A 52,136-nucleotide genomic window follows, 5' to 3' on the forward strand; every position below is an offset into this window, starting at 1 on the left:
TGCAAAAACGTTTTTGCAAGTGTTTAATTAAATATTTTTATCTAATAATCTGTATCGGTTATTCAGGACAAGACAAAATAAACTGTTTTTATTACAATTTAGCAACAAGTTTCGTTAATTTAGATTTTAAATTAGACGCTTTGTTGTCATGAATGATATTCTTTTTCGCTAATTTATCAATCATAGAAATTACGTTTGACAATTTAGAAGTAGCATCTACTTTATCAGTCGCTATCCTTAATGCTTTTATTGCATTACGGGTAGTTTTATGTTGGTACCTATTTAATACTCTTCTCTTTTCGTTACTTCTAATTCTTTTTAGAGCTGATTTATGATTTGCCATTTTATTATGTTTTTATCTTTTACTAAATTTTTGTAGTCCGTAAGGGAATCGAACCCCTGTTACCAAGACGAAATCTTGGCGTCCTAACCCCTAGACGAACGGACCATTATCCCCTAAGTTTTATCAATTAATCAAAAATTGAATTTGTAGCCCGTAGCGGAATCGAACCGCTCTTACATGGATGAAAACCATGCGTCCTAACCGATAGACGAACGGGCCATTTCCCTCTGAGTTCGGGATCACTTTAACCTGCAAAAAAAATAGTAGCCCGTAGCGGAATCGAACCGCTCTTACATGGATGAAAACCATGCGTCCTAACCGATAGACGAACGGGCCCTGCTTCTCTAATGCGGATGCAAAAATACAACTATTTTTGAAACGCACAATAGCTGGTGCTAAAAAAAAATATTTTTTTTAATATGCCTTCGCAAATAACACTCTTCCTATCGAGCTTTTCCCAGTAAAGACGCAGTTTCCCGCTGCTAAAACCCTGTCCAGAGGTATGCATCTAATAGTTGCTTTAGTCAAGTCCTTAATCTTTTCCTCAGTCGCTGCAGTTCCGTCCCAATGTGCTGATACAAAACCTCCTTTGGCATCTAAAACCGCTTTGAACTCTTCAAAACTATTTACTTCAGTAACATGTGTATTTCTGTACTGTAATGCTTTTTCAAATAATTCTTTTTGAATTTGCGCTAGTAAATCGTTGATATACGTTTCAATTCCATCTTTAGAAACGACTTCTTTGGTCAATGTATCTCTTCTTGCAACCTCAAAAGTTCCATTTTCTAAATCTTTTGGACCTACAGCAATCCTAACCGGCACGCCTTTTAATTCCCATTCTGCAAATTTAAAACCTGGCTTTTGAGTCGTTCTGTTATCATATTTGACAGCGATTTGTAATTTTCGCAAAGCCACAGTCAAAACAGTTACTGCTTCAGTTATTGCCGCTAATTGTTCCTCTGTTTTATAAATAGGAACAATCACGACCTGAATAGGCGCTAAACTAGGAGGCAATACCAGGCCTTGGTCGTCTGAATGCGTCATCACTAATGCCCCCATCAAACGAGTAGAAACACCCCACGAAGTTCCCCAAACATATTCTTGCTTTCCTTCGGCATTTGCAAATTTCACATCAAACGCTTTAGCAAAGTTTTGCCCTAAAAAGTGTGACGTCCCCGCTTGTAATGCTTTACCATCCTGCATCAACGCCTCGATACAATAGGTTTCTTCTGCTCCAGCAAAACGCTCGGTTTCCGTTTTTATTCCTTTTATAACTGGAATTGCCATAAAATTCTCAGCAAAATCAGCATACACGTGCATCATTTTTTCTGATTCTTCTACCGCTTCTGCTTTAGTAGCGTGCGCTGTATGCCCTTCTTGCCATAAAAATTCTGCGGTACGCAAAAACAATCTCGTTCTCATTTCCCAGCGCACCACATTTGCCCATTGGTTAATCAGTAATGGCAAATCTCTATACGATTGTACCCATCCTTTATAAGTAGACCAAATAATAGCTTCACTTGTAGGACGTACAATTAATTCTTCTTCTAATTTTGCATTGGGATCCACCATTAGTTTACCAGGTCTGTCGGGATCATTTTTTAATCGATAATGGGTAACAATAGCACATTCCTTAGCAAAACCCTCTGCATTTTTTTCTTCGGCTTCAAACATGCTTTTAGGAACAAATAGAGGAAAATATGCATTTTGATGTCCGGTTTCTTTAAACATTCGATCCAACTCTGCTTGCATTTTTTCCCAAATTGCATATCCGTAAGGCTTGATAACCATACACCCCCTCACCCCTGAATTTTCGGCTAAGTCAGCTTTGACAACCAACTCGTTATACCATTTTGAATAATCTTCCGCTCTTGTAGTTAAGTTCTTACCCATGTTTTATATTTTGGCACAAATTTTGTTTAATATTTATTTAACTAATAATTACGCAAAACTAACTATTTTTGTAATGTCCAACAATAAAAAACCCTATTCATATGAAAACTAATATTATCTCCAACCGAAATACCTTCCTTTTTTCTTTAATAGGGTTTTTGAGCATTCTTTTAACTTCCTGTGGTTCTTACCAAAATAGCTCCTACTACGATTCTGACGGAATCTATGGCAATACTTCCTATCAAATTGCGGAACGAGAACCACAAAATGATCCAAATAACCAATATACTGCGTATTTCAATTCACTTCAAAACAACTACCGATCCAATGAAATCTTCACAGATGTAGATACCTATAGTAATTATGATTTAGAAAACGATACTCTTCAAGAAAACTACACTACTTATGCTGGATGGGGAGGTAATGCGCAATCCGTAAATGTCTATGACAACGGATGGGGTATGAATAACTGGTACGGAAACAATTGGGGCATGAATAACTGGTACGGAAACAACTGGGGATTTAACGGTGGTTTTGGATGGGGAATGAACATGGGATTTGGGTGGAATAACTGGTATGGCAACAATTGGGGATGGAACAACTGGTATGGCAACAATTGGGGATGGAACAACTGGTACGGTAACGGCTGGGGAAACTATGGCTATGATCAAAACAATGTCAATTATTCTTCTAATGCAGGCCGAAGAGGGTCTTCGTATTCCAATTCAAATGCGATAAACAACACCAATCAAACAAGCAGAGAATATTCCCGAAACCAAACCAATACCACTATTGGCAGACGAACTAATAACGCCAACTTTAGAAACAACACTTCTGATTTGCGACGAAACGCAACGAATAGCATCAACCGAACAAGCCCTACATTCTCTAGGAATCAAGGTCAGCAACAAAACAGTTCGTACAATACGCCCAGAAGAAGATCCAACACAAACAATGCGCGCAACCAAAACAATGCGCCTTCACGATCTTTCACACCAACAAGAAATGACAACAACAGCCCGTCGTCTTACAGCCCTAGTTCAAACATGTCCAGATCTAATAATTCAGGTGGCGGAAGATCCGGTGGTAGTAGTGGTGGTGGTGGTAGATCATCTGGCGGTGGCGGAAGAGGCGGAAGAGGATAAAAAAATAGTGCGGAACCATCCTTTTTGATAAAAATTAAATACCCCAACAAAAAATGAAAAAACATCTATATTTATTACTCGCTGGCTTATCATTTACCGTAGCCCAATCACAAGAAATCTCTGATGCACTTCGGTATTCACAAAACAATTTAAATGGAACAGCCCGTTTTAGAGCCATGAGCGGTGCTTTTGGAGCACTTGGGGGCGACCTGTCATCTATCAATGTAAACCCTGCTGGTTCAGCGGTGTTTACCAATAATCAAATGGCTGTTACATTGACTAACTTCGATACTAAAAACAATTCAAATTACTTTGGCGGGACAGCAACAGAGAAAGAAAACTCCTTTGATTTGAATCAAGCAGGAATTGTATTTGTTTTTAATACCAGAAACCCAAACAGCAAGTGGAGAAAAATTTCCTTGGCCATAAATTATGAAAACGCCAATAATTTTGATAATGGGCTGTTTTCAGCAGGAACCAATCCAAACAATTCTATAGCTAATTATTTTTTAAGCTATGCTAATGCCAACCCAAACAAAAACCAACTTGGTATTCCACTCGGATTTATTAAAAACAGTAACTATTTTGAATTAAACTTTGCAGACCAACAAGCTTTCTTAGGCTATGAAGGATACCTAATTAACCCAATAGAAGATACAGAAAACAATACAGTCTACACTTCTAATGTGCCAGCTGGAGGAAATTATTATCAAGAAAACTCCCTTTACAGCACGGGATACAACGGCAAATTATCCTTTAATGCAGCAACTTCCTATAATGACCAATTCTATTTTGGATTAAATCTAAATTCTCACTTTACTGACTTTCGTAAATCATCTACTTTCTATGAAGACAACAGCAACCCATTGGGAGCTAATGATCAAATCACTAGGCTACAATTTAACAATGACCTCTATACTTACGGGTCAGGATTTTCATTTCAAGTGGGTGCTATCGCAAAAGTTACCAACGAAATTCGAGTAGGTTTGGCCTTTGAATCTTCTACATGGTACACTTTGAACGATGAGCTTTCTCAAAGGTTAATTACGGTAAGAGGTAACTCTAGCGGCGAATTACCGCAGGAAGTGGTAGACCCGGAAGTGGTCAATGTTTATGAGCCCTATAAATTGCAAACACCAAGCAAGTTAACTGGTAGTTTGGCTTACGTATTTGGAAAGACCGGTTTGATTAGTATTGATTATGCCATGAAAGACTACAGCAACACCAAATTTAAACCTGAAAGCGATGCCTTTTTCAACACTCTAAACAATGACATGAATGAATTGCTCGACAATACCGGAGAATTAAGAATAGGTGCCGAATATAAAATTAAGGCCTTAAGTCTGAGAGCAGGATACCGGTACGAACAAAGTCCATATAAAAATGCTCTTACTGTAGGCGATTTGAATGGGTATTCAGCAGGTTTAGGATATAATTTTGGATCCACCAAAGTAGATTTAGCCTATTCCTATGCCAAAAGAAATTCCCAACAAGGATTTTTCAACCAAGGATTCACGGATGGAGCAAGCATAAATGCGATCAATAACAATGTTTCTTTGACACTATTGTTTGAATTGTAATTACTTCAATATTATGTGATGTTTACATATGGTATTTACTGCCGTAATTTTTCTTTACAATTTTTCATTTATCAATTAGTTACTTAAAAATTTGCTCTCCAATTAATATTTGTAAATCTATGAAATTGAATCTTAATGTAATTCCAAAATAAAATTTTACTCATTTAGAAATACTTTGAAGTTTTTTTGACATAATATTGTATCATTGATTTTGCTTAAATATAAAAAAAACTGTTAAATTAAGACCAATTAACTATTAAAAATTGGTTTGCAATTAATAATAAGTTATTTTTAATAGAAATAACTTATAAAAAAAACATGAAACTACTTTATTTATCAATTATTGCCTTTTTTATTACTTTTGTTATGAACGCACAAGTTACCGTAACAATGAATAATATAAAAACTGACAACGTTCCAATAAACAATAACACTATTAGTTTTAATAGTAACCCAATTATAAATTTATCATTAGTTGTACAATTACTAACACCAGACAATTCTTCCAATAACACTTTTGGAAACTTATTTTTTTACTACAAACCTTCTGCAAATGAATCACCAGTACAAGTTGGTTTTCAAGCTATAACTTTTGTTCAAAATTTCCCATTACTGAATTACGTTAGTGATGTATCGTACAAAAATATTTTATTAAACAAGGCAAATTTCTTACCATCAGGAGGTGTTTTTTATTGTGAATACAAAAATAATAATAACCAAATATTCAAATCAAGTAGTATTCCAATAACAATCACTAATACAACACCAATTACAACACCAACTCCAACACCAACACCAGCTGAAACTTTATCTACTAATGTAAAGTATAGTGACAATTTGCCAATTTTAGATAATAAAATTTTTATACCTAAAAACTCCAGTAGGCCTGTATCTGTTTCTTTAGCATTAACAAGTAAAGAAATAAATTCTAACGGTAAGATATTATTAATTACATACAAAAAAAGAGAGGCCGATAATAATATTGCAGATCCAATTAGTGAAACTGAGTTAAAGTCATTCACAATCAATGATAATAATATCATTTTAAACATTGCGATTGATGCTAATTTAGTACCTACCGACCAAACAAAGTTTTATCATTTAAGTTTTTCTGTCAATAATACTAAATACTATCTGGGTACCGTTATAACTAGTGACCCCATTATTAACAATATAATTACGGATAGTCAATTTATTACTTCACCAAGTTATGCTAATCCATTCCTTGGTACAGTTGCTAAAATAGATTTAGGAGGAATCCGCAATACTATTGATATCACAACATACCAATGGCAGTATAAAACTAATAGCACTGATTGGCAAAATATTCCAGATGCAACCTCTCTCAGTTACACACCAACATACCTATTTGACGAAACCACATCATTTAGACGAATAGCCTTAACCAATTATGGTGACTTTAATTTAAGCCAATTCATAACTATTTCTAATACTACACAACCAATTAATATCATTTGTTGTGATCAAATCTTAACTTCAATTTCAAGTCAACCAACACCTTTTACTGGAAATAGTTTAGACAACTCATTCACCTATCAATGGCAAATTTCTGAAAAATCACTTCCATGGAGTAACATCACAAACGAGACGGGTTCATCTTGTGCGTTCAGATTCTTAGTAGATGGTAGTAGAGGTAATGAAGGAGCTAGATTTCGAAGATTAATAATCCAAAATAGTAATGTGTTTAGTATTAGCAATATCATAAATGTTACTGGAAGAAGGGGCGGTCTACCCACACCTACAACACAAGTCAAAACTCCAAGTATTAGTTCGAGAGGAAAAATAGCTCCACAAATAGCTGAAAACAATGAAAATTTACAAAATAATACTCTTGCAGATTTACAATTAAATTCATCAACCAATGCAAAATCTGATAAGGATTTTCAAAAAAAACCATTAGAGATCGATAACATAAATGTCTATCCTAATCCAATAGATAGCTTCTTTTATGTTGAAAGTAATAAACAAGTAAGTCCTGAGAATGTTATTGTCATGGATTTGTTAGGAAGAAGATTAGATGTTAAAAAAATACAGTTATCAGATAATGTAATAAAAATAGATTGCTCAATTCTACCTGCAGGACAGTTTATAGTAATTATCAATCAATCAAATAAAATATACAAGAAAATTATAAAGAACTAATTTTTTTTTGACTAATTAATTTTTAAAAACCGTTTCATTAATTGAAATGGTTTTTGTGTTTAAAAATCATTTTTCATATAAAGTCTTCTGATTAATAATTTAAAAAGTGTAATTTTGCAAAATTCCCAAATTATCGGGATTCTAATGTTATGAGAACGAAGTCTTTAAAAAAGAATAAAATAAACGTAATCACTCTTGGGTGTTCAAAAAACGTATATGATAGTGAAGTGCTTATGGGTCAGCTACGCGCAAGCGGCAAAGACGTTACGCATGAAGCTCCGGAAGCCGAAGAGGGAAATATTATTGTCATCAATACCTGTGGATTTATTGATAATGCCAAGGCCGAATCTGTCAATATGATTCTGGAATATGCGGACAAAAAAGAAAGAGGATTAGTTGATAAAGTATTTGTTACCGGATGTCTGTCCGAGCGTTACCGACCTGATTTAGAAAAAGAGATTCCAAATGTGGATCAATTTTTTGGAACTACAGAGCTACCCCAATTATTAAAAGCCTTGGGAGCGGACTACAAGCACGAGTTGCTTGGAGAACGACTGACTACAACTCCAAAAAATTATGCCTATCTAAAAATTTCCGAAGGTTGTGACAGACCATGCAGTTTTTGTGCAATACCCTTAATGCGAGGAAAAAACGTTTCACAAACAATTGAAAAACTGGTAAAAGAATCCGAAGGTCTAGCAAAAAATGGCGTTAAAGAATTGATCTTGATTGCTCAGGATTTGACGTATTACGGATTAGATATCTACAAAAAAAGAGCGCTTGGAGAACTACTGGAAGCTTTAGTTAAAGTAGAAGGAATTGAGTGGATTCGCTTGCATTATGCTTTCCCAACCGGTTTTCCTATGGATGTGCTGGAAATCATGAAACGCGAAACTAAGATTTGTAATTACATTGATATTCCGTTGCAACACATTTCAGATTCAATTTTGAAATCCATGCGTCGCGGAACAACGCAAGCAAAAACAACAAAATTATTAAAAGAGTTCCGCGAAGCAGTACCTGGAATTGCAATACGCACCACTTTGATCGTAGGATATCCCGGCGAAACACAAGAAGATTTCAATATATTAAAAGACTGGGTTCAGGAAATGAAATTTGATAGAATGGGCTGTTTTGCTTACTCCCATGAAGAAAACACACATGCCTATTTACTGGAAGATGATGTTCCAGATACTGTAAAACAAGAGCGCGCCAATGAGATTATGGAGTTACAATCACAAATTTCATGGGATTTAAATCAGGAAAAAGTAGGTCAAACGTTCCGATGCATCATCGACAGAAAAGAAGGTGGCCATTTTGTAGGCCGAACTGAGTTTGACAGCCCAGACGTAGACAATGAGGTTTTAATAGATGCATCAAAACATTATGTAAAAACAGGAGAGTTTGTGATGATCAAAATTATCGAAGCAACGGAATTTGATTTGTACGGAGAACCGGTATAATTTTTTAAACGATTTTTTAATATTTTAAAATGCTACACATGAAAACAATTCAATCAGTACTAGTGATCACATTTGTATTATTATCAGTCCACACCATTTCAGCACAATACGGAAACGGTGGTTATAATAATGGATATGGAAACGGGAACGGTTACGGAGGAAATCGTAGGATGAATAGCGGAATGGATCAAGCCAGAACTCCTGAAAAACCTAAAGAAATTCCTGTTGAAGTTTCAGTTGCTAAAATAATGGAAACCATAACACCGGAACTTAATCTGGATGAACTACAAGTGGTAGCAATGTCTAATATCTTCATTGAAAGCTTCAGAACTCAAGGAATGCTTCTAAAGGCAGAAACCAGTCAGGAAGATAAAATTAAAAATATCGAGGCACTATCTGAAGTTACCGATAGAAAATTAATGGCATTATTAAATGAAGATCAGAAGGAAAAATTCATTGTTTTAAAAAAAGAGCAGAAAAATCCAAAAAAATCAAAGTCTAAAAAGAAATCGAAATAATCGTTTTTTTATTCCATTATAAAACTCAAATCCTAATGAGAAATATTTTTTATGCCCTATTTTTCGCCCTTGCTATTGCTGCTTGCTCTACAAATCCATACAAGAAAACTGAAAAGGTATATGACACCAAACTCAAAACATTAAAAAAAACGATTTCTAATAAGGATCCTAAACCCCTTCCTGTTGTTCCCCCTGTTGAATTAAACAGAGATACATTATACACGCAGCAATTACGCACCTATAAGGATACTATTTTCAAAATGGGATCTACGTTTTTAGAGAATGGCATCAATACGAAATGGATTGGTACCGTCAATTTTAATTTACGCAAGCCTAATTTCATCATTATTCATCATACAGCGCAAGATTCATTGCAACAAACCATAAATACATTTACAAAAACAGAAACTCAGGTAAGTTCGCATTATGTGATTTCAGATGATGGTAAAGTAGTGCAAATGCTTAATGACTACCTAAGAGCCTGGCATGCCGGAAATGGTTCTTGGGGAAAAAATACGGATATTAATTCAGCTTCTATAGGAATTGAACTCGACAATAACGGATCCGAAGTGTTTTCAGAATCACAAATCAATAGCTTATTAGCCCTTCTAACTAAGTTAAAAAAAGATTACAACATTCCTGCTCAAAACATTTTAGGTCATGCGGATATTGCCCCAACCAGAAAAAAAGATCCCAGCGCCTTATTTCCCTGGAAAATTTTAGCCGAAAAAGGTTTTGGAATTTGGCCTGATGAATTTCTACAAACAGCTCCTTTTGATTTTAATGTCGATCAGGGATTACGAATTATTGGGTATGACACTAAAAACATATCTGCTGCTATTATTGCTTTTAAACTTCATTATATTCAAGATGAAATTACTGATGTTTTAGATGAAAAAACAAGAAATACTATTTATTCTATTTACAAACAACAATAGCAAAAGCCCCTAAAACAATCCTAAACGGTTTTTTGAATTTTCAAAGAGCCGTTTTTTGTGTCCAAAATTGAATAATTAATATTTCTCCAAACCACTGCCGAAATTATTAATGAGTACTGAAGTACAACCAAAATCGGCATTAGTTTTTAGTCATACATTGGCACTCGTTGGGTGAAATTGTCCAAAACGTCAGTTCGAGTGTTTTTTATGGAGTAAAACGGAACAAAGCTTCTCGATACGCTTCGCACTTGAAGTGACGTGTATCGAGAACTGTTTTTAATACTAATTTTCTAGTTCTCGATATAATCCCGCCCAAAAGCGGGATCACTCGAACTGACGAAAATTTCCATCAAAAACTAATTACACCCAACGGGTATCGTAGGGAATTTTAAACAAAAAACTGCCAAAATACAAAAGAGTATCCTGGCAGCAAAAAAAATATTGTTTTAAATACTAGAATGAATAGGTTGTAGCGAGCAATGCAAATGCGGTCAAGACTTTTGGAGCAGCATCATTATTTGAAAAAATAGCTTCGGAGGCGGAGTCAAGTCTGAATTCCGGAATGATAGTCAAGTTACCAACTTTGTAGTTTAATGACAATGTATTCCCTATGACACTAGTTCCAGCAAGCAATCCCAGCGCAGGAGTTGCCTCTTTTGCATCTAAATATTCCAATCTGTATGTAAGACTTAGGGATTCTTTTATAGCAACATTTGCATAGCCTACTAATGCAAACCACTCTCCATCCAATGAACTGTCAAAGTCGTTATCAGTCATTGCATACGTACCATTAAAACCTAAGGAAAATGCGTCACTAAGTTTCTTTGTTCCAACGAAATCAAACTGCGTCTTATTTTCATCAGAAGCTGGATTACTACTACCGGATGTTGCATTAAAAAAGGCGCCACCTGTATCGCCGAGGAACGCAAGTTGTCCGACAAACGTTTTTTGAGTTGAGCCTGCATCAATAGTAGATTTAAAATCAGTAGGATTAGTAACTCCCGCCATAAAACTGAATTTCCCAGTAGTATATTGTGCTTTTACCCCTGTGTTAAAGAAGGGTCCGTACGTAAAGGCATAGGACATACTGTAGTTTTTATTATCAACAGCATCCAATAATTCATATCCCAGATGAGTTCCAAAACTACCCGCAGTAACTTTAAACTTATCTGAAAATTCATATGTAAAATTTAATTGCTTAATCATAAAAGTTGCATTGGCATCATTATAAGTAAACTGAGCGGCTCTATTTCCAAAACCTAAATCTACAAATACAGAACCTTTACCTCTTTTATGTGACGCTTCAATAGAAACCATTCCAAGTTCAAACGAGTTATGAGAATTAGTAAAACTTGTCAAACTGTTGTCTATTCCGGAAAAATCGTATTTGTAATACGCATCTGCAGATCCTGCAAAAGTTGTTACTGGCATCGCAGGGGTTTCTTGTGCAAACGTAAAAGTTGTACTTAGCAATACTGCTAGGATAGCTACTGTTTTTTTCATTTTAAAGGTGTTTTAATTAATAATACAGCTTGGTAATTATTTGGTTTTGGTTACTATTTAAAAAAATCAGAACTAAAATAATTGCTAAAAACATTATTTTATGCTGCTTTAGGTGTTAATTTTTCCCTAATCCTAAAGCGAATTTATTAACTTTTACTCCACTTAAATTACTATTTTTTACTTTTTTATCTCGTTAAGAAAAGAATTATCAATAACGAAAAATCAATGAAAAAAAAATCATAATTTCATATTTTTACGAAAGTATTTTAAAAATTCAATAATTGAATTTTACATTACACCCCATATTTTTTTGATTACAATAAATTTAAAATATAAAAAATAGAATATTATCAATAAATAAACATATTAAACAACAACAACCCCCATAAAAAAGACAGTTAAAAAAAATTAAATATTTTTTACTAAATTTAAATAATTTTGTTTTTTATAGTTCTACGTTTTGTAACACAAAAAAAATATTCTTTTTTTTTAAGTCTAAGAAACGAGTTCCAATGAGAATTAAACAGTAACAAAAACCGTTTTTCTATTTTTTATTTTATGAAAATTTTAATGGTAACTCCCATTCAATTGTATTAAATTTATACCATGCTTCGTACCCTAATTAAATTAAATCTTATAGTCCTTTTTATTGCTTTTTCCGTTACATGGATTAGTGAGGCAGTTGCTGTTTTTGTCATTGACAGGAAATACGAAGTGTACGAAGTGTTTGAAAATAATACGGAAGAAAACAGTTTCGAGAAAAAACTAAAAACGCTTTTCATAGGTTCCGTAGCCCTCCCAAATGCATTAGCATACGATTATATTGTTCCAAACAGAATAAACGCTTTGGATTTATTCAAAGCAAAAGAGTCGCATTTAAAAAATTCAACTCCACCTCCGGAGGGCATCGCTTGATTTTATTATATGTTTCCTAATACAACAAAAGAAGCTACACCCATATAAAGCCATTACACACTTGAGATATGATTTACTATCGATAGCAATGAACTGTACTCTAGTATATTTTCTTAGCTGATAAGAACGCACTGTAATTAAATTAAAAAAGCTGGCAAACCAGCTAGAGAAAATAATCCTTTAATATCTGAACACATGAAAAAGCTATTTATATTATTCATATTTTCATTCAATGTTGCATTAGTTGCACAAACTCACGAAATCATTACGCATGATAATAAAAAAATGGATGTAAACTTCATCAAAATGGACAATAATCTGGTTTATTTTGCAGTACCTGGAAGTAGTGAAGAAAAAAAAATTAGTCAATATGCCGTTGCCCAATTAAATAAAAAATCAGCAAATGATTCAAAACTAGTTTCTAAAAAAATCAATGTCCTTGGAAAATCAGATTATAAAAAAGTAATCGTATTAAAAGACTCTCAGACAATTGGTCTAAAAAAATCTGGGGTCATCACAAGTTTTTATGGAAAAACAAAAGGAGAAACTAATACCTCCTTTTTAGATGGAGGAGAAAAAAGGTTAAAAGAGCATGCTGCTCTTAAAGGATGTCCGTTTATTGTTATAATGTCCAATACACCAAACGATATAAAAGCAATTACTTATACGTATTAAGGAATCGTTTTAAAATGGATAATTTTTACAAAAAAAAGACTAAATAAAAAACGAGAACCGGTTTTGTACTTACAATTCCGGTTCTCGTTTTCCTTTTTTTATCAACACTAACTGAATGCCTGCACCTGAATAAAAACTACTCTATAACCAATGATTTAATATTCATAAATTCTTTGATACCTAAAGCTCCTAATTCCCTACCATAGCCTGACTTCTTTATTCCTCCAAAGGGAACTCTGGAATCAGAACGCACTAATGAATTTACAAATACATTTCCTGCTTCTATTCTCCTCGCCAAGATGTATGCCTTTTCACGGTCTTCAGTCCACAGGGCAGAAGCCAAGCCATAACGATGATTATTGGCAATGGCAATGGCGTCATTTTCATCTTTAGCCCGTATAATTGTTGCTAACGGACCAAAAGTTTCTTCCTGAAAAGCAATACTATCTACAGTTACAAAATCAATCAATGTGGGTTGAAAATTACAATTTTCCCGCTCCCCGCCCACAATTAACTTGGCACCCTGTTCCAATGCTTTATGCAATTGGCTGGACAATTGCTTCGCTAAGTCCAATCGAGCCAAAGGCCCCATATCAATCCCTTGCTGGAGCGGATTCCCTTGCTGCAACAACTGTATTTTTTGAGCAAAAAGAGCAGAGAATTCATCCGCTACTTTCTCAGTAACGATAAAACGTTTTGCACAAATACAAGCCTGACCTGCATTGAGCATTCTGGATTGTGTTGCAATACTGGCGGCTCTCTCTAGATTAGCATCATTCAAAACGATAAATGCATCTGAACCACCCAATTCCATCACTGATTTCTTGATGTGCTTTCCAGCCAAGGAAGCCACTGAGGAGCCAGCCTTTTCGCTTCCGGTCAAAGTCACTCCCTGCACAATATTTGAAGCAATAACACTTTCAACCTGGGGAATATCAATAGTAATTTGCAGAAAAACACCTTCAGGAAAACCCGATTCCAAAAAGGCATTTTCAATAGCTTTGGCACAACCTATAACATTAGGAGCATGTTTCAAAAGCGTCACATTCCCCGCCATAATTGCCGGCGCAGCATAGCGTAATACCTGCCAAAAAGGATAGTTCCAAGGCATAATGGCAAAAACAGCTCCCAAAGGATCGTAAACGGAAAGGCTCTTGAAAGACGTATCATAATATTCATCTTTCAACATTTGTTCCGCATGCTCCGCATAAAAATCGCAGTTTGCTGCTGATTTTTCGACTTCAGAAATACTTTCGGACACAATTTTACCCATTTCATTGGTAATAAGCAATCCTAATCTTTCTTTATTTGCTCTTAAAACGTGAGCTAATTTTTTCATTTTATCCGCCCTTTCCTGAAAAGTGGTATTCCTCCACTTTTTAAAGGCCCGTTCAGACAGTTGCAGTTTTTGATTTAATTCCCCATTCGTAAGCACTTCGTGTTCAGCGATAATTTCTTGCGAGAATGGATTTATCGATTTAAATATCATTTTTTATGTTTTAATTTTTTTGAAAATGTAGTTTTGAAACAGGAAATTGTATCGTCTTACTGTATAAAAAGCGACACTATTTCTTCTTGAAAATTGTATTTAACCAAAAACCACCTTAAAACTTTAGTAAATGACCAAAAAAAGCAGACAAAAAAATTTGGTTAATGCCTTTCATTCGCGGTTGAGAATAAAAAATTAAAAAGTGATACAAGAGGAATTCCTCAAAGAATTCTAAGAATTAATTTCCATAAAAATAACATCCAATAGCGCAAAGACTTTTTCCTTGTCCAAAGGTTTCGTAATGTAGTCATGAAAGCCGCACTGAAGTATTTTTTCTCTCTCTTCTGCAGATGAATATGCTGTCTGGGCTATCACCGGAAGTCCCGGTTTAATTAACTTTATTTTTTCAAAAGCCTCATAACCATTCAAAACGGGCATTTTTATATCCATAAAAACCAAACTGATATCCGGATTTTCGGTACAAATAGTAACTGCTTCCTGACCATTAAAAGCACGCAAAACTGTATGATTTTTTGACTCAATAATTTTTTTTAACAACAAGAAATTGATAGTATCATCTTCAGCGACTAAAATTATTTCATTCTCCTGGTTTTCTGAAAAATATATCGTCTTACTTGACACAATGTCTTTTTCAGTCTGCTCAAATTTTAATGGAATCGAAAAAGTAAAAACAGATCCAACTCCAATTTTAGATGTTACCGTTATTTCTCCTCCAAGCATCTCTACATACGCCTTCGTGATGGATAGGCCAAGTCCTAATCCCGTTAATTCAGTACTGCCGTCCCCTTCAATTCTTCGGAAACGATCAAATATCACTTTTAAATGATTTGTACTCATACCGATTCCTGAATCTTCAATAGTAAACGCTAAAATTCCTTTTTCTTTGTGCACTGTATACCCAAAAGTAACAAATCCATTATCTGTAAATTTTACTGCATTTGTTATTAAATTGACAATAATTTGTTTCAGCTTTGTTTCATCAGTAAGGATTTTTTCTGTAATTCTAGCTGAATTTTCAAGAATATAAAATTGAATATTTTTATCTTTAGAAATCGTAACTTTGATAGAATCATACAACTCTGTTATGCATTTTTCAATGTCTAATCCTTTATAATTTGGCGTAATTTGCTTGGCGTCAATTTTAGACATTTCAATAAGATCTTCAATGATTGAAACCAGGTTGTTCCCACTGTTTTTTATTATTTTTAAATATTCCAATTTCTCCCCTTCTGTCAAATTTGCATCCGTTAGCAAATCACTAAATCCCATTATGGCATTCATAGGAGTTCTGATTTCATGCGATAAATTAGCCAAAAAAGAAGATTTTAAGGTATCGCTTTCCTCCGCTTTTTGTTTGGATATTTCTAATTGTCGCCTTTGATTGCTGTTCTCTTCAAAAAGATTTCCTATATACCCAAACTCTCCTTTGAATTTTCTTAAAGAAGAAATCGCTGTTATATTACCTGTTTCTAGAATACTTTTGACTAATTTTAGTGGATTATAAACCCATCGTTTTGTATAATACACAAAAATAAAAATGTTCAATAAAGAAACCAGCACTACAATAAAAAGAATTTCTTTTGAATTTTTATAATTCAAATTGAATGGTCTTTTGAAAAGCAATGTCGCCACTACGTCATCTTTCCAGTCTTTCAGATCTAAACTTACAATCACAAAATCACTTTCTTCAAGAACCGTTCCATGCGCCGGAACTAAATTAATTTTTGAACTGCTTATATTTCCTAAAGAATTCAAAAAAGACTTGTCTAAAAGTCTAGCTATAAAAAAGTAACCAGACGGCGCTGTTTTATTCTTTTTGGGATCTATTGAAGGATGAATCGTTGCACCAAAAACTTCCACAATTCCTTCTGGAATTTTAATATAGAATTTTTTTAGTTTCGATTTATAAAGCACTGTCATCATCTCTTTTGGGATAAAGTCAAGGCTTTTAATCTTAGAGGAAACTGTTTTATTTATTATTTTTTGATCTAAACCATAAACACCAATGTAATCAGCAGAATAGGTTTCAAATTCGCTTAGAATATATTTATCATACCATTTTTTATCTTTTGTTATTGTATAACTAACCAAATTATCCCAGTGGGTAACATCAATAATGATGGCGGTAGTGGTTTTAGAATTGAGTCTGAACAAAGATCTCACTTCTTTATCGTATTGATTGTAAGTGATTTTGTAAAAATGACGTTCTTCCTGAATAGTATAAAGATACAAGGTGATGTAAATTACGAAAAAGAAAATACTTGCCGAAAGTATCAGCATCAGTAGTTTAGAGTACGTATTTAATCTAATTAATCTTTTCATGGAATTCACTCGACTAAAAATAAAATACAGCCTACTTTTGTAAGACATATCAGTTTTTTTTCTATGCCGCAAGTTAACCTTTTTTATCAATAAAAAAAACAAGCCACTTCAAACTAAGTAATTTTTTTATATTAAAACCTTATTTATCAGCGGTGTACTTTTAAAAAAGCATTCTAATCTTTCTTAAATCTCTTTTAAATGGCAACTTTTCATTTTTTTTCAGAATTAAAAAAAGATTATTTTTTTTCCTTGCCAAAACAGAAGTGATTCGGTTCTCTTTAAGCAAACAAGCCAATGCCATTTGTGCCAAAGGAGAAAAAGCAATACAACCCACTCCTTTGTCTTCGAGAACATCTAATAATTCCGCTTATTGTTGCCGCACAAACATGGAATATTTCAGTTGATGAATCAAGCTGGGTATCCCCAATTGTTTCAGTATTTCAGTAGTTTCCTTAGTTTGCGCTGCTGTATAATAATAAATTTCCACATACAATGCTTTTCCGCTTCGTACGGCGTAATCCAGCGCCATCATGGTTTCCTCCAATAGCGTTTCCGGATCAAAACGATTCGAATAAAAAAGAAATTTGTGGCAGTAACAAATCACTTTTTCCACGTCTGTCCTATTTCATCTAGTTGTTTTTTTAGCCAAATTCTAATTTAATTTTTATAGTCCGATTGAAAGATACTAAAACGTCAAATGATCCCACAAAACACCAACTAGTTTTTGATATTAAATGTAAAACTAAAAAACCACCTAAAATAATCAGGTGGTTTTTTCATTTCTTAAAAAAATACTACAACGGAATATTCCCGTGTTTTCTATCTGGAGTAACACTAACTTTATTTTCTAGCATGCTAAAGGCTTTTATCAGTTTGCGTCTGGTGTCTTCCGGTAAGATTACCTCATCCACAAAACCACGTTGCGCTGCGGTATACGGATTTGCGAACAAATTCGCATATTCAGCTTCTTTTTCCAAAAGTTTAGCGGCAGGATCTTCGGCCTCATTGATTTCTTTCTTGAAAATAATTTCAGAGGCTCCCTTTGCTCCCATCACAGCAATTTCAGCTGACGGCCAAGCAAAATTCATGTCGGCACCAATGTGTTTCGAGTTCATCACATCATACGCACCACCATAAGCTTTGCGTGTTATTACGGTCACTCGTGGCACAGTAGCTTCGCTAAGTGCGTACAATAATTTCGCTCCGTGAACGATAATTCCATTCCATTCTTGGTCCGTTCCTGGCAAAAATCCCGGCACATCCACTACAACCAATAACGGAATATTAAAACAATCGCAAAAACGAGTGAATCGAGCTGCTTTTTTCGAGCTGTTCACATCCAGACAACCGGCTAAAATCATCGGTTGGTTGGCTATAATCCCAATGCTTTTTCCTCCCAATCGAGCAAAACCCACCAGGATATTTTCGGCATAGTTTTTATGAATTTCATAAAACGAATCTTCGTCAATAATGCCGCTAATTACCTCGTGCATATCGTACGGTTTATTGGGATTATCCGGAATAATAGTCGCTAATTTGGTACGAACCTCATCATTAAGTTCATACGGTACACTGTGTGTTTTTTCTTTATTGCTTTGTGGCAAATAACTCAACAAGCGTTTCAAATCTTCCAGACATTCCACATCATTAGCAGAAGTAATGTGCGCCACACCGGATTTCGTAGAATGCGTGCTTGCCCCTCCCAATTCCTCTGAAGTCACCGTTTCATTGGTTACTGTTTTCACGACATTCGGGCCTGTTACAAACATATAACTGGTATCTTCAACCATCATCGTAAAATCAGTCATGGCTGGTGAATATACCGCTCCACCAGCGCAGGGACCCATAATTGCAGAGATTTGCGGAATTACGCCACTGGCTTGTACGTTTCTATAAAAAATATCAGCATAACCACCCAACGAACGAACACCTTCCTGAATACGTGCCCCACCAGAATCATTCAGGCCAATCATGGGTGCGCCCATTTTGACTGCCATATCCATAATTTTACAAATTTTTTCGGCATGAGTTTCAGATAATGATCCCCCAAAAACGGTAAAATCCTGCGCAAAAATATAGACCAATCGACCGTTTATAGTTCCGTATCCGGTAATGACACCATCTCCAAAAAACAGTTCTTTTTGCATTCCAAAATCAGACGTTCGATGGGTAACTAACATCCCGATTTCTTCAAAAGAGCCTTCATCCATCAAATAATTGACGCGCTCTCTTGCCGATAGTTTTTTATTGGAATGTTGTTTTTCGATACGTTTTTTACCGCCGCCCAAATGAGCTTCAGCAATTTTATCGTTTAATGTTTTTATTTTAGATTCCATACTTTATTTAATTGGATACTATTGTTTTTTAAAATTTCGTCACTTTCAGTGGTTTTGAACAGTAATGCGATAGCTTTAATGTTTAAAATTGTATCGAGAAGCCTTGTGAAATGTAAAGTTCTCGATACTTCCCAAAGGTTTTTTGTTTAAAACCTTTGCTCAACTCGAACTGACGTTTTAAGAGTTTAGTAAGCGTACGATTTTTTGATCTTCAAAATACTGTTTCAACGCCACCAAAGCAGCGATTTCGGCTTCTTGCTCCATTTGATTTTTCAATACATCCATATTGTAATAGTTCTTTACAAAATGCGTGTCAAATTTCCCGGAACGAAATGCCTCGTGTTCAAAAACAAATTTCCCAAAAGGCAACGTTGTTTGTACGCCTTCCACATGATAATCTTCAATGGCTTTGAGCATAATTTGAATGGCCTCTTCACGGGTTTCGCCGTACGTAATTAATTTGGCTAACATAGGATCGTAATAAATAGGAATGTCCATGCCTTGTTCAAAACCATTGTCCACACGAATACCCTGGCCAACTGGCAATTGATACACCTCCAAATTTCCCACACTTGGCAAGAAATCATTCATCGGATCTTCGGCATACACACGTAATTCCATTGCATGCCCTTTTATTTTCAAATCTTCTTGTTTTAATGCTAATGCTTCTCCCCTGGCTACTCTGATTTGAAGTTCAACCAAATCAGTTCCTGTAATCCATTCCGTAACAGGATGTTCGACCTGCAAACGAGTATTCATTTCAAGAAAGTAGAAATTATTATTTTCATCCAATAAAAATTCGACAGTTCCTGCTCCTAAATAATCACAGGATTTAGCTACCAAAACAGCGGCTTCACCCATTTTTTTACGCAATTCAGGTGTTAAAACCGAAGAAGGCGCCTCTTCTATTACTTTTTGGTGACGACGCTGGATACTGCACTCTCTTTCGAATAAATACAACACATTCCCGTGGCTGTCTGCCATAACTTGAATTTCGATATGCCTTGGCGAACCCACATATTTTTCGATAAAAACAGAACCATCACCAAAAGCGGAAATCGCTTCACTGATGGCGCGATCCATTTGAGATTCGAAATCAGCTTCACTCTCTACCACACGCATTCCTTTTCCGCCACCACCTGCAGAGGCTTTAATCAGAATTGGAAAACCAATTTTTTTGGCAACCACTTTCGCTTTTTCGACATCCGTTATGGCTTCGTCAAAGCCCGGAACCATTGGAATGTTGTATTGCTTAACAGCCTCTTTCGCCGCTAATTTACTTCCCATGATTTTGATCGCTTTCGACTTTGGACCAATAAAAATGATATTATTTTTCTCTGCTTCTTCGGCAAAATCAGCATTTTCACTCAGGAATCCGTACCCGGGATGAATTGCATCTACGTTTAATGATTTCGCAACCTCTATGATTTTACTTCCCAATAAATAGGATTGATTAGAAGGAGCTTCGCCAATCCAAACGGCTTCATCAGCAAATTTTACGTGCGGTGCATTTCTGTCGGCAGTAGAATATAGTGCTACAGTTTTAATGCCCATTTTTTTTGCGGTTTTCATCACTCTTATGGCGATTTCACCTCTATTGGCAACTAATAATTTTTTCATTTTATATTTTTTAACCGCAGACTCGTTAATTTTAATTCTCTCACAATCAATTGCGTTGTATAATTTAAAATTCTCTTTTAAATTAGTGGTGTTTTATTCAAATTCAATTAACAACTGTCCTTTATCTACGGCATCACCCATCATTACTGATATGGTTTTGATAACGCCATCACGCGGAGAAAGAAAGCTATTTTCCATTTTCATGGCCCCTAAAATAATAAGATTGTCATTCTCTTTGACGGTTTGTCCTACTACCACACTTATTTCGAGAATTAAACCTGGCATGGGTGCTTTGATAAAATTGACTTGTTTGGTAAGCCCTACTTCGAATCCCATTTCCTTGATCAGAACATCCAAAGGATTTGAAATGGCAACTATGTAGGTGTTATTGTTTACCTTTACGGTGTAGCTTTTTTGAAGAAAATCAGAAGTGATGATTTCCGCTTGATAAGGAGTGTTTGAGTGCAAAACATGAAACTTATTCGTTTCCACACGCACTGCATCCAGTTGTGAAATACTTTTCTTTTCTAAATCAAAATGAAAAGTGTCATTTACATTAACTTTATAACCAATACTCATTTGCTTTTATTTTATGGTCGTAAAAATAGGCAAAAGAAAACGTTTTCGTAAACCAATGAAGAAAGTTTTATGCAAATTTAGTATAGGTATCAAAAATAAAATTATAATACTAACAACCCATATTCTCGCAGCGTTTTAATTGGTTTGGAGTACCAAAACAATTCAAAGTCCTCCAGATATGATTCGAAATCTATTTTTATTTCTTGAAAGCTGTGAGTTTTAGAATTCGAAACAGCGATTTTCTGTAGCATTTCTACCAGCCATTCTCCCTCCCTTTTATTCGTTTGAATACTGAAACTTTCTTTTTTATCATGAAATATCAAAGTCATTAGTTCCCAAGAATTTCCTTTTTTAGATTTGGTAAAATGTTCCACAAATGGTTTGCCGCCTAACCAAACGATTTTAGCAGTGGGTTTGACGCTAAAATCATTGTCTTCTTGTAGAGCATCAAAAATAAAATCAGGTGAAATTTTAGTTTTTGGAATTTTAAATTCAAACCAATCCTGCAATTCGTAATCAAAACAGATTCCGTGCATGAAATTGAACAACGATTTCTTAAGTCCAAAACTGAATTTATCATGGTCGATTCCTGTTGCATCGGCATAATTAATATCGTTATTGGCAAAAGTTCCAATGATTTCGGTTTCTTTTGTCACACCAAATTTCTCCGGATACAAGCCTACTGGACTGTGCGCCGTCATAGCAAATTGATGCCAAAATCCTGATTGTAATACCCCAACTTCAAATAACTGACGCACCATTTCGAGACTATCTATCGTTTCCTGAATGGTTTGCGTAGGATAGCCGTACATCAAATAGGAATGAACCATGACTCCTGCTTCGGTAAAATTTCTGGTGACTTTAGCCACTTGCTCCACCGTAACGCCTTTGTCAATCAATTTTAATAATCGATCAGAAGCTACTTCGAGACCACCAGAAACCGCAATGCAACCGGAAGCTTTAAGTAGCAAACACAAGTCTTTGGTAAAACTTTTTTCGAATCGAATGTTCGTCCACCACGTCACGGCTATTTTCCTACGAAGAATTTCGAGAGCTAGAGCCCGCATCAAAGCCGGTGGCGCCGCTTCATCTACAAAATGAAATCCGTTCTCACCTGTTTGGGCAATCATTTCCTCCATTCGGTCGCATAATAAATTGGCCGCCACGGGTTCGTAAATTTTGATGTAATCCAAAGAAATATCGCAAAACGTACATTTCCCCCAGTAACAACCATGTGCCATGGTAAGTTTATTCCATCTCCCATCACTCCACATGCGGTGCATGGGATTCACAATTTCGATAACCGAAATGTATTTATCCAAAAATAAATCCGAATAATCCGGAGTTCCTACTTGTGATTGTTTGTAATCGTGTTTCAGGGAATTATTTTTATAAACTACTTTTCCGTCTTCCAACAGAAAGGTTCGTTTATAAGAATTGTAATCTGTCCCGAAATTTCGGGATTCAATATTAGAGATTAATTCTTCTATTGGCATTTCCCCATCGTCCAAAGTAATAAAATCGAAAAACTCAAACACACGAGCGTCAGAAAGTGAACGCAATTCTGTATTTGGAAAACCACCACCCATCGAAATCTTGATATTGGGATAATGCTTTTTAACCCATTGTGCCGAACGAAAAGCCGCGTACAAATTTCCTGGAAACGGAACTGAAATCAAGAATAATGTAGGTTTTATAGTTTCTATTTTTTCTTTTAAAATAGAAAGAAGAACGGTATCAATATAAGTTGGTTCCTGTTGCAAGGCTTCATACAATTCGTCAAAAGAATTCGCACTTCGTCCCAAACGTTCTGCATAGCGGCTGAAACCAAAATTAGCATCTACACATTCGACAATAAAATCTGAAATATCTTCGAGATACAAAGTCGCTAAATGCTTGGCTTTGTCCTGTGTTCCCATCGTTCCGAAAGCCCAATCAAGTTCTTCCAATTGTGCAAAACTGGACGCTTCCGGCAAGAAATCTTCCTGACAAATTTGAAGCGCCAATGTTGGATTTTTTCCTTGCAGAAAAGCAATCACGGGATCAATCGTCTTTACATATTCATCTTGCAAAGCTTGAATTCTTTGGGAGTTGGGTGTTCGCTTTTGGGTCCTAGCTGTGGCAATAGCAAACACATTTTGCAAACCTTCTTTAGAAAACAATTCCAATATCACCTCAATACCCAAATCCGCCTGAACAGACTCAATGTTTTTGGTATTCAGAAACCCTTTAATATAAGCGGTCGCCGGATACGGAGTGTTGAGTTGGGTAAACGGAGGCGTGATGATGAATAATTTGGTTTTCAAAAGAAATAAGTTTTGTGCAAAAATAAGGGATAATTCTGTTCTTATCAACAAAGTAAAAGTCCATATTATTATTTATTCTTTGGATTCAAATATAAAACAAAGCTATTTTTAGTTTCAACGTAATATATAGGTATTTAATTATATTTATCTTGCTGTAAATCCTACTTCTGAAGCGAATATTTCCTTTTTCATTTACAATGCAAAGTCAATGTTTTGATTGCGCCAAAAACCTACGTGGTTGCAATGATGATGCTACCGCCGATTTAAAGAAAGCAAGCGATGGTATATACCTAGCAAAGAATTAAACAATTAACTCAAAAATAGTTCATGTGACGGAAGTCTTAATGGTCATCAACTTCCATCAGGTGATTATTGGTATACAGCAACCAGAACTGATGAAAATGAATACAAAGGTCATTTTGGTTTGAAGCGATAGCAAATTATCAAAACTTATGCTCTTTTTTGCTGACCATCAACAATGAAAATAAAGAGACACAGGCTGCCGTACTTAAGTAAAACCCAACGTAGGTCAGGCTAAACTGTGTAGCTAACCAAATCGCAATCATAGGGGCAAAAGCGGCTCCGATAATTCCTGCCATGTTAAATGCCAAAGAGGTCCCTGAATAACGCACCGTTGTAGGAAACAGTTCTGATAAAAAAGTCCCCAATGGGCCATATGTGAATCCCATCAGCGCCATTCCAACACATAAAAACAAAGTCACAAGAACCGAACTGGCAGAATTTAAGAAAAATGAAAATGCAAAACCAAAAACAGCTATTGCTATCGTTGCATAAATAAGCATTTTTCTACGCCCAATACAATCCGCAATTAAAGCAGAAACAGGAATAAAAAACGCAAAAAACAATACCGAAAACAATTGCATCAATAGAAAATCCCTTTTGGAATAACCTAAATCTGACGTTGCCCAACTAAGCGTGAACACCGTCATGAGATAAAAAACCAAGAAAGTTGTAATCGACGCAAATGTGCCAAAAATCAATTGGTTTTTATAAAATTTTAATAAAGTAAAAAAGGGAATTTTAACCTCTTGTTGTTCTTTTTTAGAGTTTTTGAAAGCAGGAGTTTCATCAATTTTTAATCGGATATAGAAACCTACAACAACCAATAACGAACTCCCTATAAACGGAATTCTCCACCCGTAGTCCAGAAAAGCTTCGGCACTCATTGTGTCTGTCAAAATCAAGAAAGTACCACCTGAAAGCAACAAGCCTATTGGAGCTCCCAATTGTGGGAACATACCATACCAAGCACGCTTATTAGCCGGAGCATTTTCGATTGCCAATAAAACCGCTCCACCCCATTCGCCACCTAAACCAACTCCTTGACCAAAGCGACACAACATAAGTAATAAAGGAGCTGTAATTCCAATACTGGCATAACTTGGTAAAAAACCAATACAAACAGTTGAAATCCCCATTGTTAATAATGCAATTACTAAGGTGGTTTTACGTCCAATTTTATCACCATAATGGCCAAAGACTGCAGAACCTAAAGGTCGGGAAAGAAAAGCAATCGAAAAAGTTGCAAGAGATAATAAAACAGAATTAGTATTATCTGTTGAAGGAAAAAACAATTGAGGAAAAACTAAAACTGCTGCATTAGCATAAATATAAAAATCAAAAAACTCTATAGTTGTACCAATTAAACTGCCAAAAAGAACATGTTTTAAAGAATTTTTATTCGTAAGCTTTAAATTATCTTTCATAAAATTGTTAATTTTTTTTGATAAAATTGATACTATTTTTCGAAAGTAACAAATATTATAGTTCCAATATTTTTCGGTAATTTAGCCTCAAATAAAATTCCATATGCCAACCGACTGTATCAGCTATCAAAATTCAGGATATTTTTCTTCTTTGATGAACGATTATTTAGATCAAAAAAATAATTTACATTCTCTATACAATAGATTTCCAACGCTGGAAAACTTTGAAAAGCAAATCCTTGAAAAGCAAAATAACTTCCCCTCCCCAGCCCTCCCCGAAGGGGAGGGAGTCGAAATGGATAAAAAAATTGTCAATGACAATAAAAGAAATATTTTAGTTTCAGTCTTAAAAAAACAATATTCGGCTATTTCAACTTCTGTTTTAACAAAACAAAATATTGAAACTTTAGCCCTTCCAAATACATTTACTGTAACCACTGGCCATCAGCTAAATTTATTCAGTGGACCTTTATATTTTTTATACAAGATTATTTCGACAATTAATTTGACAACCGAATTAAAAACGAAATATCCCACCTATAATTTTGTCCCCATTTACTGGATGGCTACCGAAGACCATGATTTTGAAGAAATCAATTATTTTAATTTTAAAGGCAAAAAATTCCGTTGGAACAAAGAAAGTACAGGTCCTGTTGGACGATTGTCTACTAAAGGTTTATCCGATTTTCTAGAAGTATATGCGCTGGAATTAGGTTCCGGTACGAATGCAGATACTCTAAAAAAATTATTCAAAGACTCTTATCTGAAACACGATAATTTAGCCGATGCCACACGATTTTTGGCAAATGCATTATTTGGTGCAAATGGTTTGGTCATTTTAGATGCGGATAATTCAGACTTAAAAAGAGCTTTTATTCCATTTGCAAAAGAAGAATTACTACACCAATCCTCGCATAAATTAGTACTAGAAACTGCCGAAAAATTAAAAGAGTATACGATTCAAGTGAATCCTCGTGAAATCAATTTGTTTTATATTGAAGATAGTATCAGAGAACGCATCATCTTTGAAAATGATCGATACAAAGTAAACCATACTAAAATTGAGTTTTCTGAAACAGAAATTCTATCCCTTTTAGAAAATCATCCAGAGAAATTCAGTCCTAACGTGATTATGCGTCCGTTATATCAAGAAGTTATTCTCCCCAATTTATGCTACATTGGCGGAGGAGGAGAGATTGCCTATTGGCTAGAACTACAATCGTTTTTTGCCGCTGCAAAAGTAACTTTTCCAATACTTTTGCTTAGAAATTCCGTACTATTAGCAACCGAAAAGCAAGCTAAAAAAGCAGACAAATTAGAATTGAATTGGGAAAATTTATTTTCGAAACAGGCAAATTTAGTACCTACTAAAACCAAAGAATTATCAGATTTCCCAGTTGATTTAACACATCTCAAAATCCAATTGGAAAAACAATTTAAGGAGCTTTATGATGTTGCGACCAAAACCGATAAATCTTTTATTGGAGCGGTAAAAGCCCAGGAAACAAAACAAAACAAAGGATTAGAAAATCTGGAAAAACGATTGCTAAAAGCACAAAAAAGAAAACTAAGTGACGTTTTACAACGCATCACCTACTTGCAAAATGAGCTGTTTCCCAACCAAAGTTTACAGGAACGACAAACTAATTTTTCCGAATTTTATTTGGAATACGGAGACAATCTGATTCCTACATTAGTCAAACAACTCCAACCGCTGGATAATAAATTTGAAATTATTGTACTTTAATCAGATTACGATTATTTGAATGACTTAATTGTAAAAATATTCAATAAAAAAATGCTAATTTTGCATAAAATTAAAAAAAATAAAAATGGCTACTAATAGAACTTTTACCATGATCAAGCCGGATGCTGTTGCTAACGGAAACATCGGAAACATACTTGCAATGATTACTACGGCAGGTTTCAAAATCGTTTCTTTAAAATTGACACAATTAACTGTTGCTGATGCACAAGCTTTTTACGAAGTGCACGCTGCAAGACCTTTCTATGGTGAATTAGTTGAGTTTATGTCAAGAGGACCAATTGTTGCTGCTATTTTAGAAAAAGACAACGCTGTTGAAGATTTCAGAACTCTAATTGGAGCTACAAACCCAGCTGACGCTGCTGAAGGAACTATCCGTAAAGCATACGCAACCTCGATTGGAGAAAATGCAGTTCACGGTTCTGATAGCGATGAAAATGCAGCTATCGAAGGTGCGTTCCATTTTGCCGGAAGAGAGCAGTTCTAGTATCGGTTTTCAGTCGCAATTGACAGTTACGAATTATAATAAAATAGAAATCCCGTTTCAAAATTGAAACGGGATTTTTTTATATCAAAAATCTGAAATCTAAATTCGTTAATCAACAATCTAAAATCATTACCTTAAAACCACATCCTTCACCACATCTCGTCTTAGTTCCTCATTAATCATAGCCACAATTTTTGATTTGCCATGACTTAATTCCTCCCGTAAAACGGACGAGGTCAACTCTACACACAACGTACTTCCTTTCAAAACTACATTATTGGTATAACTGTTCACACCGTTACCCATCAAGTTTTTCCAAGCGTATTTTACGTCCATTTGATCCATTCCGGGCTGCAACTTATTTACTTGGATAATTTGTTTCAAAACATCCCCTATCGTACTTTGATTATTTAGTCTCTTTGCCATCGCCCAGTAAATTTATTGGTGTTGCTTTCTTGTAATGATATGCTGTTTTTTCTTTGTTCAGTAATACTAATTCTTCCGCTGACACTGCAATTATTTCCTCACTCCATTTCATATAAGGTGTTGAATAATCCACAAACGCCTTGTCATCTGCAAATCGAATTGAAACCTTTTCATACGCATCATTCACCATAAAAGTACCGTCCAGTTGTGGCATGACTTTCTTTCGAAACCCTTTATTCTTTTTGTCAACTTCAAAATAATCATACACTTCATTCATCTTATACTCCTTGTTTTCCCCCTTATCAAAAACAACCTTTTTAATTTCCCAATAGCCGTTTATGTTGGCAATATCAGCAGGTATAATTTCTTGCTGGCATCCCACAAAAAGGAATGCAATAAAAAGAAAGCTAAATGTATTTTTCATATAATTAATATTTTAAGGAGCTATTTCCTGCTTTTCACTTCAATCTTTTTATCCGCCTAAAAAGCGGCTAAAAAAGGATTTACGCTTCAATCAGGGCTAGGTATTTTGAAGTAACCATACTTAAATTGCATACAACAAAGTTACTCTTATTAAATTCACAGAAAACAAAAAAAGTAGAACACATTAAACTATTTTATATATCACTAACCATAAGGTAATTAGAACTAAATCAGAGCAAAATGTAAAAAATAATCTACCGTATCGTCCTCACAATATTTTGCATAAGCTACAATTCTGAAACTTCAGAACCAACGTCTACTCCAACAGATACACCCTATTTCCTTCCACTAACCGGCGCCACTTGGGTAACAAAATCTAGTATCATTCTTGTCAACGGCCGAATTGTTATGGGAAATCATTTCAATGGTCATCACGCCAATTGGAATTCAACGGTAGTTTAATACCAACAGCTCCTGCCGACATGTTTATGGCCTTAGGCAAAAACGATCAAAAAATTTATGTCATTCCGAGCAAGAAAATGCTCGTTATCAGAATGGGAGAGGTGGTAAACCTTGACAATCCAACTTTAGCTTTATCTGATTTTGATGAAATATTACAGCAGAAAACTAGTGTTTTATATCAGTAAATCTATTTGGTTTTCAAACGTTTAAGAAACCCTAAAACAAAGAAAACCAATCCCATAAGTATCAAAAAATAATACAGACTGATACTTATATCTCGAATAAGATTAGCCGTTATAAAAGAAACTATACTCCCAAAATAAAGGTATAGTGGTGGTACATTTTTTAAAGAAGAAAAATCCATAATTGTCTTTTATTTAAAGAATGAATCTACAAATTCATATTTATTAAAAACCTGAAGATCCTCAATTCCTTCTCCAACACCAATATATTTTACAGGAATTTTAAACTGATCTGAAATTCCTATCACCACACCGCCTTTGGCAGTGCCGTCAAGTTTTGTAACCGCTAAACAAGTAACCTCAGTAGCGGCAGTGAATTGTTTGGCTTGTTCAAAAGCATTCTGACCCGTTGAACCATCCAAAACTAGCAGTACATCATGTGGCGCATCTTCAACAATTTTTTGCATCACTCGTTTTACTTTGGTCAATTCGTTCATTAAATTAATTTTATTATGCAAACGACCTGCGGTATCAATGATAACGATATCCGCATTTTGCGCCACCGCGGATTGCAAGGTATCAAAAGCCACCGAAGCCGGATCACTTCCCATATCCTGACGAACAATAGGAACTCCTACTCGATCTGCCCAAATTTGCAACTGGTCAATGGCAGCGGCTCGAAAAGTATCAGCTGCGCCCAGCACAACGTTGTATCCTTGTTTTTTAAACTGAAAGGCTAATTTACCAATAGTAGTAGTTTTACCAACTCCATTTACACCCACTACCATCAAAACATACGGCTTAGTCTGAGTTGGAATTACAAACTCAGTGGCTTCACCGGAGTTAGTCTCTGATAATAAAGCCGCAATTTCTTCTCTAAGGATCAGATTGAGTTCTTCAATTCCCAGATATTTATCTGCTGCTACCCGACTTTCTATTCTTTCAATGATTTTCAAAGTCGTATTGACACCAACATCGGAAGCAACCAGAATTTCTTCTAAATTATCCAGGACTTCCTCATCCACTTTTGACTTTCCGGCAACCGCTTTGGTTAACTTAGAAAAGAAATTTGTTTTTGATTTTTCAAGACCTTTATCTAATGTTTGCTTCGCCTGTTCGGTTAGGCTCGGGTCTTTTTTGTCTGCTGAAAATATTCTTTTGAAAAAACTCATTGTGTAAATAGTATTAAGAATGAAGTATTTAAGTCCAAAGAACAAATACAATTTCTAATGGTAAATATAGAAAATAAAAAAGCTACTTCCGAATGAAAGTAGCTTTTCTATATACTGCTGTTGTAAATTATTTCTTTTTCAAGAATTCATCAACTGATTCTGGAGTCATAATAGATTCTACGAATGTATATGCACCTGTTTTTGGAGATTTCACCATTTTGATGGCTTTTGATAATCTCTTAGAAGATGTCTGTAACGATGCTACGGTTTTCTTTGCCATGATTCAAATGTTATTTAAATTTAAATAAAATCTCTAAATGTGACCATTTCTAGATTTCTATTAAAATCTCTAATTATTATTTAATTTCTTTGTGAACAGTTACTCTTTTCAAGATTGGATTAAATTTTTTAATCTCTAATCTGTCTGGAGTATTTTTTTTGTTCTTTGTTGTTATGTATCTTGAAGTCCCTGCAACACCTGATGTTTTGTGTTCAGTACATTCTAAAATTACCTGGATTCTATTACCTTTCTTTGCCATCTTGCTATTTTTTTATTTTGGAAGGGATTATTTAATAAATCCTTCTGCTTTTGCTTTTTTCAAAACTGCAGCGATTCCATTTTTATTAATTGTTTTTACCGTAGATGCAGCTACTCGTAGAGTAATCCATCTATCTTCTTCTGGAAGATAAAAACGCTTTTTAACTAAGTTTACAGAAAATTTTCTCTTAGTTTTGTTCATAGCGTGAGAAACGTTATTTCCTACCATCGCTCTTTTACCTGTAAGGTCACAAACTCTTGACATTATACTTATCTTTTATCGTTATTCAAAATCAGGGTGCAAAGAAAAGAAAAATAAACCTATTAAGCAACATATTTACTGCACATTTTTTAAAATTTCTTTCTGTACTAGTTCTAAACTTTTTATTACCGCTCTATCTATCACTTTTTCACGGGGTTGACCAAAATTGAATTCTTCAACAATTACTTCCTTTGGTGTTGCTATTGCAATAAAAACAGTGCCAATTTCTGCATCTGAGTTGCCTTTTGTTGGTCCGGCATTTCCTGTTGTCGCAATTGCATAATCCGTATTCATTCTCTTTTTTATGCTCAAAGCCATTGCAGAAGCTACCTCCTTACTGACTGCGGAATATTCCTTTATCAGACTTTCCGGAATACCCAAAACATCTATTTTAGCCTGGGTTGAGTACGAAACTACACTTCCTGCAAAATAATTGGAAGCACCGGCAACAGCACTTAAAAGCGTTGCTATTTTACCTCCTGTACAACTCTCGGCTGTGGCTATGGTTTTGTTTTGTTGGGTCAAAAGTTTCCCTACTGCAACTTCAATCGTTTCGTCTTCATCATAACCAACGATGATATCATGAATAATTGCGTCCAGCAAGTTCACATTTTCAAGTAGCGCAGTCTCTAATTTATTTTTATCTGTACCACGTGCCGAAAGACGCAATCGTACGCGTCCCGGAGCAGGCAAATAAGCCAGCTTAATAAATTTAGGAAGGTTATTTTCCCAGTCTTCGATGCGCTCTGCCACCAGACTTTCGCCCTGACCATAGGTCAGAATTGTTTTATGAATTATATAAGGACGTTCATATTCTCGGACTACTTTTGGAATGATTTCATGTTCAACCAAATATTTCATTTCATAGGGAACTCCAGGAAGCGAAATAAAAACAGTGTTTTCCTTTTTCATCCACATTCCTGGTGCCGTACCCAACTGATTGTGAAGCACCGTACATTTTGAAGGAACCAGCGCCTGATCTTTATTGATTTGCGTAATGGTTCGCTTATAAAAACCTTCTATAAGTTGCGTGACATGAGCTAACACTTTTTGATCAACAACTAATTCATCTTCAAAGTAATCACAAAATGTTTTCTTGGTAATATCATCTTTTGTTGGTCCTAGACCTCCAGTTATAATAACCAAATCGACTTTGTTTTGAAGTGCTGTAAACGTATCAAAAATGTGTTTTTTATCATCACTAATCGAAATCATTTCGTTGATTTCAACACCAATTTTATCTAACGATTTGGCTATAAAACCAGAATTTGTATCGACAATTTGGCCTATTAAAATTTCGTCACCTATGGTAACTATGGTTGCTTTCATTTTTTTTGGTGCTGCTTATTTTGTAAAACTGTATTTAAAAAAGGAAAGTGTAAATTGGCAGATTCCTTTTTTTGCGTGAGGGATAATAGTGAAAATCCTCCCGTTTTTCCCGGAGATTACTTCACCTAACAATTATTTCAATAGGAGTTCAGTGAACTTCGTTTGCAACGGATAGCCCGACCACGCTGTAACGTAAGTGAAAGCGTGGTCACACCCAAATTTTACAAATCAAAGTCTTTTTTAATTTCTTTAATGGCTTCTTTCACCTGATTTTTTACACTCTTAAACGTTTCCTTGATTTCTTTCTTTTTACCTTCAGTCTTTGTCCAGGCTTCAACTTGAAGAATTTCTTCAAAAGCAACATTAAGTCCCATCAAATCCAGGGTTGGCTTTATTTTGTGTGCATAAGCATAGGCATGCTTGTGGTCTTTCTTTTTTATTCCTTCTTTAATTTGCTCTAGATCTGCCGGAACTTCAGTCACAAACAAAGTCAGAATTTCATTTACAAATTCAGGGTCGTTGTCCGACAGTGCGTACACTTTTGACAGGTTGTAGTTTATTGCCATTATTTTACTTGTATTCTAAATAGTTGTTGTCCTTCTAAAAATCCTTCTAAAACGTCCTCCGGCTTTACCGCTGCCACTCCCTCCGGGGTTCCTGTAAAAATGATATCGCCAATTTTTAATGTGAAAAACCGAGAAACGTATGAAATCAGCTCATCAATTTTCCAGAGCATCAAACTCGAATTACTCATTTGAACCGTTTCATTATTTTTCTTTAATTCAAAAGTAATATTTTCTACGGAACTAAATTGATTTTTTAATACAAATTCACCTATAACTGCCGAGCCATCAAATGCTTTGGCTTTTTCCCAAGGCAGCCCTTTTGCTTTTAATTTGTCTTGTAAATCCCGAGCGGTGAAATCGATTCCCACACTAATTTCGTCATAATATTTATGAGCAAACTTAGGCTCGATGTATTTCCCTACTTTACTTATCTTGACTATAATTTCGATTTCGTGGTGCACCTCTTCCGAAAATTCCGGGATTACAAACGGATGTTGTTTTAATAAAACGGCTGAATCCGGTTTCATGAAAACCACAGGTTCCGTGGGCCGCTCGTTTTGTAATTCCTCTATGTGATTGGTATAATTCCTACCGATACAGATTATTTTCATAACTTGGGTTTTGGGTTTTGGGTTTTGGGTTTTGGGTTTTGGGTTTTCTTATCCCCAACACCTAATACCCAATACACTAAAACCTATTTTGTATTCAGTTTTCGTAGTTTAATTGCCGTTAAAACTTTCTTGGTGTACAACGGAAAATCGGCGTTTTGAATCCAACTGAAATAACCGGGCTCTGTTTCCAGAATTTTACCCACTTTGACTCCTTTGTGTTTTCCAAAAGTAAAAATCTCCTCCTCATCCTTATCAAAAGCAATCATTCCTGCGAAATCAGCAATTTTCTTTCTTGTTGTAAACTCGGACAATAATTTCATATCGTTTTCAAGTTCCGGATAGCGATCCAGTTGCGCTTTCAGAATCTCGTAAGTTGCCATGGTATCTGCTTCTGCAGAGTGTGCATTTTCAAGCGTTTTTCCACAATAAAATTTGTGAGCTGCGCTCAATGTGCGCTCTTCCATTTTATGAAAAACGGTTTGCACATCAACAGAAACCCTTCCTTTCATATCAAAATCTACTCCGGCACGTAGCATTTCTTCAGCCAATAACGGAATATCAAAACGATCCGAATTAAATCCAGCTAAATCACTGTCTTTAATCATATTATACACTTGAGTCGCCAGTTCGTTAAAAGTAGGTTCATTGGCCACTTTTTCATCAGTAATACCATGAACAGCGGTAGTTTGTGCTGGAATTGGAATCGTTGGATTAACTAACCACGTTTTACTTTCCTTGTTTCCGTTTGGAAAAACTTTGAATATTGAGATTTCAACAATTCTGTCTTTTCCGATGTCAATTCCTGTGGTTTCAAGATCGAAAAAGCAAATTGGTTTATTGAGTTTGAGTTCCATTTTTAAATTTTGTGTGGATACAAATATAGAAATTTAGGTTTAATTTCGTTCAAAGTTCAAGGCTTAAAGTTGAAGAAAAACTCAAAAAAAAGAAAACCCGATTGATTTTCAAAAATCAATCGGGTTTTTATGATCTGTAAAACTTTTAAAGATCTCTGTTTACATCAAAGGCTTCTAAGTATTCAGCGACTCTTTTTACAAAACTGCCTCCTAAAGCTCCATCTACCACTCGATGATCATAGCTGTGTGACAAAAACATTTTCTGACGAATTCCAATAAAATCACCTTCTGGAGTTTCGATTACTGCCGGCATTTTACGGATTGCTCCAAGGGCTAAAATACCCACTTGAGGCTGATTTAAAATTGGCGTACCAAAAACACTTCCAAAAGTTCCCACATTAGTAACCGTATAGGTTCCGCCTTGAGTATCGTCCGGTTTTAGTTTTCCAGCTTTTGCACGACCTCCTAAATCATTGACCGCTTTAGCCATTCCAACTAAATTTAACTGATCCGCATTTTTAATAACGGGAACAATTAAATTTCCGTTTGGTAACGAAGCAGCCATTCCTAAGTTGATGTTTTTCTTCTTGATAATATAATCGCCATCCACAGAAATATTCATTCCCGGAAAATCTTTTATCGCTTTAGCAACCGCTTCCATGAAAATTGGCGTATACGTCAACTTCTCCCCTTCTCTTTTTTCGAAAGCAACTTTATTTTTCTCTCTCCATTTTACAATATTTGTCACATCAACTTCGATAAACGATTGTACATGAGCCGAAGTTTGTACAGAAGCGACCATGTATCCCGCAATTAGCTTGCGCATTCTGTCCATTTCTATAATTTCATCACCACCGCTTACGGATACCGGAGCTGCTTTTTGAGCTGCTGGAACTGCAACCGATTTTTGAACTGCTGCCACCGGAACTACAAAAGCAGGCTGACTCGTTCTGTTTTTTACATACTCTAAAATATCATTTTTAGTCACTCTTCCCTCTTTTCCTGTTCCCGAAATTGCTGCTAATTCAGCCACAGAAACTCCTTCTTCTTTAGCAATATTTTTTACCAAAGGCGATAAGAATTTTTCAGATTCCGAGTAATCGGAAGACAAATCTGCCGGAGTCGCAACACTTTCGTTGGATCCTGAAGCTTCGGGATTAACCATTTTTGTTACTTCAGCAATACCCTCAGGAGCTACAGTTTCTTTAACAATTGGCACAAGCACTCCATCTTCAGTCTCAATAATAGCAATAGTTTGCCCTACCTGAACTAAATCATCTTTACCAAACAGTTGTTCTACTAAAATTCCCGAAACTTCGCTTGGCACTTCACTGTCTACTTTATCAGTAGCAATTTCAAGTACTGCTTCATCCGCTTCAATATTGTCGCCAACTTCTTTTAACCAGTTTGTAATGGTTGCTTCTGCAACGCTTTCTCCCATTTTTGGAAGTTTTAATTCAAATCTTGCCATATTGTTAACCTAAAAGGTGATATTGATTTTCAGTTTGCGAAATTACTAAATATTTCAAACATAAATTACATTAAATGTAATTTTTTACTCTATTTCTATAATCTCACCTCTCTCATTACTATTATTACTTCCTATCAAAAAATTAGCGTTTTTTGGTATAATTTTAAAGGTAAATCCTTTATTCCTTGAAGATTCGAGAATTGCGATACATTTTTTGAAAGAAATGAATTCGTTATCTAAAATAATTTCTGCACCTATTTTACTTTTAACAGCAGACGAAATTACTATTTTTTCTGTTTTCAAATCGTGAAACAGGACTTTTTTTTGCAAAACCAAATGGAGCTTATCTGCTAATTTTTGGTTAGCTGAATACAAAAGATATGATTTTGGAATGATTTTTATTCCTGGTTTCCCTTGAAACATTTTCGCCAAAGAAAAAAAGACAATCCCAATTTTCATAAAAAGGGAGAAAAATAAAGCACTTTTAAAATGCTTTTTGTAGAAGAAATTCATCGCTTCCTGAAACCGTTTCATATACGTTTCATCCTTAACCGTACTTTCTCCTTTGTAGTGAATTGCGGTCGTTTCATGGAAATAATAATTGAATCTTCCTTCTTTCAGGACTCGATACGACAAATCAATATCGTCAGAATACATAAAACAATCTTCATCAAATCCGGCTACTTCAAGATACAAATCTCTTTTCATAACCATAAAAGCACCCACAAGAATGGCTACTTTTCCGGTTTGGTTTTCACTTAAATGTTGCGCATAATACTTCCCGAATGTTCCAGAAAATAATTTGTATAAACCTGTGATTTTGGTAAAAGCGACCCAAGGTGTCGGAACGCCACGTTTGCTTTCGGGCAGAAATCTTCCGGTTCCATCGATGAGTTTACAACCCACAATTCCTAAATCCGATTGTTTTTGGGCGAAAGCCAATACTTTCATAAACGTATCTTCGGCAACAACAGTATCGGGATTCAGAACGCAAATGTATTCGCCTTGCGCTTGGGCTACCCCAATGTTATTGCCTTTGGGAAAGCCAATATTTTCTTTGTTTTGAATGAGTTTTACGTTAGGAAAAAGCTTTTGCATCATTGCACAACTGTCATCCGAAGAATTGTTATCAATTACAATAATTTCGCCGTCAATGGTTTCTAATGCGTTTTGAACGCTTAAAACACAGAGCTCCAGAAAATAGCGAACGTTGTAATTGAGAATGATGACGGATAGTTGCAAAGCTTATTGTTTTAGTTTTTTGGGATTTTGTTTCGTGTTGAAAATTCTCAAAACTACAACACTTTCTTTCTCTACGGAATAAATAATTTTAAAACTCCAAATGGCCACAAATCTAACTTTTTGGATATTAATTATTGGCTCAACCGGAAATTTATAAGGAAAATTCGGCAGAGAATTTGCCAAATCATAAATTTCATTAAATACTAAAATAGCATTTTGAGGACTTTCTTTTTTTATGTACTTATAAATAGCTTCTAGTTCATTTGATGCTTTTTTACTCCAAAGCACCCTCATTAACCTAGAATTTTTTTTCTGACATCTTCACTAGAATAGGTTTCTAACTTTCCTTCATTCAATTGATGTAAAGCCTCATGAATGTCTTTAGTATATTCTTTTTCAGAAATTGGGTTTCCATCTGCGTCATAACCAACTATATTTTCTTCATCAAGAAGTTTTGCTATTTTACTAAGAATCTTATTGTCGTTAATACTTAAGATTCTTTGCGTGATGCTGATTTTTAAAGTCTCCGTTTTCATGATACAAATTTTTAACCACTCAAATTTACGTCATTTTATTGAAAATTAAAAAAAACATGTTTCTCCACTAGCCCCGATGGAAGGGAAAATCCTTTTTATTCTTTAAAAACTAAAAGAGTACTTCACTAAGTTAATATTTTCATCGGTGTTCAGTGAATTTCATTTAGAATGAAAGCTGGACCTTTAGTTCCAACTAAAACCAAGTCATTCGCTCCTAAAAAACAGGTTATCATGTTTAGTTTTAACATTACTTAAACGATAAAACTTGAAACCTAATATAAATGAATTACTTTTGCAAAAAAGTTATGTTTAGTAATGCAGGCATCTCTTATAATTTATAACTCATACCCTACAAAGTGAATTACTTATCTGTCGAAAATATCTCTAAATCTTTTGGAGAAAGAACACTTTTTGAAAACATTTCTTTTGGAATTAGTAAAGACCAAAAAATCGCCTTCATTGCCAAAAATGGCTCTGGAAAAACGACTATCATGAGCATCATTAACGGTTTGGAAGAATCAGATACCGGACAAGTTGTACTCAGAAAAGGTATCAAAATGGCCTTCCTTTCGCAAAATAACAATTTGCAGGAAGAATTGACGATTGAAGAAAGCATTTTCGCATCGGATAATGAGACTTTGAAAGTGATTGAAGCGTATGAAAAAGCATTAGAAAATCCGGAAGACGAAGAAGCCTACCAAAAAGCTTTTGACGGAATGGATCAGCACAATGCGTGGGACTTTGAAACACAATACAAGCAAATTCTGTTCAAACTGAAGTTGGAAGATTTCAAACTGAAAGTAAAAAATCTTTCTGGTGGACAGAAAAAAAGACTTTCATTAGCTATTATTTTGATCAATCGTCCCGATTTATTAATTCTGGATGAGCCTACTAACCACTTGGATTTAGAGATGATTGAATGGCTGGAAAGCTATTTTACTAAAGAAAATATTACGTTGTTTATGGTAACGCACGACCGTTTCTTCTTGGAGCGTGTTTGTAACGAAATCATTGAACTGGATAACGGAAAATTATACCAATACAAAGGAAATTACTCGTATTATTTAGAGAAAAAAGAGGAACGCATTGCATCAGAAAATTCGAGTGTGGATAAAGCACAGAATCTTTTTGTAAAAGAACTGGAATGGATGCGCCGTCAGCCAAAAGCGAGAACGACCAAATCTAAATCCCGTCAAGATGATTTTTATGACATAAAGGAAAAAGCACAAAGTCGCCGTCGTGAAAATAAAGTGGAGCTTGAAATTAACATGGAACGCATGGGAAGCAAGATTATCGAGCTTCACAAAATTTCCAAGAAATTCAAGGATCATGTCATTATGGATAATTTCAGTTTTGATTTTCAACGTGGCGAACGCATTGGAATCATTGGGAAAAACGGAACTGGTAAATCTACTTTCTTGAATTTATTGACCGGAAACGTTTCCCTTGATAGCGGTAAAGTGGTGATTGGTGAAACGATAAAAGTGGGTTACTACACACAAAGCGGAATAAACCCAAAACCGGGTCAACGTGTGATTGATGTAATTAAGGAATATGGAGAATTCATTCCATTGATGAAAGGAAAATTGATTTCGGCTTCACAATTGTTAGAGCGTTTCTTGTTTGATGCTAAAAAACAATACGATTTCGTGGATAGATTGAGTGGTGGAGAATTGAAACGTTTGTACTTGTGTACGGTTTTGATTCAGAATCCAAATTTCTTGATTCTGGATGAGCCTACGAATGATTTGGATATTGTGACACTGAATGTTTTGGAAAGTTTCCTTTTGGACTATCCGGGTTGCCTTTTAGTGGTTTCTCATGATAGGTATTTCATGGATAAAATTGTGGATCACTTATTCATTTTTAGAGGACAAGGTGTAGTGGAAGATTTTCCTGGAAACTATTCTGATTTTAGAGCTTATGAAGACAGTGCTGATGTTGCTCAAAAAGAGGAAAACAAAGCGGATAAGAAAGACTGGAAACAAAATAATCCAACCGGAAACCTGACGTTCAACGAGCAAAAAGAATTCCAGAAAACCGAGAAAGAAATCAAAGATTTAGAGTTTCAGAAAATAGCTATTGAGCAATTATTCTCAGATGGGAAAATTGCTGACACTGATATTGAAAAAAAAGCGAACGAATTGAAAAACATCATCAATAAAATTGAAGAGAAAGAGGAGAGATGGTTTGAACTGAGCGCGAAGATAGAAGGCTAGAGTGATTGCGAGGCACGAAGCAATCCCATTTGTTGCTCTCGTTATGTGATTGCTTCGTGCCTCGCAATGACAAAACTGACTAATTATCAATACACAACCCTAATATTTTTAGTGGTAACGCTAGAAATGTTGGGGTTGTGTTTTTTTTAGAAAAAACAGTGATTACAAATTAGTAAGAAATATTAGAATTAATAAAAAGTCCATTTGATGCTCTGTAGTTTTATTTTCACAGCTATCCGAAAGTTTTAATAAAAATCAAAAATTCCCTTCCTAGCTCATCTAAACAGGCTCTAAGTATTTTATTACCCTGAAAAAAGTCTGGTTTAAATATAATTTCAGATTTTTTCCTTATTTTTTTGCAGCCCCGCTCTTCAAAGCATACAATAGTTCTTGATTATGCTGCGCAAATGTCTCTGACTTTGCGCCCGCTCTTCAAAGCATACAATAGTTCTTGATTATGCTGCGCAAATGTCTCTGACTTTGCGCTCACAATAGTAATCACAAAAAAACCACAACAAATTTAATTCTGTTGTGGTTCTTTTATTTTTAACCATTTTTAATTCCTCCTTCGGGGGTTAGGGGGATTTCTACCAAGGAATCGGATTGTAATCTTTCAAAAACTTCCCGCACCAATGTTTTCCTGTATTAATACCGTCAAACAACGGATCCATAACCCGTGCTGCGCCATCTACAATATCCAATGGCGGTTGAAAATCCTCTTCTTCCTGTTTTCTTTTGGCTAATTCTGCAGGATCTTCGTCGGTTACCCAGCCGGTATCAACCGCATTCATAAAAATGCCGTCTTTTGCTAAAGTTCCTGAGGAAGTATGTGTCAGCATATTCAAAGCAGCTTTGGCCATATTGGTATGTGGATGACGGTCTTCTTTGAAAAAGCGATGAAACTTCCCTTCCATCGCCGACACATTAATGATGTGTTTTTTTCCAGTGTTCTCTTTCTTCATCACTTCCGAAAGGCGGTTACATAATACAAAAGGCGCCACGGAATTTACCAGTTGCACTTCGATCATTTCTGTGGTTTCTATTTGTCCCAAACGTAAACGCCAGCTGTTGGTTTTTCTCAAATCGACTTGCTGTAAATCGGCATCAAGTTCCCCTTCCGGGAAAACTTCATTTGCCACCAAAGCATTATCAAACGAATACGGAATTTGAGACAATTTAGCGGAAGCCCGCAACCCAATTCCAGGTTCTGGTCCGTGCCAAGTCACCGGCATATTCTGATTGGAGGAAGCCCCTGCTGTCAAAACTTTTAATTCATCCAGACAATTCGTATGATCCAGTAATAATTCTTGTGCCTGTTGCGGCAAAGAACCGATAGAACGCTCCTCATTTTCCATTAGATGCGTATAAAATCCCGCAGGACGCCTCACCGTTTGCGCTGCATTATTAATCAGAATATCCAAACGCTCATACTTTTGCTCTATAAAATTGCAGAAAATCTCTACACTTGGAATGTGTCGCAAATCCAATCCGTGAATTTTCAAACGATGTCCCCAATCCATGAAATCGTCTTCCTTAGAAAAACGCAATGCGGAATCCACCGGAAAGCGAGTCGTTGCAATAACGGTTGCTCCACCACGCAACAACATCAATGTAATGTGATATCCAATTTTTAGACGAGAACCTGTGATAACGGCAACTTGCCCATTTACATCTGCGGTTTGAAAACGTTTGGCATAATTAAAATCGCCACAATCGGTACACATTGTATCGTAAAAGTGGTGCATTTTAGTAAACTCCGTTTTACACACGTAACAGTTTCGTGGAGTTTCCAGTTCCAATTGTTCTTTGTTCACAAGATCATTGTAAGCCAAAAGTTTTGGCGCCATAAAAACACTTGCTTCACGCGCATGGCGGATTCCGGTTACCTTACGGGCGGTTCTGTCACGCTTTTCCATTTTGCGTTTAGCAGCCACTTTACCGTCTTTTTTTCTCCGAGAAAGCTCGTCACGATCGGGTCTGGAAAACATACCTGCCGCTTTGATTAAAGCGGTGCGTTGCTCTTTTGGAATATCAAATATTTGATCCGTATCCGTATTCAATTGTGCTAAAATAGCGATGCAGCGGTCAATTTCTTCAGAGCTTATCGTAGTTTTATGTTCTATTTGTTCAATCATCATCGTAAAAAAAATGGATATTATTCTTGTGTAAATTCCAAGGGCGCAAAGATAGCCTTTTTAAAGTCGTAATGTTTCGAAGCAATACAGTCGGAAGTCGAAGCGCAAAGATGATAGAATTGTATTTTGACTTTCGACTATTATCTTACTATCTTCGCACCCACAATGTTCTTTCACCAAGATGCACGAAGCAACCGCAAAGATTCACAAAATTGAAAAACTCAGTGTATCTTCGTGTTTTCTCTCTGAGAATCTCTGTGTAACAAAAAAGTTTCATGCTGTTTCAAATCAAATCGTATTTACAATTCCTTTGGCACTCAAAAAATGAGCATGCGGTGCATTCGCCATTTGTGTTTACTTTATTGACGAGATGCTTTTATGATAAAAAATCAAAACCGGAATATACGATTTTAAGAAAATATAGAAACTCGCTTTTAGCAAATAATAATACCATTGAAGTCACTGATTTTGGTGCGGGTTCCAAAGTGTTTAAATCGAATTCCAGAGTAATTGCCAAGATTGCCAAAACAGCAGGAATTTCTCCCAAGCGAGCTGAATTACTTTTTAGAATCACCAATTATTTTCAACCGGACTCTATTTTAGAAATTGGAACTTCATTGGGATTGGCGACTTCTGCCCTAGCTTTAGGCAATTCAAAAGTCCAAATAATCACTTTAGAAGGTTGTCCTGAAACCGCTAGACAAGCTCAATTGCAATTTAAAAAATTCAATTTCAATACTATATGTTCCGAAATAACAGAGTTCAATGCTTATCTGCAAAACTGTACACTGAACACTGAACACTTTTCTTTAATTTACTTCGACGGCAATCACTCCAAGAAAGCAACATTAGACTATTTTGAAGTATTACTTCCTACCATTACGAACGAAACCCTTTGGATATTCGATGACATTCACTGGTCGCCAGAAATGGAACAAGCTTGGGAAATTATAAAAAACCATCCCAAAGTAACGGTAACAATTGACACATTTCAGTGGGGATTGGTATTATTTAGGAGAGAACAACCAAAAGAACATTTTGTGATTCGAACCTAAAAAAAGTGACAGCCATTGCTGACTGCCATTTTCAATATCGAATAACTACTTTTTATTCTTTAGCTTTTTTCATTTCTCCAGATTTTGCTCCCATTCTGTTTAGCGTATAAATTGGTGCAAATTTTAATTTTAAACCCGAAATTTTTCTGTTAGCATCCACTGAAAGTCCTTCTTTTTCAACTGTATTTTTTCTACTGTCCAATGCTTCATACATCAATTTGATTTCGTCCCAGTCTTCACGAGAATACTTATCTTTATTCGTTTCAACAGCATCTACAAATTGCTGGTACACGCTAAGAATATTGTCTTTATCCACCCAAGCAAAACTCATATCCTCACCCACTTTCCCTTCACCAAATAAAGCGTTCCTCATTTGTTGTTTTGAGTTTGCAGCAGCGGCGGCTTTATCTTGAGCCTCTATTTCGGCTTCGTATTTTGCTTTCAAAGCCTCGTATTTAGCATTTGCTTCATCAAGGTATTTCTGCGCCTCCGCATTGTCTTTCATATTTCCCAATGCTGCCTTTGCATCACCACTTTTTAATTGATACGTAGCTTCAATTCCTCGCCAGTTTGCTTTAGCATCCTCGGAAGAAACATTCCCTAATGAATCCACATACATCACATAAGAATCCACTATTTTCTCCGCTTGCTCTGTTTTTTCATCTTTACAGGAGGCAAATCCTAAAGCGACTACCGCTATTCCTAACACCATTTTTGTACTTTTCATAACTTCTTGATTTGATTAATACTTTTAACAAAAATAAGTAATATTATTATATTATCAATTATAACCAAAAAATGTTATAAATAATTAAAATAATTATGAAATAAATACCAATAAAGTGTAAATTATACAAATTTATACTATAATAACATAAAATTTAAGAGAATGATTTAACGTATTAAAAAATACATTTACCAAGAAAATAGAAAAAAACGCAAGTGCTTCATTAATAAAAAATTATCTGACCGCATAAATCTAAGCTCAAAATGTAACAAATTAAAAAAACATCTACTTATTAATAATTCAAAAGTCTTTTGTACTTTTAAAATCTAATTTAATAGCACCCTACGCACCGTCGAAGGTCAAAAAATCATACATTCTAATGGCAAACCCGCTAATCAAAATAACCAATATCAAACGAGATTTTGTGCTTGGAAATGAAATTGTATATGTTCTCAAAGGCATTGATTTAGAAATAAATAAAGGCGAGTACGTAGCATTAATGGGACCTTCAGGATCCGGAAAATCTACCTTAATGAATTTATTAGGTTGCTTAGACACGCCAACTTCTGGTAGTTACATCCTGAATGGGAAGGATGTCAGCCAGATGAAAGATGATGAATTAGCCGAAATTCGCAATAAAGAAATAGGATTTGTTTTCCAAACTTTCAATCTTTTGCCCAGAACAACCGCACTAGACAATGTAGCTTTACCCATGATTTATGCCGGTTTCTCTAAATCTGATAGAAATAAACGCGCCACGGAAGTTTTAGAACAAGTAAATCTTGCTGACAGAATGGATCACCAACCCAACCAACTTTCAGGAGGTCAACGCCAGCGGGTGGCAATTGCACGTGCCTTGGTCAATAAGCCGTCCATCATTTTAGCGGATGAACCTACAGGAAATTTAGACAGCAAAACCTCTCTTGAAATCATGAAACTTTTTGGAGACATCCATACCAATGGGAACACCGTTATTTTAGTAACGCACGAAGAAGAAATTGCCGCGTATGCGCATCGAATTATACGATTGCGTGACGGAATTATTGAAAGCGATACGACCAAATAATTTTTTTTAGGAGCTTTTTCCGGCTATACGCTTGTATCTCTTTCTTTTTTAAAAAGAAAAAAGAAACAGGATACCGCTTCTATCCTGGCTAAAAAATCCCACTCACAAATATCTTTTAAACCCCAAATAAAAACTAGTACCTAAAATGAATATCGCCATACTAACCTGCCAAAAACTTCCCGATTTAAATCCTGAAGATCAAAAAATAATTCCTGCACTAGCCAAACATAATATTAACGCCAAAGCGGTGATTTGGAGTGACAAAACCATTAACTGGACTGATTTTGATTACCTAATTTTTCGCAATACTTGGGATTATTTCGAAAAAGAAACCGAATTTAATATTTGGCTCCACCAAATAGAAAAACTGGGTATCAAAACACTTAACCCGATTGAAATAATCAAACAAAACATACACAAGTTTTATTTGCGTGAAATGCAAAAGCAAGGAATCACAATATTACCAACCGTATTTATTGACAAAACAGGCACTCTGAATCTAGCTGAACACCTACCTTCCCATTGGGAAAAAGCAGTCATAAAACCTGCATTTTCGGCAGGATCGTATCTCACTGAAGTTTTTGAAACATCAGATAGTGAAGAAATAAACCAGAAATATGCGACCATAGCTGCAGAGAAAGAATTGCTGTTACAGGAATTTATGCCGGAGATTCAAACTCTAGGTGAAACTTCATTTATCTTTTTCAATAAAAAATTCTCTCATGCGGTAAACAAAAAACCCGTTGATGGAGATTTTAGAGTACAGTCCCTATTTGGTGGTATCTATAATTTGGTACATCCCAGTTCAGAATTGATTGAAAAAGCACAAAAAGTTGTTGATACTTTTCAAGAGAACTTACTGTACGCCAGGGTAGATGGGATACTGATTGATAATGAACTTTATTTAATGGAAATTGAATGCATTGAACCTGATTTATATTTCAATTTAAGTGAAGGTTCACTGGAACGATTTGTTACGGCAATAGTGGAATTAATACAGTAAATTTGTTTCCATCAAACAAATTACAAATTAACACAAACCTTGGATGAAAGTATATACAAAGACTGGTGATAAAGGAACCACGGCACTTTTTGGCGGAACCAGAGTCCCAAAAGATCACGCACGAATAGAAAGTTATGGTACGGTAGACGAATTGAATTCTCACATTGGACTAATCCGAGATCAGGAGATGAATTCCCATTACAAAGAAATTCTAATCGAGATTCAGGATCGTTTGTTTACAGTAGGCGCTATATTAGCAACGCCACCGGAAAAAGAAGTACTGAAAAACGGCGAACTTCGTTTGAAAAAACTCGGAATAATTGAATCAGATATTGAACTGTTGGAAAATGAAATTGACAGCATGGAAGAAGCCTTACCACCCATGACTCATTTCGTACTTCCTGGCGGACATACAACCGTGTCATATTGTCATATAGCACGTTGCGTATGCCGTAGAGCGGAGCGTTTAGCAGTTCATTTAAGCCACAACGAACCGGTTGCAGAAATCGCAATAAAGTACCTGAACCGACTTTCTGACTACCTTTTTGTGTTGGCACGAAAGTTGTCTCATGATCTGAAAGCTACGGAAGTTCAATGGATTCCTAGAAAATAATTTGCAGCATTTAAGGTTTTTTCAGTTGTATTTATAGTGAAAAAATGCAAACTTTTTAACCGCAAAATTTAAATCAAAAAAAACGTTCTTAACTTTTTATTAAAATAAATGATTTTTTACTTGTCTTTTTCAGTAAAAAATTTATTTTTGCACAAAACTAAACAGACAACAAGATGTATTGGACATTAGAATTAGCATCCTATCTAAGTGATGCACCGTGGCCTGCTAACAAAGACGAACTTATTGACTACGCTATTAGAGCAGGAGCTCCATTAGAAGTAGTAGAAAACCTTCAGTCTATAGAAGATGAAGGCGAGATATATGAATCAATGGAAGAAATTTGGCCAGATTATCCTACAGACGAAGATTATCTTTGGAATGAGGATGAATATTAAAAAGTAAACCAAGAAAAAGTCTCTAAAGAGGCTTTTTTTTTGTTTAAATTTACAGAATTACACAAACAGAAATAAAAACATATTATGAGTTTTATAAATAGTATTATCAAAGTCTTTGTTGGGGATAAATCTCAAAAAGATGTGAAAGCTTTACAGCCGTATCTTAACAAAATTAAAACTTTTGAAACTCCTCTAATGGCATTGTCTAATGATGAGCTTAGAGCGCGTACTGCATTTTTCAAAGAAAAAATAAAACAAGACCGTTCTGAAAAAGATGCTAAAATTAGTGCTCTGAAAGTAGAAGTTGAAAGTATTGAAGATATCGACAAACGAGAAGATATTTACGTCGCTATTGATGCGCTGGAAAAAGAGGCTTATGATATTTCGGAAAAAACGTTGTTAGAAATTCTTCCGGAAGCTTTTGCTGTAGTCAAAGAAACGGCTAGACGTTTCAAAGACAGTACACAAGTAATTGTAACTGCCACTGCAAAAGACCGTGAAATTTCGGCAACAAAAAGCTATATAACTCTAGATGGAGACACTGCGATCTGGGCAAATTCTTGGAGTGCTGCGGGTAAAGAAATTACTTGGGACATGATTCACTATGACGTACAATTAATTGGCGGAATGGTTTTACATGAAGGAAAAGTAGCTGAAATGCAAACAGGTGAAGGAAAAACATTAGTGGCAACTTTGCCGCTTTACTTAAATGCATTGACAGGAAACGGAGTACATCTAGTGACTGTCAACGATTATTTGGCAAAAAGAGATAGTACATGGAAAGCACCTTTATTTGAATTTCATGGTATGTCAGTAGAATGTATTGACAATTATCAGCCAAGCTCAGAAGGACGAAAAAAAGCATACGATGCTGATATCACGTACGGAACCAATAATGAGTTTGGTTTTGACTACTTGAGAGATAATATGGCACATTCTCCAGAAGATTTAGTGCAAAGAAAACACAATTATGCGATTGTCGATGAAGTCGATTCTGTTTTGATTGATGATGCAAGAACACCATTAATTATCTCAGGTCCAGTTCCTCAGGGAGATCGCCATGAGTTTAACGAATTGAAACCGAAAATTGAAAATTTGGTTAGTTTACAACGTCAATTGGCAAACGGCTTCCTATCTGAAGCTAAAAAATTAATAAAAGAAGGAAATACCAAAGATGGTGGATTCCAATTGTTAAGAGCCTACCGAGCATTACCAAAAAATAAAGCATTGATTAAATTTTTGAGTGAAGAAGGAATTAGACAATTGCTTCAAAAAACCGAAAATCAATACATGCAGGATAACAAAAGAGAAATGCACAAGATTGATGAGGCTTTGTATTTTGTTATTGAAGAAAAAAACAATCAGGTAGAACTGTCTGACAATGGTATCCAATTCCTTTCCGGAGATACTGATTCTGACTTTTTTGTACTTCCGGACATTGGAACCGAAATTGCCGCTATCGAAAAAAGAAAACTTGATAAAGATGCAGAAGCGGAAGAGAAGGAAAAATTATTTCAAGATTTCGGAATCAAAAGTGAGCGCATCCACACCCTGACACAACTTTTGAAAGCATACGCTTTATTCGAAAAAGATGTAGAATATGTAATCATGGACAACAAAATCATGATTGTTGATGAGCAAACGGGACGTATCATGGACGGTCGTCGGTATTCTGACGGTTTACACCAAGCCATTGAAGCCAAAGAAAATGTAAAAATTGAAGCAGCAACACAAACATTTGCAACAGTTACATTACAGAATTACTTCAGAATGTACAACAAACTGGGAGGAATGACAGGAACAGCCTCTACTGAAGCAGGTGAGTTGTGGCAAATATACAAACTGGACGTGGTAGAGATTCCTACGAACAGACCAATGGCCAGAAAAGATAAAGAAGATTTTATTTATAAAACTACTCGTGAAAAATTCAATGCCGTAATCGAAGACGTTTCAGAATTATCTAAAGCAGGGAGACCGGTTCTTATTGGCACAACTTCAGTAGAGATTTCAGAATTGTTAAGCCGAATGTTGAAAATGAGAGGTGTTGCACACAATGTCTTGAATGCAAAAATGCACAAACAAGAAGCGCAAATTGTTGAAGAAGCAGGGAAACCTGGTGTGGTAACAATTGCAACAAACATGGCGGGTCGTGGTACCGATATTAAATTATCTGCCGAAGTGAAAGCCGCAGGTGGATTAGCAATTGTAGGTACGGAACGTCATGATTCGCGTCGTGTAGACCGTCAGTTACGTGGTCGTGCAGGACGTCAGGGTGATCCTGGAAGTTCTCAGTTTTATGTTTCTCTTGAAGACAACCTCATGCGTTTGTTTGGTTCTGAAAGAGTGGCAAAAGTTATGGACCGAATGGGATTGCAGGAAGGCGAAGTGATTCAGCATTCCATGATGACTAAATCGATCGAACGTGCCCAGAAAAAAGTAGAAGAAAATAACTTTGGTGTTCGTAAGCGTTTACTGGAATATGATGATGTCATGAATGCGCAACGTGAAGTAGTGTACAAACGCCGTCGTCATGCCTTGTTTGGAGAGCGATTGAAATTGGATATTGCCAACATGCTGTATGACACCTGCGAACTTATTATTGATCAAAACAAAGCGACTAATAATTTCAAAAACTTTGAGTTTGAGTTAATTCGTTATTTCTCTATTACATCACCGGTTACTGAAAGTGAGTTCATAAAACTCAGCGAAATGGAATTAACAGGTAAAGTGTACAAAGCTACATTAGAATATTACACCGAAAAAACAGTACGAAGCGCGAGAGAAGCATTTCCTATTATAAAAAATGTTTACGAAGACAAAAACAACCAATTTGAACGCATTGTAGTTCCATTTACAGATGGAATCAAATCGTTGAATGTAGTTACTGATCTGAAAAAAGCCTACGAAACTGAAGGAGCTCAACTTGTTGCTGATTTTGAAAAAAATATTACCTTATCTATTGTAGATGAAGCTTGGAAAAAACACTTGCGCAAAATGGATGAGTTGAAACAATCGGTACAACTTGCGGTTCACGAACAAAAAGATCCATTACTTATTTACAAACTCGAGGCGTTCAATTTGTTTAGAGCCATGATAGACAATGTAAATAAAGAAGTGATTTCGTTCTTGTTCAAAGGGGATTTACCGGCTCAAGAAAACCAACAAATTCAAGAAGCGAAAGAAGTACGTCAACAAGACGATTATCAATTGAGCAAAGACGAGATTGTGAGTAGCGAAGCAGCCAACCGTGAGGCCGGACAAACCCAACAACGTCAAGTAACCGAAACGATTGTGCGCGATATGCCAAAAATTAATCGTAATGACAACGTAACTATTCAAAACGTGGCTAACGGACAAACACAAGAAATGAAATACAAAAAAGCAGAGAGTCTAATCGCTTCAGGACAATGGGTTATCGTGAACTAATAACCGTTTCGATACCTTAAATTAAATTCCTCAATTACGAAAGTAGTTGGGGAATTTTTTTTATCCTGAATTTATTTCAGGATCTAATTTCTGGAGCCATTCCCGCCCTACGCTGCAAGCTATTTGGTTTCAAACCCTTTTTCTAGCCGCTGTCAGTAGCTTCCTCTGGCCGCTCTGCCACCACCAGAAAAAGTAGTTTTCAACCGGCATAGGCTTTCCGCTGCTGTCTGGGCTACGGATTATGCGATAAATAACTCCGTTTACGGTTTCCCGTAACAATCCTAAAAGCAAAGAATATATCTTTGAAAATAAATGAATAGCTGTTTCGTTTTTATAAGTATTTTCAGTGATTTATTTATATATTTGAAAATAAATAAAATCTAATGTTTATCAAACATATAGACTAGTTAGCTGATATTTTACCGCCGAACACTTAAAAACAAACAATATGAAACAAAATATTTTAACATTATTATTTTTAACTTCTTTAATAATTTCAAGTTGTTCTAATAATAAAAATTCTCTTAATGATTATAACCTTCAAGGTAAAGTAAGAAAAATCAATGTAAACACATTTGAAACAAAAATTGAATTTGGCAAATACGAAATTGGAGATAAAAATTTCAGTGGAAATTACTCAAGTCAATTTAATGAATTTGGAAATATAATTGAATATGTAGATTATGATAGGGATGATAATATTAATGCAAGACAAGTTATAAATTACGATAAAAATAAAATTATTTCCAGTACAGCAAATTATGATTCTGAAGGTAATTTAAAATTAAAATTTAAACAATATAAAGATTCAAAAGACAGAGTAATAAAGTCAGTTGCATATAATCCAGAAGGAAATATTGAAAACACTTATATTTTTGAGTTTTTGGATTCAGGCCAAAAAGTTAATGGTAGATTTTTAAATAATAAAGGTAAAGTTAGTTATTCTTGGACAAATGAATTTGAAGATGATTATTTAAAAACTCAAATTGGTTTTGACTCGATTGGAAAAGTAGAAACTAAAACAACATTTGAAAGAAATGAAAAAAATGATGTGTCGGTATTAAAAGTTTATGATTCAAGAAATAAATTAATAGAGAAAACAAAATATACTTATGAATATGATTCAAAAAAAAATTGGATTCAACAAAAAATTACAGATAAAAATAGCAAGGTGACTTATATTGTAAAAAGAAAAATCTTTTATTACGACGATGATGTAGAAGAACTAAATTCTGAAAATATAATTGGAATATGGAAAAATAATAATCGTGATAATTGGACTGAATTTAAAAAAGACGGAACTTATGACGTAGGTTATAATGAAAACATTAACGATTATGGAAAGTGGGAAATAAATAATGAACAAAAAACTTTAACCTTAAAATCGGAAAAGAATAATTCTAAAAAATATTCATACTCATTTGAAGAGCAAAAATTAATTCTTTCAGACTTGGATGGAAAAGATAAAACAATTTTCGAAAAAAGATAACAACAAAAATATGTCATCAAAACAATTTATAGAAAATTTCAATAAGTCAATTACGATTTAAACCAGATAGCGCATTCTATGATAAAAAACAAGCGATATTTTAAAAATTAGCAGGCAAATTTATATGTATTTATGTATGGGGTTTG

Annotated in this window: 45 protein-coding genes, 3 tRNA genes and 2 pseudogenes; 20 read left to right on the plus strand and 30 right to left on the minus strand. The window is 35.2% G+C overall.

Translation table 11 applies throughout. The features are described from left to right. Positions 1–91: 91 nt before the first annotated feature. From rpsT to proS, 5 genes are all read right to left on the minus strand, one after another. Positions 92–343 (minus strand): 30S ribosomal protein S20, encoded by a 252-nt coding sequence (rpsT, locus tag EKM02_RS10785; RefSeq protein ID WP_091166799.1) that lies wholly within the window; start codon positions 341–343, stop codon positions 92–94. A 33-nt stretch (positions 344–376) separates the two neighbouring features. Further along, positions 377–448, minus strand: a tRNA-Glu gene (locus EKM02_RS10790). 42 nt (positions 449–490) lie between these two features. Beyond that, positions 491–562, minus strand: a tRNA-Glu gene (locus EKM02_RS10795). A gap of 45 nt (positions 563–607) precedes the next feature. Further along, a tRNA-Glu gene (locus EKM02_RS10800) sits at positions 608–679 on the minus strand. A gap of 78 nt (positions 680–757) precedes the next feature. Further along, entirely contained in the window at positions 758–2,236 is a 1,479-nt protein-coding gene (gene proS / locus EKM02_RS10805) for a proline--tRNA ligase (RefSeq protein WP_126455034.1), read from the minus strand. Positions 2,237–2,337: 101 nt separating this feature from the next. On the opposite strand from proS, the gene EKM02_RS10810 reads away from it, so the two are divergent. From EKM02_RS10810 to EKM02_RS10835, 6 genes are all read left to right on the plus strand, one after another. Continuing rightward, entirely contained in the window at positions 2,338–3,381 is a 1,044-nt protein-coding gene (locus tag EKM02_RS10810) for a hypothetical protein (RefSeq protein ID WP_126455036.1), read from the plus strand. Positions 3,382–3,434: 53 nt separating this feature from the next. Further along, on the plus strand, positions 3,435–4,961 hold the full coding sequence (locus EKM02_RS10815) for an OmpP1/FadL family transporter (protein WP_126455038.1): 1,527 nt from the start codon (positions 3,435–3,437) through the stop codon (positions 4,959–4,961). 318 nt (positions 4,962–5,279) lie between these two features. After that, on the plus strand, positions 5,280–7,124 hold the full coding sequence (locus EKM02_RS10820; RefSeq protein WP_126455040.1) for a T9SS type A sorting domain-containing protein: 1,845 nt from the start codon (positions 5,280–5,282) through the stop codon (positions 7,122–7,124). Between the two features lie 149 nt (positions 7,125–7,273). After that, a complete protein-coding gene (gene rimO, locus EKM02_RS10825; RefSeq protein WP_126455041.1) occupies positions 7,274–8,587 on the plus strand; it encodes a 30S ribosomal protein S12 methylthiotransferase RimO in 1,314 nt (437 codons plus the stop codon). A gap of 38 nt (positions 8,588–8,625) precedes the next feature. Then, positions 8,626–9,105: a hypothetical protein gene (locus tag EKM02_RS10830; protein WP_126455043.1), complete on the plus strand. Its 480-nt coding sequence runs from the start codon at positions 8,626–8,628 to the stop codon at positions 9,103–9,105. 35 nt (positions 9,106–9,140) lie between these two features. Continuing rightward, entirely contained in the window at positions 9,141–10,043 is a 903-nt protein-coding gene (locus EKM02_RS10835) for an N-acetylmuramoyl-L-alanine amidase (protein WP_126455045.1), read from the plus strand. A gap of 453 nt (positions 10,044–10,496) precedes the next feature. Here the strand turns inward: EKM02_RS10835 and EKM02_RS10840 are convergent, their stop codons facing one another. Continuing rightward, positions 10,497–11,546, minus strand: coding sequence for an outer membrane beta-barrel protein (locus EKM02_RS10840; protein ID WP_126455047.1), 1,050 nt, complete (start codon positions 11,544–11,546; stop codon positions 10,497–10,499). 606 nt (positions 11,547–12,152) lie between these two features. On the opposite strand from EKM02_RS10840, the gene EKM02_RS10845 reads away from it, so the two are divergent. Both EKM02_RS10845 and EKM02_RS10850 read left to right on the plus strand, forming a co-directional pair. Further along, entirely contained in the window at positions 12,153–12,461 is a 309-nt protein-coding gene (locus EKM02_RS10845) for a hypothetical protein (protein WP_126455049.1), read from the plus strand. Positions 12,462–12,656: 195 nt separating this feature from the next. Continuing rightward, positions 12,657–13,136 (plus strand): hypothetical protein, encoded by a 480-nt coding sequence (locus EKM02_RS10850; RefSeq protein ID WP_126455051.1) that lies wholly within the window; start codon positions 12,657–12,659, stop codon positions 13,134–13,136. A gap of 136 nt (positions 13,137–13,272) precedes the next feature. Here EKM02_RS10850 and EKM02_RS10855 read toward each other — a convergent pair whose 3' ends face one another. The 7 genes and pseudogenes from EKM02_RS10855 to EKM02_RS10885 form a co-directional block, all read right to left on the minus strand. Further along, the gene (locus tag EKM02_RS10855; RefSeq protein WP_126455053.1) at positions 13,273–14,625 is read right to left on the minus strand and encodes an NAD-dependent succinate-semialdehyde dehydrogenase; all 1,353 of its coding nucleotides are present in this window, start codon (positions 14,623–14,625) and stop codon (positions 13,273–13,275) included. Between the two features lie 231 nt (positions 14,626–14,856). Then, the gene (locus tag EKM02_RS10860) at positions 14,857–16,968 is read right to left on the minus strand and encodes an ATP-binding protein (protein ID WP_158614743.1); all 2,112 of its coding nucleotides are present in this window, start codon (positions 16,966–16,968) and stop codon (positions 14,857–14,859) included. A 301-nt stretch (positions 16,969–17,269) separates the two neighbouring features. After that, a pseudogene (locus EKM02_RS15050) lies at positions 17,270–17,548 on the minus strand (aldo/keto reductase); the annotation flags it as partial. 214 nt (positions 17,549–17,762) lie between these two features. Further along, entirely contained in the window at positions 17,763–19,304 is a 1,542-nt protein-coding gene (locus tag EKM02_RS10870; protein ID WP_126455056.1) for an acyl-CoA carboxylase subunit beta, read from the minus strand. Positions 19,305–19,481: 177 nt separating this feature from the next. Then, positions 19,482–20,924 (minus strand): acetyl-CoA carboxylase biotin carboxylase subunit, encoded by a 1,443-nt coding sequence (accC, locus tag EKM02_RS10875; protein ID WP_126455058.1) that lies wholly within the window; start codon positions 20,922–20,924, stop codon positions 19,482–19,484. Positions 20,925–21,017: 93 nt separating this feature from the next. After that, positions 21,018–21,503: an acetyl-CoA carboxylase biotin carboxyl carrier protein subunit gene (locus tag EKM02_RS10880; RefSeq protein ID WP_126455060.1), complete on the minus strand. Its 486-nt coding sequence runs from the start codon at positions 21,501–21,503 to the stop codon at positions 21,018–21,020. Between the two features lie 101 nt (positions 21,504–21,604). Beyond that, positions 21,605–23,809 carry a B12-binding domain-containing radical SAM protein gene (locus EKM02_RS10885; RefSeq protein WP_126455062.1) on the minus strand — a complete coding sequence of 735 codons (2,205 nt, stop codon included), beginning with the start codon at positions 23,807–23,809 and terminating at the stop codon, positions 21,605–21,607. A gap of 331 nt (positions 23,810–24,140) precedes the next feature. On the opposite strand from EKM02_RS10885, the pseudogene EKM02_RS15300 reads away from it, so the two are divergent. After that, positions 24,141–24,245, plus strand: a pseudogene (locus EKM02_RS15300) (T9SS type B sorting domain-containing protein); the annotation flags it as partial. A gap of 7 nt (positions 24,246–24,252) precedes the next feature. On the opposite strand, the gene EKM02_RS10895 reads toward EKM02_RS15300, so the two are convergent. After that, positions 24,253–25,536: an MFS transporter gene (locus tag EKM02_RS10895; protein ID WP_126455064.1), complete on the minus strand. Its 1,284-nt coding sequence runs from the start codon at positions 25,534–25,536 to the stop codon at positions 24,253–24,255. A gap of 103 nt (positions 25,537–25,639) precedes the next feature. On the opposite strand from EKM02_RS10895, the gene bshC reads away from it, so the two are divergent. Next, on the plus strand, positions 25,640–27,283 hold the full coding sequence (gene bshC / locus EKM02_RS10900; protein ID WP_126455066.1) for a bacillithiol biosynthesis cysteine-adding enzyme BshC: 1,644 nt from the start codon (positions 25,640–25,642) through the stop codon (positions 27,281–27,283). A gap of 85 nt (positions 27,284–27,368) precedes the next feature. Next, positions 27,369–27,788: a nucleoside-diphosphate kinase gene (locus tag EKM02_RS10905; RefSeq protein ID WP_126455068.1), complete on the plus strand. Its 420-nt coding sequence runs from the start codon at positions 27,369–27,371 to the stop codon at positions 27,786–27,788. Between the two features lie 129 nt (positions 27,789–27,917). Here EKM02_RS10905 and EKM02_RS10910 read toward each other — a convergent pair whose 3' ends face one another. Together EKM02_RS10910 and EKM02_RS10915 are read right to left on the minus strand one after the other, a co-directional pair. Further along, the gene (locus EKM02_RS10910; protein WP_126455070.1) at positions 27,918–28,214 is read right to left on the minus strand and encodes a DUF721 domain-containing protein; all 297 of its coding nucleotides are present in this window, start codon (positions 28,212–28,214) and stop codon (positions 27,918–27,920) included. Further along, positions 28,195–28,638: a hypothetical protein gene (locus EKM02_RS10915; protein ID WP_126455073.1), complete on the minus strand. Its 444-nt coding sequence runs from the start codon at positions 28,636–28,638 to the stop codon at positions 28,195–28,197. The genes EKM02_RS10910 and EKM02_RS10915 overlap by 20 nt, the downstream gene beginning before the upstream one ends. Before the next feature lie 439 nt (positions 28,639–29,077). Between EKM02_RS10915 and EKM02_RS10920 the strand changes: the two genes are divergently transcribed. Further along, a complete protein-coding gene (locus tag EKM02_RS10920) occupies positions 29,078–29,284 on the plus strand; it encodes a hypothetical protein (protein WP_410503692.1) in 207 nt (68 codons plus the stop codon). 188 nt (positions 29,285–29,472) lie between these two features. On the opposite strand, the gene ftsY is transcribed toward EKM02_RS10920, so the two are convergent. From ftsY to EKM02_RS10980, 12 genes are all read right to left on the minus strand, one after another. Further along, complete coding sequence (gene ftsY / locus EKM02_RS10925) at positions 29,473–30,453, minus strand: signal recognition particle-docking protein FtsY (protein ID WP_126455075.1); 981 nt, start codon at positions 30,451–30,453, stop codon at positions 29,473–29,475. A 127-nt stretch (positions 30,454–30,580) separates the two neighbouring features. Further along, the gene (locus tag EKM02_RS10930) at positions 30,581–30,733 is read right to left on the minus strand and encodes a DUF4295 domain-containing protein (RefSeq protein ID WP_091205215.1); all 153 of its coding nucleotides are present in this window, start codon (positions 30,731–30,733) and stop codon (positions 30,581–30,583) included. 76 nt (positions 30,734–30,809) lie between these two features. Continuing rightward, a complete protein-coding gene (gene rpmG, locus EKM02_RS10935) occupies positions 30,810–30,992 on the minus strand; it encodes a 50S ribosomal protein L33 (protein WP_017495179.1) in 183 nt (60 codons plus the stop codon). A 27-nt stretch (positions 30,993–31,019) separates the two neighbouring features. Next, positions 31,020–31,256 (minus strand): 50S ribosomal protein L28, encoded by a 237-nt coding sequence (gene rpmB / locus EKM02_RS10940; protein WP_126455077.1) that lies wholly within the window; start codon positions 31,254–31,256, stop codon positions 31,020–31,022. Positions 31,257–31,328: 72 nt separating this feature from the next. Further along, positions 31,329–32,582 carry a CinA family nicotinamide mononucleotide deamidase-related protein gene (locus tag EKM02_RS10945; protein ID WP_126455079.1) on the minus strand — a complete coding sequence of 418 codons (1,254 nt, stop codon included), beginning with the start codon at positions 32,580–32,582 and terminating at the stop codon, positions 31,329–31,331. A gap of 221 nt (positions 32,583–32,803) precedes the next feature. Continuing rightward, positions 32,804–33,148 carry an Hpt domain-containing protein gene (locus EKM02_RS10950; RefSeq protein WP_126455081.1) on the minus strand — a complete coding sequence of 115 codons (345 nt, stop codon included), beginning with the start codon at positions 33,146–33,148 and terminating at the stop codon, positions 32,804–32,806. Beyond that, complete coding sequence (locus EKM02_RS10955; protein WP_126455083.1) at positions 33,148–33,759, minus strand: fumarylacetoacetate hydrolase family protein; 612 nt, start codon at positions 33,757–33,759, stop codon at positions 33,148–33,150. The genes EKM02_RS10950 and EKM02_RS10955 overlap by 1 nt, the downstream gene beginning before the upstream one ends. A gap of 83 nt (positions 33,760–33,842) precedes the next feature. After that, positions 33,843–34,613, minus strand: coding sequence for a 3'-5' exonuclease (locus EKM02_RS10960; protein ID WP_126455085.1), 771 nt, complete (start codon positions 34,611–34,613; stop codon positions 33,843–33,845). Positions 34,614–34,758: 145 nt separating this feature from the next. Then, positions 34,759–36,084 carry a dihydrolipoamide acetyltransferase family protein gene (locus EKM02_RS10965; RefSeq protein ID WP_126455087.1) on the minus strand — a complete coding sequence of 442 codons (1,326 nt, stop codon included), beginning with the start codon at positions 36,082–36,084 and terminating at the stop codon, positions 34,759–34,761. An 84-nt stretch (positions 36,085–36,168) separates the two neighbouring features. Beyond that, positions 36,169–37,326 carry a glycosyltransferase family 2 protein gene (locus EKM02_RS10970; protein WP_126455089.1) on the minus strand — a complete coding sequence of 386 codons (1,158 nt, stop codon included), beginning with the start codon at positions 37,324–37,326 and terminating at the stop codon, positions 36,169–36,171. Between the two features lie 3 nt (positions 37,327–37,329). Next, positions 37,330–37,620, minus strand: a complete 291-nt coding sequence (locus EKM02_RS10975; protein ID WP_126455091.1) for a type II toxin-antitoxin system RelE/ParE family toxin — start codon at positions 37,618–37,620, stop codon at positions 37,330–37,332. Further along, a complete protein-coding gene (locus tag EKM02_RS10980; RefSeq protein ID WP_126455093.1) occupies positions 37,620–37,862 on the minus strand; it encodes a hypothetical protein in 243 nt (80 codons plus the stop codon). The genes EKM02_RS10975 and EKM02_RS10980 overlap by 1 nt, the downstream gene beginning before the upstream one ends. A gap of 356 nt (positions 37,863–38,218) precedes the next feature. On the opposite strand from EKM02_RS10980, the gene EKM02_RS10985 reads away from it, so the two are divergent. Then, positions 38,219–40,081, plus strand: coding sequence for an ABC-F family ATP-binding cassette domain-containing protein (locus EKM02_RS10985; protein WP_126455095.1), 1,863 nt, complete (start codon positions 38,219–38,221; stop codon positions 40,079–40,081). A 587-nt stretch (positions 40,082–40,668) separates the two neighbouring features. Here the strand turns inward: EKM02_RS10985 and EKM02_RS10990 are convergent. Then, on the minus strand, positions 40,669–42,219 hold the full coding sequence (locus EKM02_RS10990) for an SDR family NAD(P)-dependent oxidoreductase (RefSeq protein WP_126455097.1): 1,551 nt from the start codon (positions 42,217–42,219) through the stop codon (positions 40,669–40,671). 272 nt (positions 42,220–42,491) lie between these two features. Here EKM02_RS10990 and EKM02_RS10995 point away from each other — a divergent pair, with 272 nt between their 5' ends. After that, positions 42,492–43,271, plus strand: a complete 780-nt coding sequence (locus EKM02_RS10995) for an O-methyltransferase (protein WP_126455099.1) — start codon at positions 42,492–42,494, stop codon at positions 43,269–43,271. Positions 43,272–43,323: 52 nt separating this feature from the next. Here EKM02_RS10995 and EKM02_RS11000 read toward each other — a convergent pair whose 3' ends face one another. After that, on the minus strand, positions 43,324–43,998 hold the full coding sequence (locus EKM02_RS11000) for a hypothetical protein (RefSeq protein ID WP_126455101.1): 675 nt from the start codon (positions 43,996–43,998) through the stop codon (positions 43,324–43,326). 379 nt (positions 43,999–44,377) lie between these two features. On the opposite strand from EKM02_RS11000, the gene EKM02_RS11005 reads away from it, so the two are divergent. The 6 genes from EKM02_RS11005 (at position 44,378) to EKM02_RS11030 (ending at position 51,990) form a co-directional block, all read left to right on the plus strand. Then, positions 44,378–45,064, plus strand: a complete 687-nt coding sequence (locus tag EKM02_RS11005; RefSeq protein ID WP_126455103.1) for an ABC transporter ATP-binding protein — start codon at positions 44,378–44,380, stop codon at positions 45,062–45,064. 145 nt (positions 45,065–45,209) lie between these two features. Beyond that, positions 45,210–46,067 carry a RimK family alpha-L-glutamate ligase gene (locus EKM02_RS11010; RefSeq protein WP_126455105.1) on the plus strand — a complete coding sequence of 286 codons (858 nt, stop codon included), beginning with the start codon at positions 45,210–45,212 and terminating at the stop codon, positions 46,065–46,067. A 43-nt stretch (positions 46,068–46,110) separates the two neighbouring features. Then, complete coding sequence (locus EKM02_RS11015) at positions 46,111–46,680, plus strand: cob(I)yrinic acid a,c-diamide adenosyltransferase (protein WP_126455107.1); 570 nt, start codon at positions 46,111–46,113, stop codon at positions 46,678–46,680. Between the two features lie 173 nt (positions 46,681–46,853). Next, the gene (locus EKM02_RS11020; protein ID WP_007138072.1) at positions 46,854–47,075 is read left to right on the plus strand and encodes a DUF2795 domain-containing protein; all 222 of its coding nucleotides are present in this window, start codon (positions 46,854–46,856) and stop codon (positions 47,073–47,075) included. Between the two features lie 84 nt (positions 47,076–47,159). Continuing rightward, positions 47,160–50,501, plus strand: a complete 3,342-nt coding sequence (gene secA, locus EKM02_RS11025) for a preprotein translocase subunit SecA (RefSeq protein ID WP_126455109.1) — start codon at positions 47,160–47,162, stop codon at positions 50,499–50,501. 448 nt (positions 50,502–50,949) lie between these two features. Beyond that, a complete protein-coding gene (locus EKM02_RS11030; RefSeq protein WP_126455111.1) occupies positions 50,950–51,990 on the plus strand; it encodes a hypothetical protein in 1,041 nt (346 codons plus the stop codon). Positions 51,991–52,136: the final 146 nt, after the last annotated feature.

Source organism: Flavobacterium sp. RSP49 (assembly GCF_003968735.1).
GTDB lineage: Bacteria > Bacteroidota > Bacteroidia > Flavobacteriales > Flavobacteriaceae > Flavobacterium.

Bases quoted from the DNA above. Each gene is read 5' to 3' on its own strand.
- EKM02_RS10915 (WP_126455073.1), bottom strand. From the start codon at position 28,638: ATGAAAAATACATTTAGCTTTCTTTTTATTGCATTCCTTTTTGTGGGA.
- EKM02_RS10870 (WP_126455056.1), bottom strand. From the start codon at position 19,304: ATGGAATCTAAAATAAAAACATTAAACGATAAAATTGCTGAAGCTCAT.
- bshC (WP_126455066.1), top strand. From the start codon at position 25,640: ATGCCAACCGACTGTATCAGCTATCAAAATTCAGGATATTTTTCTTCT.
- EKM02_RS10910 (WP_126455070.1), bottom strand. From the start codon at position 28,214: ATGGCAAAGAGACTAAATAATCAAAGTACGATAGGGGATGTTTTGAAA.
- EKM02_RS10855 (WP_126455053.1), bottom strand. From the start codon at position 14,625: ATGATATTTAAATCGATAAATCCATTCTCGCAAGAAATTATCGCTGAA.
- EKM02_RS10845 (WP_126455049.1), top strand. From the start codon at position 12,153: ATGCTTCGTACCCTAATTAAATTAAATCTTATAGTCCTTTTTATTGCT.
- EKM02_RS10995 (WP_126455099.1), top strand. From the start codon at position 42,492: ATGCTGTTTCAAATCAAATCGTATTTACAATTCCTTTGGCACTCAAAA.
- EKM02_RS10980 (WP_126455093.1), bottom strand. From the start codon at position 37,862: ATGAAAACGGAGACTTTAAAAATCAGCATCACGCAAAGAATCTTAAGT.
- proS (WP_126455034.1), bottom strand. From the start codon at position 2,236: ATGGGTAAGAACTTAACTACAAGAGCGGAAGATTATTCAAAATGGTAT.
- EKM02_RS10835 (WP_126455045.1), top strand. From the start codon at position 9,141: ATGAGAAATATTTTTTATGCCCTATTTTTCGCCCTTGCTATTGCTGCT.
- EKM02_RS11015 (WP_126455107.1), top strand. From the start codon at position 46,111: ATGAAAGTATATACAAAGACTGGTGATAAAGGAACCACGGCACTTTTT.
- EKM02_RS10990 (WP_126455097.1), bottom strand. From the start codon at position 42,219: ATGATGATTGAACAAATAGAACATAAAACTACGATAAGCTCTGAAGAA.
- EKM02_RS11030 (WP_126455111.1), top strand. From the start codon at position 50,950: ATGAAACAAAATATTTTAACATTATTATTTTTAACTTCTTTAATAATT.
- EKM02_RS10830 (WP_126455043.1), top strand. From the start codon at position 8,626: ATGAAAACAATTCAATCAGTACTAGTGATCACATTTGTATTATTATCA.
- EKM02_RS10975 (WP_126455091.1), bottom strand. From the start codon at position 37,620: ATGAGGGTGCTTTGGAGTAAAAAAGCATCAAATGAACTAGAAGCTATT.
- EKM02_RS10840 (WP_126455047.1), bottom strand. From the start codon at position 11,546: ATGAAAAAAACAGTAGCTATCCTAGCAGTATTGCTAAGTACAACTTTT.
- EKM02_RS11005 (WP_126455103.1), top strand. From the start codon at position 44,378: ATGGCAAACCCGCTAATCAAAATAACCAATATCAAACGAGATTTTGTG.
- EKM02_RS11000 (WP_126455101.1), bottom strand. From the start codon at position 43,998: ATGAAAAGTACAAAAATGGTGTTAGGAATAGCGGTAGTCGCTTTAGGA.
- secA (WP_126455109.1), top strand. From the start codon at position 47,160: ATGAGTTTTATAAATAGTATTATCAAAGTCTTTGTTGGGGATAAATCT.
- EKM02_RS10810 (WP_126455036.1), top strand. From the start codon at position 2,338: ATGAAAACTAATATTATCTCCAACCGAAATACCTTCCTTTTTTCTTTA.
- EKM02_RS10905 (WP_126455068.1), top strand. From the start codon at position 27,369: ATGGCTACTAATAGAACTTTTACCATGATCAAGCCGGATGCTGTTGCT.
- rpsT (WP_091166799.1), bottom strand. From the start codon at position 343: ATGGCAAATCATAAATCAGCTCTAAAAAGAATTAGAAGTAACGAAAAG.
- ftsY (WP_126455075.1), bottom strand. From the start codon at position 30,453: ATGAGTTTTTTCAAAAGAATATTTTCAGCAGACAAAAAAGACCCGAGC.
- EKM02_RS10930 (WP_091205215.1), bottom strand. From the start codon at position 30,733: ATGGCAAAGAAAACCGTAGCATCGTTACAGACATCTTCTAAGAGATTA.
- EKM02_RS10965 (WP_126455087.1), bottom strand. From the start codon at position 36,084: ATGGCAAGATTTGAATTAAAACTTCCAAAAATGGGAGAAAGCGTTGCA.
- EKM02_RS10820 (WP_126455040.1), top strand. From the start codon at position 5,280: ATGAAACTACTTTATTTATCAATTATTGCCTTTTTTATTACTTTTGTT.
- EKM02_RS10815 (WP_126455038.1), top strand. From the start codon at position 3,435: ATGAAAAAACATCTATATTTATTACTCGCTGGCTTATCATTTACCGTA.
- EKM02_RS10895 (WP_126455064.1), bottom strand. From the start codon at position 25,536: ATGAAAGATAATTTAAAGCTTACGAATAAAAATTCTTTAAAACATGTT.
- EKM02_RS11010 (WP_126455105.1), top strand. From the start codon at position 45,210: ATGAATATCGCCATACTAACCTGCCAAAAACTTCCCGATTTAAATCCT.
- EKM02_RS10955 (WP_126455083.1), bottom strand. From the start codon at position 33,759: ATGAAAATAATCTGTATCGGTAGGAATTATACCAATCACATAGAGGAA.
- EKM02_RS10950 (WP_126455081.1), bottom strand. From the start codon at position 33,148: ATGGCAATAAACTACAACCTGTCAAAAGTGTACGCACTGTCGGACAAC.
- EKM02_RS10945 (WP_126455079.1), bottom strand. From the start codon at position 32,582: ATGAAAGCAACCATAGTTACCATAGGTGACGAAATTTTAATAGGCCAA.
- EKM02_RS10880 (WP_126455060.1), bottom strand. From the start codon at position 21,503: ATGAGTATTGGTTATAAAGTTAATGTAAATGACACTTTTCATTTTGAT.
- rpmG (WP_017495179.1), bottom strand. From the start codon at position 30,992: ATGGCAAAGAAAGGTAATAGAATCCAGGTAATTTTAGAATGTACTGAA.
- accC (WP_126455058.1), bottom strand. From the start codon at position 20,924: ATGAAAAAATTATTAGTTGCCAATAGAGGTGAAATCGCCATAAGAGTG.
- EKM02_RS10960 (WP_126455085.1), bottom strand. From the start codon at position 34,613: ATGGAACTCAAACTCAATAAACCAATTTGCTTTTTCGATCTTGAAACC.
- rpmB (WP_126455077.1), bottom strand. From the start codon at position 31,256: ATGTCAAGAGTTTGTGACCTTACAGGTAAAAGAGCGATGGTAGGAAAT.
- EKM02_RS10860 (WP_158614743.1), bottom strand. From the start codon at position 16,968: ATGAAAAGATTAATTAGATTAAATACGTACTCTAAACTACTGATGCTG.
- EKM02_RS10850 (WP_126455051.1), top strand. From the start codon at position 12,657: ATGAAAAAGCTATTTATATTATTCATATTTTCATTCAATGTTGCATTA.
- rimO (WP_126455041.1), top strand. From the start codon at position 7,274: ATGAGAACGAAGTCTTTAAAAAAGAATAAAATAAACGTAATCACTCTT.
- EKM02_RS11020 (WP_007138072.1), top strand. From the start codon at position 46,854: ATGTATTGGACATTAGAATTAGCATCCTATCTAAGTGATGCACCGTGG.